At 62.7% G+C, this 41131-nt stretch carries 41 protein-coding genes; 17 read left to right on the forward strand and 24 right to left on the reverse strand.

What is annotated here, in order from left to right; all coding sequences use genetic code 11:
- The 5 genes from acnA to DI606_RS09730 form a co-directional block, all read right to left on the reverse strand.
- On the reverse strand, positions 1-1653 hold a 1653-nt coding region (gene acnA, locus DI606_RS09710), incomplete at its 3' end, for an aconitate hydratase AcnA (RefSeq protein WP_293982156.1).
- Positions 1654-2161: 508 nt separating this feature from the next.
- Positions 2162-3916, reverse strand: a complete 1755-nt coding sequence (locus DI606_RS09715) for a DUF885 family protein (protein WP_293982245.1) — start codon at positions 3914-3916, stop codon at positions 2162-2164.
- A gap of 42 nt (positions 3917-3958) precedes the next feature.
- Positions 3959-4159, reverse strand: a complete 201-nt coding sequence (locus DI606_RS09720) for a DUF5818 domain-containing protein (protein WP_293982159.1) — start codon at positions 4157-4159, stop codon at positions 3959-3961.
- A 3-nt stretch (positions 4160-4162) separates the two neighbouring features.
- Entirely contained in the window at positions 4163-4348 is a 186-nt protein-coding gene (locus tag DI606_RS09725; RefSeq protein ID WP_293982161.1) for a DUF1328 domain-containing protein, read from the reverse strand.
- A gap of 71 nt (positions 4349-4419) precedes the next feature.
- Entirely contained in the window at positions 4420-5433 is a 1014-nt protein-coding gene (locus tag DI606_RS09730; RefSeq protein ID WP_293982164.1) for a D-glycerate dehydrogenase, read from the reverse strand.
- Positions 5434-5582: 149 nt separating this feature from the next.
- Between DI606_RS09730 and DI606_RS09735 the strand changes: the two genes are divergently transcribed.
- Positions 5583-6044 (forward strand): SH3 domain-containing protein, encoded by a 462-nt coding sequence (locus DI606_RS09735; protein WP_293982247.1) that lies wholly within the window; start codon positions 5583-5585, stop codon positions 6042-6044.
- Positions 6045-6281: 237 nt separating this feature from the next.
- Here the strand turns inward: DI606_RS09735 and DI606_RS09740 are convergent, their stop codons facing one another.
- Entirely contained in the window at positions 6282-7805 is a 1524-nt protein-coding gene (locus tag DI606_RS09740) for a peptide MFS transporter (protein WP_293982168.1), read from the reverse strand.
- Between the two features lie 145 nt (positions 7806-7950).
- Here DI606_RS09740 and DI606_RS09745 point away from each other — a divergent pair, with 145 nt between their 5' ends.
- Entirely contained in the window at positions 7951-8529 is a 579-nt protein-coding gene (locus DI606_RS09745; protein WP_293982171.1) for a nitroreductase, read from the forward strand.
- 71 nt (positions 8530-8600) lie between these two features.
- Positions 8601-8939, forward strand: coding sequence for a GntR family transcriptional regulator (locus tag DI606_RS09750; protein ID WP_293982174.1), 339 nt, complete (start codon positions 8601-8603; stop codon positions 8937-8939).
- A gap of 86 nt (positions 8940-9025) precedes the next feature.
- Here DI606_RS09750 and lpdA read toward each other — a convergent pair whose 3' ends face one another.
- The 8 genes from lpdA to DI606_RS09790 all read right to left on the reverse strand — a co-directional run bounded on the left by lpdA (position 9026) and on the right by DI606_RS09790 (position 19375).
- Entirely contained in the window at positions 9026-10426 is a 1401-nt protein-coding gene (lpdA, locus tag DI606_RS09755; RefSeq protein ID WP_293982177.1) for a dihydrolipoyl dehydrogenase, read from the reverse strand.
- Between the two features lie 26 nt (positions 10427-10452).
- A complete protein-coding gene (gene odhB, locus DI606_RS09760) occupies positions 10453-11709 on the reverse strand; it encodes a 2-oxoglutarate dehydrogenase complex dihydrolipoyllysine-residue succinyltransferase (RefSeq protein ID WP_293982179.1) in 1257 nt (418 codons plus the stop codon).
- 8 nt (positions 11710-11717) lie between these two features.
- The gene (locus DI606_RS09765) at positions 11718-14513 is read right to left on the reverse strand and encodes a 2-oxoglutarate dehydrogenase E1 component (RefSeq protein WP_293982182.1); all 2796 of its coding nucleotides are present in this window, start codon (positions 14511-14513) and stop codon (positions 11718-11720) included.
- Positions 14514-14602: 89 nt separating this feature from the next.
- On the reverse strand, positions 14603-15487 hold the full coding sequence (sucD, locus tag DI606_RS09770) for a succinate--CoA ligase subunit alpha (protein ID WP_293982185.1): 885 nt from the start codon (positions 15485-15487) through the stop codon (positions 14603-14605).
- A gap of 96 nt (positions 15488-15583) precedes the next feature.
- Positions 15584-16546 (reverse strand): malate dehydrogenase, encoded by a 963-nt coding sequence (mdh, locus tag DI606_RS09775; RefSeq protein WP_293982188.1) that lies wholly within the window; start codon positions 16544-16546, stop codon positions 15584-15586.
- A gap of 471 nt (positions 16547-17017) precedes the next feature.
- Positions 17018-18130 carry a cell division protein ZapE gene (gene zapE, locus DI606_RS09780; protein WP_293982191.1) on the reverse strand — a complete coding sequence of 371 codons (1113 nt, stop codon included), beginning with the start codon at positions 18128-18130 and terminating at the stop codon, positions 17018-17020.
- A complete protein-coding gene (locus DI606_RS09785; RefSeq protein WP_293982194.1) occupies positions 18127-18471 on the reverse strand; it encodes a PaaI family thioesterase in 345 nt (114 codons plus the stop codon). Before DI606_RS09785 ends, zapE begins: the two co-directional genes overlap by 4 nt.
- Before the next feature lie 115 nt (positions 18472-18586).
- On the reverse strand, positions 18587-19375 hold the full coding sequence (locus DI606_RS09790) for a succinate dehydrogenase iron-sulfur subunit (protein WP_293982196.1): 789 nt from the start codon (positions 19373-19375) through the stop codon (positions 18587-18589).
- Positions 19376-19534: 159 nt separating this feature from the next.
- On the opposite strand from DI606_RS09790, the gene DI606_RS09795 reads away from it, so the two are divergent.
- The 3 genes from DI606_RS09795 to DI606_RS09805 are packed head-to-tail and all read left to right on the forward strand — an operon-like array spanning position 19535 to position 22130.
- Positions 19535-20605, forward strand: a complete 1071-nt coding sequence (locus DI606_RS09795; RefSeq protein ID WP_293982198.1) for a glycosyl transferase — start codon at positions 19535-19537, stop codon at positions 20603-20605.
- Positions 20602-21708 carry a CDP-alcohol phosphatidyltransferase family protein gene (locus DI606_RS09800; protein WP_293982201.1) on the forward strand — a complete coding sequence of 369 codons (1107 nt, stop codon included), beginning with the start codon at positions 20602-20604 and terminating at the stop codon, positions 21706-21708. The genes DI606_RS09795 and DI606_RS09800 overlap by 4 nt, the downstream gene beginning before the upstream one ends.
- Positions 21705-22130 carry an HIT family protein gene (locus tag DI606_RS09805; RefSeq protein WP_293982204.1) on the forward strand — a complete coding sequence of 142 codons (426 nt, stop codon included), beginning with the start codon at positions 21705-21707 and terminating at the stop codon, positions 22128-22130. The genes DI606_RS09800 and DI606_RS09805 overlap by 4 nt, the downstream gene beginning before the upstream one ends.
- On the opposite strand, the gene DI606_RS09810 is transcribed toward DI606_RS09805, so the two are convergent.
- Entirely contained in the window at positions 22118-22888 is a 771-nt protein-coding gene (locus tag DI606_RS09810) for a phosphocholine cytidylyltransferase family protein (protein WP_293982206.1), read from the reverse strand. The genes DI606_RS09805 and DI606_RS09810 overlap by 13 nt on opposite strands.
- Positions 22889-23000: 112 nt before the next feature.
- Between DI606_RS09810 and DI606_RS09815 the strand changes: the two genes are divergently transcribed.
- Positions 23001-24308: an oligosaccharide flippase family protein gene (locus DI606_RS09815; protein WP_293982249.1), complete on the forward strand. Its 1308-nt coding sequence runs from the start codon at positions 23001-23003 to the stop codon at positions 24306-24308.
- Here the strand turns inward: DI606_RS09815 and DI606_RS09820 are convergent.
- Positions 24305-25414, reverse strand: a complete 1110-nt coding sequence (locus tag DI606_RS09820; RefSeq protein WP_293982209.1) for an FAD-binding oxidoreductase — start codon at positions 25412-25414, stop codon at positions 24305-24307. The genes DI606_RS09815 and DI606_RS09820 overlap by 4 nt on opposite strands.
- Complete coding sequence (locus DI606_RS09825; RefSeq protein WP_293982251.1) at positions 25411-26364, reverse strand: alpha/beta fold hydrolase; 954 nt, start codon at positions 26362-26364, stop codon at positions 25411-25413. Before DI606_RS09825 ends, DI606_RS09820 begins: the two co-directional genes overlap by 4 nt.
- 51 nt (positions 26365-26415) lie before the next feature.
- On the opposite strand from DI606_RS09825, the gene DI606_RS09830 reads away from it, so the two are divergent.
- From DI606_RS09830 to DI606_RS09865, 8 genes are all read left to right on the forward strand, one after another.
- Positions 26416-26889, forward strand: coding sequence for a prepilin peptidase (locus DI606_RS09830; protein ID WP_293982210.1), 474 nt, complete (start codon positions 26416-26418; stop codon positions 26887-26889).
- A 51-nt stretch (positions 26890-26940) separates the two neighbouring features.
- Entirely contained in the window at positions 26941-27954 is a 1014-nt protein-coding gene (cpaB, locus tag DI606_RS09835) for a Flp pilus assembly protein CpaB (protein WP_293982212.1), read from the forward strand.
- Position 27955: 1 nt separating this feature from the next.
- Positions 27956-29446: a type II and III secretion system protein family protein gene (locus DI606_RS09840; RefSeq protein ID WP_293982214.1), complete on the forward strand. Its 1491-nt coding sequence runs from the start codon at positions 27956-27958 to the stop codon at positions 29444-29446.
- 16 nt (positions 29447-29462) lie between these two features.
- Positions 29463-30116, forward strand: coding sequence for a CpaD family pilus assembly lipoprotein (locus tag DI606_RS09845; protein ID WP_293982216.1), 654 nt, complete (start codon positions 29463-29465; stop codon positions 30114-30116).
- A gap of 1 nt (position 30117) precedes the next feature.
- Positions 30118-31398: a pilus assembly protein CpaE gene (locus DI606_RS09850; protein WP_293982218.1), complete on the forward strand. Its 1281-nt coding sequence runs from the start codon at positions 30118-30120 to the stop codon at positions 31396-31398.
- Positions 31399-31457: 59 nt separating this feature from the next.
- Positions 31458-32456, forward strand: coding sequence for a type II secretion system F family protein (locus tag DI606_RS09855; RefSeq protein ID WP_293982220.1), 999 nt, complete (start codon positions 31458-31460; stop codon positions 32454-32456).
- 21 nt (positions 32457-32477) lie between these two features.
- The gene (locus DI606_RS09860) at positions 32478-33464 is read left to right on the forward strand and encodes a type II secretion system F family protein (protein WP_293982223.1); all 987 of its coding nucleotides are present in this window, start codon (positions 32478-32480) and stop codon (positions 33462-33464) included.
- A 132-nt stretch (positions 33465-33596) separates the two neighbouring features.
- On the forward strand, positions 33597-34013 hold the full coding sequence (locus DI606_RS09865) for a DUF2147 domain-containing protein (protein ID WP_293982226.1): 417 nt from the start codon (positions 33597-33599) through the stop codon (positions 34011-34013).
- Positions 34014-34026: 13 nt separating this feature from the next.
- Here the strand turns inward: DI606_RS09865 and DI606_RS09870 are convergent, their stop codons facing one another.
- The 4 genes from DI606_RS09870 to DI606_RS09885 are packed head-to-tail and all read right to left on the reverse strand — an operon-like array spanning position 34027 to position 37324.
- Entirely contained in the window at positions 34027-34677 is a 651-nt protein-coding gene (locus tag DI606_RS09870; protein ID WP_293982229.1) for a trimeric intracellular cation channel family protein, read from the reverse strand.
- 27 nt (positions 34678-34704) lie between these two features.
- Positions 34705-36030 carry a M20/M25/M40 family metallo-hydrolase gene (locus DI606_RS09875; RefSeq protein ID WP_293982231.1) on the reverse strand — a complete coding sequence of 442 codons (1326 nt, stop codon included), beginning with the start codon at positions 36028-36030 and terminating at the stop codon, positions 34705-34707.
- Positions 36027-36572, reverse strand: coding sequence for a glutathione peroxidase (locus DI606_RS09880; RefSeq protein ID WP_293982234.1), 546 nt, complete (start codon positions 36570-36572; stop codon positions 36027-36029). Before DI606_RS09880 ends, DI606_RS09875 begins: the two co-directional genes overlap by 4 nt.
- 38 nt (positions 36573-36610) lie before the next feature.
- Complete coding sequence (locus tag DI606_RS09885) at positions 36611-37324, reverse strand: VIT family protein (RefSeq protein ID WP_293982237.1); 714 nt, start codon at positions 37322-37324, stop codon at positions 36611-36613.
- 263 nt (positions 37325-37587) lie between these two features.
- Here DI606_RS09885 and DI606_RS09890 point away from each other — a divergent pair, with 263 nt between their 5' ends.
- Positions 37588-38217, forward strand: a complete 630-nt coding sequence (locus DI606_RS09890; RefSeq protein ID WP_293982238.1) for a glutathione S-transferase family protein — start codon at positions 37588-37590, stop codon at positions 38215-38217.
- Between the two features lie 78 nt (positions 38218-38295).
- Here DI606_RS09890 and DI606_RS09895 read toward each other — a convergent pair whose 3' ends face one another.
- The gene (locus DI606_RS09895; RefSeq protein WP_293982239.1) at positions 38296-39042 is read right to left on the reverse strand and encodes a Bax inhibitor-1/YccA family protein; all 747 of its coding nucleotides are present in this window, start codon (positions 39040-39042) and stop codon (positions 38296-38298) included.
- 147 nt (positions 39043-39189) lie between these two features.
- Between DI606_RS09895 and thpR the strand changes: the two genes are divergently transcribed.
- Positions 39190-39750 (forward strand): RNA 2',3'-cyclic phosphodiesterase, encoded by a 561-nt coding sequence (gene thpR, locus DI606_RS09900; RefSeq protein ID WP_293982241.1) that lies wholly within the window; start codon positions 39190-39192, stop codon positions 39748-39750.
- Positions 39751-39963: 213 nt separating this feature from the next.
- On the opposite strand, the gene DI606_RS09905 is transcribed toward thpR, so the two are convergent.
- Both DI606_RS09905 and DI606_RS09910 read right to left on the reverse strand, forming a co-directional pair.
- The gene (locus tag DI606_RS09905) at positions 39964-40497 is read right to left on the reverse strand and encodes a superoxide dismutase family protein (RefSeq protein WP_293982242.1); all 534 of its coding nucleotides are present in this window, start codon (positions 40495-40497) and stop codon (positions 39964-39966) included.
- A 214-nt stretch (positions 40498-40711) separates the two neighbouring features.
- On the reverse strand, positions 40712-41131 hold a 420-nt coding region (locus tag DI606_RS09910), incomplete at its 5' end, for an OmpA family protein (RefSeq protein WP_293982244.1).

A 41131-nucleotide genomic window follows, 5' to 3' on the forward strand; every position in this document is an offset into this window, starting at 1 on the left:
CGAGGCGAGGAAATTGGCGCGCACGTCGGGCGACACGCGCCCTTCGAAGTTGCGGTTACCCGACAGGACCGAGGCCGCGACGATATCGTTGCCGTTGATCGCCTTGCTGATCGGTTCGGCCAGCGGACCGGAGTTGCCGATGCAGGTGGTGCAACCGTAGCCTACAAGGTTGAAGCCGACCTGGTCGAGATAGGACTGAAGCCCCGCCTTTTCGAGATAGTCGGTCACGACCTGACTGCCGGGGGCGAGCGAAGTCTTGACCCAAGGCTTGGGCTTCAGCCCCTTTTCCACAGCCTTCTTGGCGACGAGGCCGGCGGCAACGAGGACACCGGGGTTCGAAGTGTTGGTGCAACTGGTGATCGCCGCGATCACAACGTCGCCATCGCCGATGTCGTGATCCTTGCCCTCGACCGCGACGCGGGCGGGCGCCGCCTTCTTGTAGACCTTCTCCAGGTCGGCATTGAACACATCGTCGACCTGCGTCAGCAGCACCTTGTCCTGCGGACGCTTGGGACCGGCGAGAGAAGGCTCAACCGTGCTCATATCGAGCTCAAGCACATCGGTGAAGATGGGCTCGATCGACGGATCGAGCCAGAAGCCCTGCTCCTTGGCATAGGCTTCGACCAGCGCGATATTGTCTTCGCTACGGCCCGTCAGGCGCATATAGTCGAGCGTCTTGTCATCGATGCCGAAGAAGCCGCAGGTTGCGCCATATTCGGGCGCCATGTTGGCCAGCGTCGCGCGGTCGGCGAGGCTGAGGCTGGCGAGGCCGGGGCCGAAATATTCGACGAAGCGCCCCACCACGCCCTTGGCACGCAGCATCTGGGTGCAGGTAAGGACGAGGTCGGTGGCGGTGATGCCTTCCTTGAGCGCGCCGGTCAGCTTGAAGCCCACGACTTCGGGGATCAGCATTGAAACGGGCTGACCCAGCATGGCGGCTTCCGCCTCGATCCCGCCAACGCCCCAGCCGAGCACGCCCAGGCCGTTGATCATTGTCGTATGGCTGTCCGTGCCGACGCACGTGTCGGGATAGGCGACCGTCGTCCCATTTTCGTCGACCGACGACCAGACGGCCTGCGCAATATTCTCCAGGTTCACCTGATGGCAAATGCCGGTGCCCGGAGGGACGACCTTGAAATTGTCGAGGCTCTTGCTTCCCCATTTCAGGAAGTCGTAGCGTTCCATGTTGCGCTGATATTCCAGCTCCACATTGTCTTCGAACGCTTTGGGCGTGCCGAATTCGTCGACCATGACAGAGTGGTCGATGACGAGGTGGACAGGAACCTGCGGATTGATCTTGGCCGCGTCTGCGCCCAGCGCGTTCATGGCGTCGCGCATGGCGGCGAGATCGACGACACAGGGAACGCCGGTGAAATCCTGCATCAGAACGCGCGCGGGACGATACTGGATTTCGCGCTCCGACTTGCCCTTGTCATTCTGCCAGGCGACAATCGCCTTGATGTCATCGGTGGTGACGGTGACGCCGTCCTCGAACCGAAGCAGATTTTCGAGAAGCACCTTCATCGAGAAAGGCAGGCGGGATACGTCGCCCAGCTTGGCGGCCGCCTTCTTGAGCGAATAATAGGCGATGTCCTTGCCCGCGACGTTCAACGTGTCGCGCGTGCCCAGAGTGTCCTGTCCGATGGCGGTCATAAGATGTGCGTCTCCTCGCATGGCTCGGCCAGAGGATGACGCATTTCCACCAGAGGCTCGCCTGTAGGGCAAGGTGGCGGGCGAGCGCCCCAACCGCTGGTCGAAGCAGGTATGTCCCGATGCTGCGGTGCCATACAGATTGGGGGAGCCGAGTCAAATGCGCAAAGCGACCGGCAGCCTTCCAAATCCGCACGATCTTCCGAGGTAGCGCTATCATCAGGGAAACAACGTGACGATCGAGCGTTGTTGCTGCGTAACAAAGGAATGACAGCGGATGACGCCCACGGCCACAACTGTTTCGCCAAGCGATCCGCACCGGATCCAAACCTATAGCGTAGGAAGTGCGTGCGCCTGTCCAGCCTGCGGCGAACGGCAATGGTTCGTCGGGCGGATCATGGCGGAATGCGCCATTTGCGAAACAGCCTTGCCGATCAACAGTGGATATCGGGGATGGAGTATGATCACGGGACGCAAGCCTGCTTCCCGCGGGCCCCTCATTTCCGCCTGATCAGGTCGCTTTTTCAGCGGCTATCCATCCGTCTATCTGATCTTCCAGCACTGTCAGTGGAACTGCTCCCTGTGACAGGACTGCATCATGAAAGCGTCGCAGATCGAACTTTGCACCAAGTTCCTTTTCGGCGCGCGACCGCAGCTCCCGCATCTTGATTTCACCGATCTTGTAGCCCAACGCCTGCCCCGGCCAGCTGATATAGCGGTTTACCTCAGCATCGATGTTGGCGCCAGACAGGGCACTGTTTGCGCGCATGAAAGCTACCGCCCGCTGCTTGTCCCAACCTTTCGCATGGATACCGGTATCCACGACTAGGCGACAGGCTCGCCACATTTCATAGGAAAGGCGGCCCATCGTCTTTTCAGGTGTATCGTATAGCCCCATCTCCTCGCCCAGATATTCTGTGTACAGCGCCCAACCTTCGACATAGGCCGTAAATCCGGCCAGATATTTACGGAACGGCGGCAGGGGCAGTTCCTGTTGGAGCGCGATTTGATTGTGATGCCCCGGCACCGCTTCATGCGCCGTCAGCGCAGGGAGTTCCCAGAAAGGTCGCTGATCCAGCTTGGACGTATTGACCCAATAAGTGCCGGCGATCCCGCTCTCCGGCGACCCCGGTCCGTAATAGGCTGTCGTCGTCCCTTCCGCTTCAGCTGCGGGGATTGCTTTTAAGCCATAGGGCAAGCGCGGCAGCGTGCCGAAATAGCGAGGCAACAGGCCGTCGATCATCTTCGCCTGTCGCGCCGCGACACGTAGTAATTCCTCAGCTGTCTTCGCATAATAGGATGGGTCGGTGCGCAGGTGATGGATGTACGCAGCGCGACTGGGATATCCTGCCTTGATCGCGATGTCGTCCATGCGTTTGCCGATGCGCGCCACCTCCGCAATGCCGATGGCGTGGATCTGGTCGGGCGTGAGGTCAGCGGTCGTGTGCGCTTTGACCTGAGCCGCATACCAGGCCGCGCCTCCGGGTAAGGTGGATGCGCTGTCGCTCTTGCGACAATGGGGCAAATAGTCCTTCACGAACAGATCGTGCCACTTGCCATATTCCGGTGTTACGACGTTGTGGATCATCGCAACGGCGCGCGCCTGCATTGCAGCCCAATCGGCTTCGTCGATATCACGGGGCCGGCGGCGCTTGAACGGCTCATAAAATCGCGTGTCTTCGGGCTTTCCGTCGACAATACCCTTAATCCCGGCAGCATAATTTTGGAGCACCGAGCAGGGCTGAACATAGCCGCCCCTAATCGCTTGCCGCGTAATCGCCAAGGCATCTCCATTCATCTTGGGATAGAGAGCGAGACGCTTTAAATAACTTTCATAGTCGGCCCGGTTATAAAAGGGCAGGCTGTCGGCCATCGCCGAAAATCCCTGATGCCAGCCGTAATAAGTGGTGAAAAGCATGAGGCGCGCCGCCTGATGTTTGTCACCTTCAATGTCGTCGCGCAGCATCCATAATAAAACGTCGCGGTTCACGCGATCTTCGGAGGACAACTCCGCTTCCGGGACAGCTTCCAGCCGAGCAACGAACCCCTGTTCCGCCTTGACCTGCGCGTCACGCGCAACAAGGGATATGTCGGCGATACGATCATCATAATCGCGCACGCCTCTCATGGTTGCTTCTACCGGATGCTCCTTGAGATACCACGCCCAGTGGTCGCTTATCACCGCTGTCAATCGATCGTGTGAAGAAACGACCGGAGTGGGTGCGTGTGCGGCAGCGGCGAGAAGCAGCGGTAGGGTCTTAAGCATGGGGACATGGTTCGCCCGTCTCACGACTTTTTACAAGAGCTGTCAGGCGGGTGCCACACCCTCCGCTTCGACGATGTCGTCGCCCGCGTAAAAGCCTGTCACCCGCACCCGCTTTTCTACATGATCGACCGGCACCCGCAGTAGTATGAGACGCCAAATGCCTCCGACGTCTCGGTGCAGCAGGAAGCCCGTGTCGTCGCGAAGCAACCTGCCCGTTTCATTGACGCCCGCGCCGATCTCCATTCGTCAGTCTATGGCGTCCTTGACGCCCTTGCCCGCCAGAATGCCCAAAACAAGGAAGAGCACGAACACGGCCAGGGCGATAAAGAACAGGATCTTGGCGATACCGACAAAGGTGCCCGCAGCACCGCCGAAGCCCAGCACGGCCAGCACGGCTGCGATGACAAGCGAGATGATCGCTAGCTTGATCATGATAAGTCCTTTTGTTGGAGGGTCTCGTTCCCTAACCGCTCGCCGTGCACGATGTTCCGGCGTCGTCGATTTTAGACCCATCCCTCCAGGACCTGGTTGGGCGGGCGGTGCCCATCCACCCATGTGCGGATGTTGGCGATGACGCGCGCGCCGGTCGCATCCCGCCCCTCGAAAGTCGCCGATCCCATATGCGGCAGGAGCGTCACGTTCGACAGCGCGAGAAGGCGTTGATCGACCGCAGGCTCATGCGTGTAAACATCCAGCCCGGCACCTGCAATGCGCCCTTCCGCCAATGCGGCAATCAATGCATCCTCGTCCGTCACTTCGGCCCGGGACGTGTTGATGAGATAGGCATCGGGTCGCATCAAGGCGATCCGTCGGACGTCGATCAAGGCCCGGCTGTCGCTGTTGAGCGGACAGTGGATCGACACGATGTCGCTTCCGATCAGCAGCGCGTCCAGATCCCCGTGCCATTCCGCCTCCAACTCCTGCTCGACCTCGAAAGGCAGGCGATGGCGGTTGTGATAAGCGATGGATAGGCCGAAGGCGCGGGCGCGACGGGCCACGGCGCGGCCGATACGTCCCATGCCGATGATGCCAAGCCGCTTGCCGCCTATCCGGTGCCCCAGCATCCCCGATGGGCTCCAGCCGCGCCATTCCCCTGCCCGCACGAGCTTTTCCCCCTCCGCCAGTCGACGGGGCACCGACAGAATCAGCGCCATCGTCATGTCCGCCGTATCTTCGGTCAACACGCCCGGCGTATTGGTGACGATGATCCCGCCACGGCGCGCGGCGGTGAGGTCGATATGATCGACGCCACTGCCAAAGCTGGCGATCAGTTGCAGCCGCTCGCCCGCGCCCTCGATCAGCCCGGCGTCGATCTGGTCGGTGATGGTGGGCACCAGCACATCGCAATCCGCCATTGCCTGCGCCAGCCCATCGCGGTCCATCGCCACATCTTCGGCATTGAAGCAGGCGTCGAACAGTTCCGCCATGCGCGCTTCCACCTGCGGCGGCAGGCGGCGGGTCACCACGACACGGGGCTTTGCGGGGCGCGGACGTTTCTTGCGCGGGGTCTGGGCCATGGATTGCGGCTATGCGGGGGCGGGTCGCGGGTCAAGCGGATATGACGGTCAGGTCCCGCCTGGGACATGATTGAAACATTGTCGGCCCCTGCCCCGCCGCGCTATGGGGAAACATGACCGAACGACCTTTCCGGCTTCCGCTCAAGCACATGTGCCTGATAGCAAGCCTTCTGGCGGCGCTGCCCGGCGCGCCGGCGGCCTTTGCTTCGCCCGCCAAACCGACCCCATATTGGGCATCGCTTTCCCATGACGAAGCGCGGATGCGGGTGGGACCGAGTCTCGATTACCCGTCCAACTGGGTATATCGCCGCCGCGACCTGCCCGTGAAGGTGGTGCAGGTTCTGGGCCTTTGGCGCAAGGTCGAGGATCCGGACGGAGCCCAAGGCTGGATGCACGTCCGCCTGCTCAGCGATACGCCGACCGCCATCGTGCGCGTTCAGAATGCAGCGATGCACGAAGCCGCACGTGATCAGTCGCGGACGCTTTTCCGCGCTGAACGCGGCGTCGTCGGGCGCCTTGGCGATTGTTCGGGCGGCTGGTGCGCTTTCGATGTGAAGGGGCAGCGCGGCTTCGTAAAGGCAAGCGACATCTGGGGCCCCACCGGGCAGTGACGCCATAAGAGCAGGAAACGATATCGCTCCCTTTTTTTTGGTTAGCGCCGTAAGCCTTGTGCAGCGGCCCTTCGGCCGGATCGGCGGCGCCTGCCCCCAACCAAGGCCAGCGGTACCATGGCGCCCACTTGGTGAACCGACACACGCTACCGCAATGAGTCGCCGTGCCCAGCGGCTCGCTACGCTTGCCAGCCCAATCATCGTTGGCAGCCATGCTGGCCTGCTCCTGCCCCCCTTCTATGCGTTGTCCTCCGTTCCGATGCGGTCGAGATGCATCATGCGCGTGATCCGTGGCGAGATCAGCAGTACCAAAGCCCCGACAATGGCCGAGAACCAGCCGATTTTCGTATAGACGTCGAGAACCTGAACCACATTTCCCGCTTCGCCGCTGCCTGTGGCGCGTGCGATAAGTCCGGCGATGAAATTCCCCGCCGCCATCGCAAGGAACCAGGTTCCCATGACCAGCCCTACCATCGAAGACACCGAAAGCCGTGTCATCGCGGACAGCCCTACCGGTGAGAAGCACAGTTCCGCCATGGTGTGGAACAGATAGATCAGGAAGACGAAGATTACCGGCGTCAGCCCTTGGCCCGCCATTGCCGCGCCCGCGACGAGCACCAGAAAGCCAGCGCCGCACAGGATGAGGCCGATCCCGAACTTAGCGGTCGACGAAGGCTCCACCCGCCGTTTGTCGAGCACCGTCCAAAGTACCGCGAAAATCGGTGCCAGCAGGATGATGAAGATCGAATTGACGGACTGGAACAGCGATGCGGGCACGTTCCAGCCCAATATCACCCGGTCGACGTTGCGATCGGTGAAAATGTTGAGAGAGGATCCCGTCTGCTCGAACAAACCCCAGAACAGCGGATTGAGCGCAATCAGGAACAGCGCGGCGAACATGCGGTCGCGCTCCACTTTGCCCAGCGTCGCAAAACTGCGCCACAGGATGTAGCCCACCGTCAGCGCCGAAAAGATCAGCAGCGCATAACCGAGCAGTTCGGCATAGCGGATGACGCCCCAGATTGCGAACACGCCCAGCGTCGCGCCCAGATAAATTGTCCATTCGCGGCTGACGCCCGCAGACGTCCGTTCACGCAGCATCTGCGGCGCGGGGGACTCACCCTTGCCCAGCAGCCAAGGCTTCAGGCCGACAAAACCCGCCAGCCCCAGCAACATGCCAACCCCCGCTGCACCGAAACCCCAGTTCCACCCCCACAATTCGCCCAGCAGGCCGCAGACGATCGGACCCAGCATCCCCCCCATGTTGATCCCCATGTAGAAGATCGAGAAAGCGGGGTCGCGGCGCGCATCGTCACGCGGGTAGAGTTCACCGACGAGCACGGAGACGTTCGCCTTGAGGAATCCGGTTCCCACGATGATGCTTGCGAGCGCCAGATAGAAACCGTTGAGGTAAAAGGGCTGCTGCCCGCCCGGCCCTTCGGTCACAGCGATCAGAAAATGACCGATCGCGATGAACACGCCCCCAGCCGTCACCGCCTTGCGCGGCCCCAAAAATCGATCCGACAGATATCCGCCGATTACCGGGGTGATATAGACCAGCGATGTGTAGGCCCCATAAAGAAGATAGGCCTTGTCCTCACCGAAAAGAAAATGCTTGGTGAGGTAGAAAATCAGGATGGCGCGCATCCCGTAATAAGAGAATCGTTCCCACATTTCCGCGAAAAACAGCAGGTAAAGCCCGCGCGGATGGCCGAGCCAGGTCTTGCCTGCCTCGACCGCATTCATATCCGAAGATGCCATATGGCGTCCCTTGCCAATATCCCTGTCCGGCACGCCATGCTGGAGGCCGTTTATATGCGGCAGCCTAGAGGCTGCGGACGCACCCTGTCAAAAGTGCCGTGGCCCGTCTTGCACGAACGCCTGTGGCCCGCCATGTCTGGCCACGATGTTCAACGATCTTTCCTCCCCCCTCGCCCTGCTGCGCACGCGACGCTCGGGCAAGCCCCGCGATCTGATCGCTCCCGGCCCGGACGAAGCGCAATTGCGGCAGATACTGGAAATAGCATTGCGAACGCCCGACCATGGCAAACTTGCGCCCTGGCGATTCGTCATCGTACCGTCTGAAAAGCGCGAGGCTTTTGCGCAATTGCTTCAGGACGCTTATCTCGCTGAAAAGCCGGATGCCGGGCGGCTGGAGTTGGAGTCCATGCAGCAATTCGCACATCAGGCCCCCACGCTCGTCATCGCTCTTTCCTCACCCGTCATGGGCAGTAAGATCCCTCTGTGGGAACAGGAACTTTCCGCGGGTGCGGCCATCATGAATCTGCTGCACGGGGCCCACGCGCTCGGCTTTGCCGCAGGATGGTTGACCGGATGGCCGACTTATAACGCGTCGGTTCGCTACACTTTTGGACGAGAGGGTGAACGGATCGCCGGTTTCGTCTTTATCGGAACAGCCGGAAGGCCTCAGGAAGAACGGCCAAGACCAGATTATTTTTCAAATGTTTCTGTTTGGGACATATAGTTACAATGACCTGACATTGATCGTCATTAATGATCTTGACCTATATGGCTGTATTATGGCACTGATGCACTATGGCTGACGAATCCAAACCCGTCTATCTCCGCCTTCGAGAGATCATCGCCGCGTCCATACTGGATGGCGAATTTTCCGATGGAGACCTTCTCCCCTCCGTCCGCGCTTTTGCGGCAGCCCAAGGAGCCAATCCTCTTACCGTCGCCAAAGCCTATCAGAGTTTCCAGGACGACGGCATCGTCGTCGTGAAGCGCGGGGTCGGCATGTTCGTCGCCGATGGCGCGACGCGGCGGTTGAGACAGGCGGAACGCGAACGGTTCCTTGAAACCACATGGCCGCCCGTCGCCGCGCAGATGCGTCGGCTTGGCATACGGGTGGACGATCTCGCCAGCGCCTAAACACGGGCAGCACATTCTTACCACGTCAACGAAAAAGGCCCCCGTGGAAACGGAGGCCTTTTTGCTTTGCGTCGAACGGAAGCCGATCACATGTGGATCGGCTTGCCGGTTACGGCCATGGCCGCTTCCTTGATCGCTTCGCTATGCGTCGGGTGCGCGTGGCAGGTGTAAGCGATATCCTCGCTCGACGCGCCGAACTCCATGGCCTGCGCAGCTTGCGCGATCATCGTCCCCGCCGGCGTCGCGATAATCCACACCCCCAGCACCTTGTCCGTCTCGGCATCCGCGATCACCTTGACGAAGCCATCGGGCTCATGGTTGGTTTTGGCGCGGCTGTTCGCCATCATCGGGAATTTGCCGACCTTGATCGCGCCCTTTTCCTTCGCGGCTTCTTCGGTCAGCCCCACGCCTGCGATTTCAGGCTTGGTGTAGACCACCGACGGGATCACATCATGGTTCACGATCCCGGTGAGACCCGCAATATTCTCGGCCACCGCGATGCCTTCGTCCTCGGCCTTGTGGGCAAGCATCTGGCCGGGCACCACATCGCCGATCGCCCAGACACCCGACGCCTTGGTCGCGAAGTCATGATCGATCTCTATCTGCCCGCGCTGGTTGACTTCCAGTCCGACCTTGTCGAGGCCCAAGCCCTCAGTGTTCGGGCGGCGACCGATAGATACCAGCACGACATCCGCCTCGATCGTTTCTGCCTCTCCACCGGCTGCCGGCTCAACCGTCAGCCTGACGCCATCGCCCGCGACTTCGGCGCTCGTGACCTTCGTGCTGAGCTTATATTCAAAGCCCTGCTTCTTGAAAATCTTGTTCGCTTCCTTGCGGACTTCGCCGTCCATCCCGGGCAGGATCTGATCGAGATATTCGACCACCGTCACCTTCGCGCCCAGGCGCCGCCAGACGCTGCCCAGTTCCAGCCCAATGACGCCGCCGCCGACGACGACGAGATGGCCGGGCACCTCGCTCAGTTCGAGAGCGCCCGTCGAATCGACGATCTTGCCGCCCGCATTATCGACAACAACGCCGGGAAGCGGCGTGACGGAGGAGCCGGTCGCGATGACGATATTCTTCGCCGTCACCTTCTCCCCGTTCACTTCGACCGTGTTTGCGCCGGTGAAGGTCGCAAGCCCCTTCAACCACGTCACCTTGTTCTTCTTGAACAGGAACTCGATGCCGCCGGTCAGCCCCTTGACGGCGTCGATCCGCTGCCCCTGCATCGTCGACAGATCGAGGCTCATGGAATCGATCTTCACGCCAAGCTTTGCAAGCGTGCCGTTGGCCGCTTCGTCATACAATTCAGACGCGTGCAGCATCGCCTTCGAAGGGATGCACCCGACGTTAAGGCATGTGCCGCCCAATGTCTCCCGGCTTTCGGCGCAAGCGGTCTTAAGGCCGAGTTGCGCCGCACGGATCGCAGCGACATAACCGCCCGGTCCGGCACCGATCACAAGGACGTCATAATTGAAATCAGCCATGGTATTTGGTCCTCTGGCTCTTGAACTTACAGGTCGATCAGCAGGCGGGTCGGATCCTCGATCGCGTTCTTAACCGCAACGAGGAAGGTAACCGCCTCGCGGCCGTCGATCAGACGGTGATCGTAGCTGAGCGCAAGATACATCATCGGACGCACAACGACCTGCCCGTCGCGGACGACCGGACGGTCCTCAATGCGGTGGAGGCCCAGCACCGCCGACTGGGGCGGATTGATGATCGGCGTTGACATGAGCGAACCGAACACGCCGCCGTTGGAGATGGTGAAGGTGCCGCCCTTCATATCTTCCATCGTCAGCTTGCCGTCCTTGGCCTTCTTGCCGAAGTCGCCGATCGTCTTTTCGATCTGCGCGACGCTCATGCTTTCAGCGTTGCGAATGACCGGAACGACCAAGCCCGTCGGCGCGGACACCGCAACAGAGATGTCGGCAAAATCGTTATAGACGATTTCGTCGCCTTCGATCTGCGCGTTGACGCCAGGAATGTCCTTCAGCGCCATGCACACGGCCTTGGTAAAGAATCCCATGAAGCCGAGGCGCACGCCATGCTTCTTTTCGAATAGGTCCTTATATTTGGCACGTGCCTCGATGACGTTGGTCATGTCGACATCGTTGAAGGTCGTGAGCAACGCAGCGTTGTTCTGTGCTTCCTTCAGGCGCTTGGCGACGGTCTGACGCAGGCGAGTCATCTTGACCCGTTCCTGCGTGCGCCCCGGACCGGTGGCGTGCGCAGCGGCGGCCGGGGCAGCGGCGGACGCCGAAGCGGCAGCCTTCGCCGTTCCCGCAGCGGCGGCAGCCGTCACATCGTCCTTGGTCAGGCGACCGTCCTTGCCGGTGCCCTTGATCTTGCTCGGATCGAGACCGTGCTCCAGTACCAGACGGCGCACCGCAGGGGATAGCGTCAGGCTGCCGCCTTCGCCCTCTTCCTCGACCGCTGGTGCACTGGCGGAAGGTGCGGGAGCCGCTGCTTCGGCTTGCGCGGCCGGAGCGGCGGGAGCAGCAGATGGAGCGGGCGAAGCACCGGCGGACGCGCCTTCGTTCACATAGCCCAGGAGCGCGCCGACCTGCACAGTGTCGCCTTCATTGGCGACGATATCGCCCATCGTGCCTGCAGCGGGCGCAGGCACGTCAACCGCGACCTTGTCGGTTTCGAGGCTGACAATCGGTTCGTCGGCCTTCACAGCCTCACCCGGCTTCTTGAGCCACTGGCCTACGGTTGCTTCGGTAACGGATTCGCCCAGCGTGGGGACTTTGACTTCGGTGGCCATGAGCTGGTTCAGCCTTTCTTCTGGCGACGGATTTCTTCACGAACGCTGTGACCCAGCGCATCGGCGACGAGTGCCCCCTGTTCGGACACATGGCGCGAGGCGAGGCCCGTGGCGGGCGAGGCAGAGGCCTTGCGTCCGGCGTAGCGGGCGCGCATCGGGGCCTTGCCGGCCTTCGCCAGCGCTTCCTCGATATAGGGTTCCACAAAGAACCACGCGCCGTTGTTGCGCGGCTCTTCCTGACACCAGACGACGTCTTCCAACGCGGTCATCCGTTCGATCCGGGCGGCAAGCGCATCGGTCGCGAACGGATAAATCTGCTCCATGCGGACGATCTGCACATCGCTGTCGCCTGCCGCATCGCGCGCGTCGGACAGGTCGTAAAAGACCTTGCCCGAACACAGCACCAATCGCTTGGTCTGCACGTCCGCCGCCCCATTGGGATCGGACAGGATGCGCTTGAACTGCGTGTCGCCCAGAAAATCCTCGGCCTTGCTGACCGCACCCTTATGTCGCAGCAACGATTTGGGCGCCATGATGATCAACGGCTTGCGGAACGGACGCAGCATCTGGCGGCGAAGCGCGTGGAAATAATTCGCCGGCGTTGTAATGTTGGCGACCTGGATATTTCCTTCGGCGCAAAGCTGGAGATATCGTTCCAGACGCGCCGAGCTATGTTCCGGCCCCTGCCCTTCGTAGCCGTGCGGCAACAGGCAGACGAGACCGTTGGAACGCAGCCACTTCGTTTCCGACGAGGCGATATACTGGTCGAAGATGATCTGCGCGCCATTGGCGAAATCGCCGAACTGCGCTTCCCAGATGACCAGACTTTTGGGGTCCGCCAGCGCAAAGCCATATTCGAAACCCAGCACGCCATATTCGGACAAGGGCGAATCGAGCACTTCCAACCGGCCATGCGGCACGGTCGAGAGCGGGATATACTTTTTTTCGCTGTCCTGATCGGTCCAAACGGCATGACGCTGACTAAAGGTGCCACGCCCGGAGTCCTGCCCCGAAAGACGAACGCCATAACCTTCCGACAACAGCGATCCGAAGGCCAGCGCCTCACCGGTAGCCCAGTCGAAATTCTCGCCGGTCCTGAACATCTCCGCCTTCGCGTCGAGCACGCGCTTCAACGTCTTGTGAACGTTGAGGCCTTCGGGGACCGTGGTCAATGTCTTGCCGAGGCTGTCGAACAGCTTGCCGCTGATCGCGGATTCCACGCTCTGGCGCGCGGTTTCGGCGTCGGCAGGTTTGTGTAGCCCCGACCAGCGACCGGCGAACCAGTCGGCCTTGTTGGCCTTGTAGCTCTTGGCTGCCTCGAACTCCTCTTCCAGATGCGCGACGAAGCTGTCGGTTGTCTGGCCGATAAAGCCATCGTCGATCACGCCTTCGGCCTTAAGACGAGCGGCGTAGACATCGCTGACCGGCGGATGCTGACGGATTTCCTTGTACATCAGCGGCTGCGTGAAGCCAGGCTCGTCACCCTCGTTATGACCGAAGCGGCGATAGCACCACATGTCGATGACAACATCGCGATGGAAGGTCTGGCGATATTCCATCGCCAGCTTGCATGCGAAGGTCACGGCCTCGGGGTCGTCGCCGTTGACGTGCAGGATCGGCGCCTGGACGCCCTTTGCAACGTCACTCGGATAGGGCGAACCGCGCGAGAATTGCGGGCTGGTGGTAAAACCGATCTGGTTGTTGACAACGAAGTGGACACATCCACCGGTGTTGTAGCCCGGGACGCCCGAAAAGCCGAAGCATTCCCAGACGATACCCTGCCCTGCGAAGGCAGCGTCGCCATGGATCAGAACGGGAAGCACCTGCTCATGCTTGCCAAGGTCGTCGCGGAACGTTTGCTGCGCGCGGACCTTGCCCAGAACCACCGGATCGACGGTTTCGAGGTGGGATGGATTGGGAACCAGCGACATGTGGACCTTGACACCGTCGAACTCGCGATCAGTAGAGGTGCCGAGGTGATATTTCACGTCGCCCGATCCACCGACGTCTTCGGGATTAGCGGTGCCGCCCGAAAATTCGTGGAAGATGACGCGAAAGCCCTTGGCCATCACATTGGCCAGCACATTGAGGCGGCCGCGATGGGCCATGCCGAAGACGATCTCGCGCACGCCCGACTGACCGCCATATTTGATGACGGCTTCGAGCGCGGGGATCATCGATTCACCACCGTCGAGCCCAAAGCGCTTGGTGCCGACATATTTGCGGCCCAGGAACTTCTCATACTGCTCGGCCTGGATGACCTTGGCCATGATCGCCTTCTTGCCCTCGGGCGTGAAGATGATCTCCTTGTCCTTGCCTTCCATCCGCTCCTGAAGGAAGCGGCGTTCCTCCACGTCGGCGATATGCATATATTCCAAGCCGACATTGCCGCAATAATTGGCGCGCAGGATCGACACGATTTCCGCGACGGTGCCGTATTGCAGACCCAGGGTACCGCCGAGGTAGATCTTCTTGGCGGGGTCGGTCAGGCCGTGATATTCTGGCGTCAGATCGGCGGGGATGTCCCGCTTCGCCAAGCCCAGCGGATCGAGATTGGCAGCGAGATGTCCACGCACCCGATAGGTCCGGATCAGCATCTGCGCACGGATCGCGTCGTCGGCGGCGGCCACCGCGTCGGCATCGGAGACGGCCTTGCCCGCGCCCTTTGCCGCCGCTTTCACGGCGACCTGCATCTGAGTGGGGTCAAGCGCCCCGGTCAGATCGTCCGTGTCCGTCAGCGGCCAATTGTCACGCGCCCAACTCGGACCGCGCTCAACCTCGAATTCCTGGTTCTCGTAACCCATCATCTGTCCCATCTGAGCCGCGTGCAGTCGCGGAAGCGGGAGAAAGCGGCCGGGGTGCAGCCCGGCCGCGTTTATATGTAGGAGTTATCTTACCCCTTCAAGACCTCGACCAGCGTCGAGCCGAGCTCGGACGGGCTGGCTGCGACCTTGATCCCGGCCGCTTCCATCGCCGCGATCTTGCTTTCGGCGTCGCCTTTGCCGCCCGACACGATCGCGCCGGCATGACCCATGCGACGGCCCGGAGGCGCCGTGCGACCGGCGATGAAGCCGGCCATCGGCTTCTTGCGGCCCTTCTTGGCCTCATCGATCAGGAATTGCGCCGCCTGTTCTTCCGCGTCGCCGCCGATCTCGCCGATCATGATGATCGATTCGGTCGCGTCGTCGGCCAGGAACAATTCCAGCACGTCGATGAAGTTGGTACCGTTGACAGGATCGCCACCGATGCCGACAGCCGTGGTCTGGCCCAGACCCGCATTGGTCGTTTGGAAAACCGCTTCATAGGTCAGCGTGCCGGAACGCGACACGACGCCGACCGAACCCTTGGAAAAGATCGAACCGGGCATGATGCCGATCTTGCATTCGTCGGGGGTCAGCACGCCGGGGCAGTTCGGGCCGATCAGGCGCGACTTGCTGCCCGACAGCGCCCGCTTCACGCGAACCATGTCGAGTACCGGGATGCCCTCGGTAATGCAGACAATCAGAGGGATTTCCGCATCGATCGCTTCCAGGATCGAGTCGGCTGCGAACGGCGGCGGTACGTAGATAACCGATGCGTCGGCACCGGTCTTGCTCTTGGCTTCGGCAACCGTATCGAACATCGGCAGGCCGATATGCGTAGTACCGCCCTTGCCCGGCGTCACGCCGCCGACCATCTGCGTGCCATAGGCCAGCGCCTGTTCGGTATGGAAGGTGCCCGTGGCACCGGTCATGCCCTGGGTGATGACCTTGGTGTTCTTGTTCACCAGAATGGACATATATTGTCCCTTTATTTCCGTGGACGTGGCACTTGGTCGAAAAGCGTTACGCCCCAGGCTGCGCACTTACCTGAGGCGTAACGGTGCAGGATTAGATCAGGAGAGCGAGGAATCGATGCCCTTGCATGCGACGAGCAGTTCCTTGACCGCATCGACCGACACCTGAAGATTGGCCTTCGCTTCGTCGTCCAGCTTGATCTCGACGATCTGCTCGACGCCGTCCTTGCCGATGATGACTGGGACACCGACATACAGGCCGTCCAGGCCGTATTTGCCGTCGACGAAGGCCGCGCAGGGCAGCAAACGCTTCTGATCGTAGAGATAGGCTTCTGCCATGGCGATGCCGCTGGTGGCGGGGGCGTAATAGGCCGAACCGGTCTTGAGCAGGCCGACGATCTCGCCGCCGCCCGAACGAGTGCGGGCGACGATGGCATCGATGCGCTCCTTCGTCGAGCGGCCCTGCTCGATCAGGTCGGGAACAGGGATACCCGACACCGTCGAATACTGGACGACCGGCACCATGGTGTCGCCATGACCGCCCAGGACGAAGGTGTTCACGTCCTTCACCGACACGTCGAATTCTTCGGCGATGAAATGGCTGAACCGCGCCGAGTCCAGCACGCCCGCCATGCCGACGACCTTGTTGTGCGGCAGGCCCGAAAATTCGCGCAGCGCCCACACCATCGCGTCGAGCGGGTTGGTGATGCAAATGACGAAGGCGTCGGGAGCGTTGGCCTTGATGCCCTCACCCACGGCCTTCATAACCTTGAGGTTGATGCCGAGAAGGTCGTCGCGGCTCATGCCCGGCTTACGAGCGACGCCCGCGGTGACGATGATCACGTCAGCGCCTGCAATGTCGGCATAGTCGTTGGAACCGGTGATCTTCGCATCGAACCCTTCGACCGGGCCGCACTGGCTAAGGTCGAGTGCCTTGCCCTGAGGAACACCCTCCGCCACGTCGAACAGGACGATGTCGCCCAAGCCCTTGAGCGCCGCCAGGTGCGCCAGCGTGCCGCCGATATTACCAGCGCCGATCAGCGCGATCTTTTTCCGGGCCATATACGTGTCATCCTCCAAGTCATGACTATTGGAATGACGGCCCGCCTACGCCCATCGTGCGGGGGTTTCAACCTCGGAAATCCTAGGGATCATAATTATCTTTGCAATTAGTTCGCAATTGCATTAGAGAGTGTGAACAGCCTGTTGCTCGCCGGCTCCTACCCTGGCCGCGGGCCATCCCTGCAGCGCTACCCTGCCGGGCGCCTTTCTCCTCGGGAGGCGCCCGGCCTCTTAAAGCTGCCCCAAACGCCCTATTCGATGCGGTAGACTTTACACCATGGACCGCGGCGAACCGCCATACAATTCGGGCGGAAACGCCTACGCAGGCCATCGTACCGGGTTAAAGCGGAAGATGATAATGCAGCGCCGGATCGGCGATGCGATGTGGATAGGGCGCTTGATCGTTCGCCTTTGTAGTAGGCAAGCTACCGGATTTCGTCACAAACTGCGCCACGCACGTCCTAGGACGCGTTATCGGGAGCCGTGGCCCAGCGCCAAATAATCGTCCGACTGCATTTCCATCAGGCGCGACACAGTGCGTTCGAATTCGAATGCCCCATCCCCTGCGGGATAAAGCCGTGCCGGGGCAGCGTCGGCGGCAGCCAACAACTTGACCTTATATTCGTAGAGCGAATCGATCAGCGTGACGAAACGCGCCGCCTCATTGCGTTTTTCGGGGCTCAGGACCGGAATGCCGACGATGATGACGGTGTGATATTTCCGCGCGATCGCCAGATAATCGGGCGCGCCCCGCGCCTCTTCGCACAATCGCTTGAAGGAAAAGACCGCCACGCCCTTCAGGCTCTTGGGCACATGAAGCGTCCGACCACCCTGCACGGGAACATCCTCGGACGGCACGCGGGCGCGATCTTCCACCGAAAAATCGGTCAGCCGGAAGAAGGCGTCGGAAAGGGCCTTCGTCGCGTCGGGTCCATTGGGGCAATGCCAAAGCAAGGCGTCGCCCAGCCTGTCGCGCCGGTAATCCGTTGGCCCGTTGAGGCTCAGCACGTCGAGTTTCGCCTTGATGAGGTCGATAAACGGCAGGAAGAGCTGCCGGTTGAGCCCGTCCTTATAAAGATCGTCCGGCACGCGATTGGATGTCGTGACGATCGTCACGCGTTTGTCGAGTAAGCCGGTGAACAGCCGCGACATGATCGCGGCATCCGCCATGTTGTTCACCACCATCTCGTCGAAGCAGAGCAGCCGCGCGTCCTCCGCCAGCGATTCGACGACCGGCGGAATGGGATCGCCGCTCTCGCTCTTGCGGGCCTCCGCGAGCCGGGCGTGGACATCCAGCATGAACTCGTGGAAATGCGCCCGCTTCTTGCGCTGAACCTGAACGCAATCGAAGAACAGGTCCATCAGCATCGATTTGCCGCGACCCACGCCACCCCACATATAGAGGCCGCGCGGCGGTTCGGGCGCTTTGCGTAAAAGCTTCCACAATGTCGATCCGCGCATAGGCGTGGATTCAAGGTCCCGTTGCAACCGGTCGAGCCTCTCTGCAACGGCACGCTGGTCCGGGTCGGGCCGCAACTCTCCGCCTTCGACCAAGGCGTCATAGCGGGAAAGGACGGCGCTCATCGAGAAACCGGTGCCTTGCGCACCGTCGCAGTCGAAGCCGCAACCGGCTTGCCCTCTTGCAAGATCAGCATTCGCAGGAAAAACAGTCGCCCGGTTTCCCGCAATAACTCGACCTCGGCCCAAAGGTCGGGTCCAGCCGCTCCGGCATTCAGATACTGCATAGAAAGGTCGATGGTGACGCCGTTGATATGCTCTTCATGTCCCATGACGAGCAGACCGGCAAAAAAGGCATGATCGGCGAACGCGGCCAGGAACCCGCCATGCAGGACACCGTTGCGATTGCGATGCGTATCGCGCGTTTCCAGCGCCACCACGGCCTTGTTAGGCCCGGCGATACGCATGCGACTTTGACCGATCGCATCGTGGAAAGTGTTTGGATGCCGATTGGGCCATTCGGCCCAACCCGCCCACTTGCCTTCCTTCAGCAGGTTTCCGCCACCAACGCCGTCCGTCAACTTACAGCTGCCGCTCGACCATCATCTTCTTGGTTTCGGCAATGGCCTTGGCAGGGCTGAGGCCCTTGGGGCACACATTCGCGCAGTTCATGATGGTATGGCAGCGATAGAGGCGGAAGGGATCCTCCAGTTCATCGAGACGCTCGCCGGTATATTCGTCACGGCTGTCCGCCAGCCAGCGATAGGCCTGAAGCAGAATAGCGGGCCCCAGGAACTTGTCGCTGTTCCACCAGTAGCTCGGGCAGCTGGTCGAGCAGCAGGCGCACAGGATGCATTCGTAGAGCCCGTCGAGCTTCTCGCGGTCGGCTGGCGACTGGAGCCGCTCCTTGCCGCTCGGCGCAGGGCTGACGGTTTGTAGCCAGGGCTTGATAGAATTATACTGTGCGTAGAAATGAGTGAAATCAGGCACCAGGTCCTTGATCACGTCCATGTGCGGCAACGGAGTGATGCGCACTTCCTTGGTGCCGCACTCCTCGATGGCAGTCGTGCAGGCCAAGCCGTTCTTGCCGTTCATGTTCATCGAACATGAGCCGCAGATGCCCTCACGGCACGAGCGGCGGAACGTCAGCGTCGGATCATATTCGTTCTTGATCTTCAGCAGCGCGTCGAGAACCATCGGCCCGCACTTGTCGAGATCGATCTCGAACGTGTCGTAACGTGGATTTTCGCCCGAATCCGGATCGTAGCGATAAACCTTGAAGGATTTGACATTGGTCGCGCCTTCCGGTGCTTTGTGCGTCGTGCCCTTGCCGCTGATCTTGCTGTTCTTGGGCAGAGAAAATTCGGCCATCGCTGTTCCAGCCTCGTTCCGTCAAAAATCGTTGGGGTGCGCATAACAAAAAATAGGCAAAGGTCCAGCACTGACAATAGATCATATTCGACCGCCCCCTTGCATGGATCGGGTTACGACCGCTAATTCGCCCGCCGCGCGCCCCTTTTTGGAGCCTCCATGGACATCGCCTTTCTTGCCATCGCCGAAGCGCAGCAGCTCTATCACTGGCTGCCCGCGGCGCTGGAACTGGCGCAACGACCGGGCCATAGAGTCAGCATCCTTTCCCCCTCCGACGCCATCCTCGATCTGGTCGCAAGCTACGATCCCGGCAGCACGCTGGTACCGGTCCGCTTGCGGCGACCGCCCTTTTCCCCGCACGATTCGCTGTTTCGCCAGCCATCCAGGTTTGCGACATTGCTGCTCAATTATCGAAAGATCGCGCGCTTCCGCTATATCGTAACGACAGAGATCAGCACGGCCTGGCTCCGCCGCATTCCCGGTTTCGCCGCCTATCTTATCCTCATCAAACATGGCGCCGGCGACCGGGAGGGCGGCTATCGCAAGCGTCACGCGGACTTCGACCTGACCCTGGTCGCGGGGGAAAAGGATCGGCGACGACTGATGGATCGCGGTCTGTGCGTTCCCGGCGCGGTCGCCGTGGGCGGCTATGCCAAATTCGAGTTGAAGGCCCCGCCGCAGCGATTCTTCGCCGACGACCGGCCCACGCTGCTCTACAATCCCCATTTTGATGCAGAGCTATCCTCCTGGGTCAGGCATGGACCCGGGGTGCTGGCGGCGCTGGAAGCGCTGACGGAGTGGAACGTCATCATCGCGCCGCACACAAAGCTTGGCGCGCGGATTCCATCGATTCGGCCTAGCGCTCCGCATATCCGGGTCGACATGGGCAGCCGCCATTCGATCGACATGAGCTATACGATGAGCGCGGATTTGTATCTGGGCGACGTATCGAGCCAGGTCTACGAGTTTCTCCTGAACCCGCGCCCCTGCGTCTTCCTCAATCTGGACCGGCACGACGCCACATCGGACGCCTTCGCCCACTGGCGACTGGGCCGGGTCGTGGAGGATTTGAAGGACCTTCCCGCCGCGCTGGCCTGTGCATCCCAGGCGCAACCTGTCTATGAGGCCGCGCAACAGGTCGCTATGCGGGATTCGATCGCCGTTACGGCCATTCCCGCTTCGAGACGGCAGGCCGACATCATCGAGACTTTTGCGAAAGCCCATTCATGACCGAAACCCTCGCCACCAGCCTCGGCCCCGTTCGTTTGATCGGACGGAACGCGACGCCGATCTGGGGCATGCCCAATGCCGAACGCAATCTGCGGATGGCGGAAAGCGCTGCCGCCAACGGCAGCGTCATGGCTGCCGGACACGAATTGCTGTTCAACCTTGCCTACGCCTTCGACCCGTTGCTGTTGCGGCTGGCGCTGGAAACGCCCGGAACGCTTTTCACATGGGGGAAGGAACCTGTTGTCGGTCAGGTCGAACAGGGCCGCGCCCCTCTCGCCGCGCCGCACATCATCGACCTGTCGGACGGGCGTAAACTCTACAACCGCCAGTTGCGCAAGCTGGAGCAGCCGATGGTGCGGGAACTGACGCCCGACACCCGCCGCGCCATCGAACGGCGCAGCTATTTCGGCGCGTACAAAGGCGTCACCGACCTTCTCACCAAATATCTGTGGCCCGAATTCGCGCTGGTGCTGACCCGCATCGCCGCTCAACTTCGCATGACACCGAACATGGTATCGGCCATCGGCGTGACTCTCTGCATCCTCGCGACCTATCTGTTTGCGCAGGGAATGTATTGGGCCGGGTTCCTGTCGGGCTTCATTTTCATGGTGCTCGATACGGTGGACGGCAAACTCGCCCGCTGCACCATCACCTCGTCCAAATGGGGCAATGTGATCGACCATGGCGTCGATCTCGTCCACCCGCCCTTCTGGTGGTATTTCTGGGGCACAGGCCTGGCTGCCTGGGGGCTGGCGCTGCCGGAAAGCACCTTCATTTTCGTCATGGGCGCGGTGATCGTGGGCTATGTGCTGCAAAGGCTGATCGAAGGGGCGTTCCTCAAGGATTTCGGCATGGACATCCATGTGTGGCGGCCCTTCGACAGCCATTTCCGCCTCGTCACCGCGCGGCGCAATCCGAACATGGTGATTCTGTTCGTCGCGCTGCTGTTCGGTCGCCCGGACATTGGCCTCATCGCGCTTGCCTGGTGGACCATCCTGTCGCTGGTCGTTCATGCGATCCGACTGGCGCAGGCCTATGCCGTCAAACGGTCGGGCCGCCCGATCGTCAGTTGGATGGATGAAGCGGAGGGCGCGGGCGCATGAACGCGACTATCGAAAAGTTCGGATATCCGCAGACCCTGGTTGCCGAATTCGACCATTGGCTGGTCCTGCTGCGCCCGGCCCAGCCGACCCTGGGATCGCTGGTGCTGGTGGCCAGGGGCAGCGCGACAGCGTTCGGCGATCTCCCGGCGGCGGCTCATGCCGAACTCAAGATCGTAACGAGCACGATCGAAAACGCTCTGGGCAAGGCCATAAGCTATGACAAGATCAACTATCTGATGCTGATGATGGTGGACCCGCATGTCCATTTCCACGTCATCCCCCGTTACGAAGGGGATCGTACCGCAGCGGATCTTACCATTGCGGACGCGGGATGGCCGGGCCAGCCCGACCTCTCTTCGGCGGTCAAACTGGACAGCGACATGGACAGCTTGCGCGACTGGCTGAAGGGCTACTTCGCGTAGCGCCCTTCGGCGACCCATCGCGCCGTCAACGCCGCAGCGGCATCGACATCCTGCGGGAAATCGACCTCCTGCCAGGCAAGACCTTCGATAGACACCGTGCCGACGCGGTTCCCCTTCGCGATGATGTCGATCGCGCGCAAATACCATCGCTCCACGCCCTCGGGCGTGCGCATCATCTGGTCGATCTGATTGCGGAAAATCGCCGGACCTTCGCCGGTGAACGCCAGCATTCCGATAGATTCGGCGTTGGTGTCGGGGGGCAGAAGCCGCTTGCCGATGGCGCGCAACCGCCCATCGGGATCGCGGCTGACCTTCATGTCGTCGTCGTCATAGGCCCCGTCGGGCTTCACATCGACCGTGACGGTGATCGCGTCCTGCGCACCGGCGATCAGTCTGCCGACGATCTCGTCCGACACGATCGTGTCGCCATTGAGGATGAGAAAATCGCGGTCCATCTCCTCCCGCACGATCCAGCAAGTGCCCAGATTGTCGGCGACCTGGAAAAAGGGATTGAAGACGGTGCGAATCCGCGCGCCCGTATCGCGGTACAGTTGCAAAGCATGATCCTCGACCCGCTCGGTGCGGAAGCCCGTCACGACCACGATGTCGGTGACGCCGTTCGCGACCAGCGCCGCCACCTGCCAGCTGATGAGGCTGCGGCCGTTGAAGTCGATCATGCATTTGGGCACGTCGCGCGTCAGCGGCAACAGGCGCGACCCTTGCCCTGCGGACAGAATGATGGCTTTGGTGATGCTCATGGGGCGCGGCTTTACCGCGCGATTGAGCCGAAAAAAAGGCGATGTTTGCACTCACCCGCTCGCACGCCTAAAGCGCGCTCGACAGCCCAGATCAAGGACCGTTCGTCAGGTGATGTTCAAACGCAAGCCGGGCGCGGCGGGGGACGGGTTCGCACGCATCCTGGCAAATACCGGCTGGCTGCTGGGCGGCAAGGGCGTGGGCGCGGTGCTGAGCCTGGCCTATCTTGCCATCGTTACGCGCACGCTGGGGGTCGTTGACTTCGGCCGCTTCGCGCTGGTGCTGAGCGCCGCCAACGTCATAAAGACGCTGGTGAGTTTCGACAGCTGGCAGATCGTCGTGCGCTACGGCCAGCCGCACCTGGCCGAAGACCGGGGCGACGCGCTGAACCGTCTGCTGCGGTTTTGCATCCTCATCGACCTTGCCTCTGCGCTTGCGGGCGGCGTGATCGCTGCGGCGATCATTCTGCTATTTGGCGATGCACTGGGGTTGGGCGCGCACATGGGCTGGCCGGTCTGGCTATTCTGCATGGTGATGATGATTACCATCCGATCCAGCCCCACCGGCGTCCTGCGCCTTTTCGACCGGTTCGATTCCGCCGCGTTCGCCGAAACCATGATCCCGGTCGGGCGGATGGTTGGCGCGCTGGTCGCATGGATCTTCATGCCTGACGTGACCGGCTTCCTGATCGGCTGGGGGGCGGCGGAGCTGCTTTGCGCGGCCAGCTACTGGTATCTGGCGCTTCGGGTCGGGGGAAAACGGGTCGGGCGATGGCGCGCGGGCCGGACGCTCGACGCCCTCCGGGAAAATCCCGGCATCGTCGGGTTCCTCACCGCCACCAATCTTCAAACCAGCCTCACTTCCATCGGTCAGCAGGTCGCGGTGCTGATCGTCGGCGGCTTTGTGGGACCGGCGGGCGCAGGCCTCTACCGCCTCGCCAACCAGCTCGCCAATTCGCTGACCAAGATTTCAAGCCTCCTATCGCGCAGCATCTTCGTCGAGCTGTCGCGCACGACGACCCACGGCAGGGAAGCGCTGAACGACCTTTTCCGACGCACCAATCGCCTGGCGCTGGCGGCGGGCGCGGTGATCGTCGGGCTGATCCTCATCATCGGCCATCCGCTGCTCGGCCTGATTGCCGGGCGAGAGTTCATGCCTGCCTACCCGCTGCTCCTGATGCTGGGAGTCGCCGCCTGCATAGAGCTTGTGGGGGTGAGCTATCGCCCGCTGCTGATGGCGACGGATCGCGCCGGGTTATCGCTGCGCATTTCGATCGTTGCGACGCTGCTGCTGCTGGGACTGCAAGCCGCGCTGCTGCCGCTATATGGAACGCAGGGTGCGGCAATGGCGAATATCGCGGCGTCGCTCGCCGGGTTTGCGATGATGGGAATTGCGAGCCGCCGGGCCTTGCGCGAAGGCTAGATGGTGCGGAAGCGGGCCGGGGCGTAGCGCGCCGGATCGATCCCCGCGACGGCGGGCGGCATCGCCTTGCCGCCGATCAGCGCAGCGCCGATCAGCGCAGCGGCGGGCGCCGTCTGGATACCGAAGCCCCCCTGCCCCGCGAACCAGAAGAATCCGGGTACGTCCGGGTCGTGGCCATAAACCGGCGCACGGTCGGGCGCAAAGCTGCGCAGCCCCGCCCATTTATGTTCGACGGTGGCAGTTCCCCAATCCACTGCCTCCTCGAACCGCGCGACTGCCTGCGCCACCGCCAGATCCTCCGGCGCGGCGTCGCATGGGGGGGACGGCTCCTCGTCATGCGGCGTCAGCCACACGCGCTGCCGCCCCTCCGGCTTGAAATAAAAGCGCGAATGGAGGTCCATGACCAACGGCAGGTCGCGTTCGGGCATATCGGCGACATGCAGTTGCACGACCGTCCGCCGCAGCGGGGAAATACCGATGGGCGCCACGCCGCAGAGCGTTGCGACCCGATCTGCCCAGGCCCCGGCAGCATTGACCAGCAGGCCGCAACGGATCACGCCTTCAGCAGTCTCGATCAACCAGCCGTCGCCATCCTGCCGCGCCCCCGTCACCTGCGTGCGCAGGCGAACGTCCCCGCCCTGCTGGCGAAAGCGTCGCAGATAGGCGTGATGCAGTGCCGCCACGTCGATGTCGCGGCAACTTGGCTCCAGTACGCCCAGCGTCCATTCGGCCCGCAACCCCGGCACCAGCGGATGAGGATCGAGCGGCGTCAATTCGACCCGTCCCGCAAATCGCGCCAGCAAGGCGTCGCGCGCCGACGCGTCCCCCGCACGGCCTATATGCAGGGTCCGGCGGGGCGAGAGGAAACTGCTTTCATGAAAATCGGGATCGGGCGCAGCCAGCAGAGGTCCCGACGCGGTTGTGAGCGGCTGGACGGCAGGGCCGCCATAGGTTTCCTCCCAGAACGCCACCGATCGCCCGGTGGCGTGATAGCCCGCAATCTCCTCCATTTCGAGGAGGATGACGCGGGCGTCACCTGCCAATGCCGCGCCCAGGCTGGCCCCCGCCATGCCGGCGCCTACGATCACGATATCGGCTCGCGTCAAGGCGCGGCCTCATTCAGGAAGGCGTCGATCCGCGCCAGGGCGTCCAGGCGAACCGGATCGCTTTCGCGCAGGATTTCGTGCGCCGCCTCACGCCCATAAACGTGCAGCCGGGCGCCCGGAATGCGACCGGCGGCACGGCGAACGGCGGGGGTCGATACCAGCCGGTCCACCTCCGCCGCCAGTATCAGCAGCGGCGTCGCGATCCGGGTGATCGCCTGCCCCTCCGCCAGATCGCGCGTAGAGCGCAAAGCCTGCTCCACCCACGCCCAACTGGGCGGGCCCAGCGCGATCTCGCGGCTATGATCGCGCCACCAAAGTTCGTCGGAATATCGATCAGGGTCGTGCGTCAACCGCTGCTGACGGATGCGGCGCAGCCGGACGCTATCCTCCTTCTGCGTCCACGCCCGCCGCTTTGCCTTCCCGAGCAACAGCATTGTACGCGCTATGCCGATCGCCAGCCGTCGCGGCAGCGGCGCGGTATGCACACCCAGCATCGGTGCGACCGCAACTGCAGCGTCGGGCGGTGGCAAGCCCTCTGCCATGGCGCGCAGCAGCATATGTCCGCCCATGCTGTGCCCCAGCATGACCGCAGCCCCGCCCCCCTCGCTCCGCCATTCCGCAGCCAGAGCTTTGAGGTCTGCAATCCAGACACCGAAATCGTCGATATGCCCGCACAGCGGATCGCCGGTCAGCCGTCCCGATCCCCCCTGCCCACGCCAGTCGAAGCTGGTGACCGCCCACCCTTGCTGCGCCCAGTGGTGGATGACTTCGAGATATTTCTCAATCATGTCGCCCCGGCCGTTGAGCACCAGCATCCTCCCCCGGACGCCGCTGCCCAGTCGGTAACGCCGGATCGGCCAGCCGTCCGGCGCATGCCAGTAATCCAGCACGCCGCCTGCGGGCCAGGCGCGACGGTCGAAGGCGGCGGTGGGGAAATAGGGCGAATCCATCTGCGCCGTGGTTACCGTTTGGTAAGCCATCTGGTCTAGGGCATAGCCCCCATGTCCGGGGAATTTTTCAGGGTCGCGCTGATGAGCGCTCTTGGCGCGCTGCTGATCTGGGCAGCCGTCACCGATCTGCGATCGCGTATCATATCGAACCGGCTGAATCTGGCCATCGCCACGCTTGCGCCGCTTTGGTGGATCGCAAGTGGGCTGCCGCTCTGGCCGGGGGCGGCGCTGCAACTGCTGCTGGGCGTCATCGTTTTTGCGGCGTTCGCGGCGCTCTTTGCCTTCGGCTTGATGGGCGGCGGCGATGTGAAGCTACTGGGCGCGCTTGCGCTCTGGTTTCCGTGGCCTGTCCTCCTGTCGCTGATCGTGCTGATGGCGATCGCGGGCGGCGGGGTCACTATCGCGACCGTCATCGACCACAAGCTGCGCCATCGGGAAGGACAACCCGAAATCCCCTATGGCGTCGCCATCTCGCTGGCCGGTCTCTGGGTGATTGGCGAACGATATCTTAACCATTTTGCGTAATGAGTAGGGTCATGGGGCACATGTACCCACTTGAGGGAGGCGAATTTCGTCATGGATGCTAAGAAGATCGTGCTGCTTGCTGGCGCGCTGATCATAGCGGTCACTACAGCTCTGCTTGCACGCAACATGCTGAATTCAGCGAGCACGCCGCAAGTCAACGCGGCCGCCATGCCGGTCGAGGCCAATCAGCCTCACGTCCTCGTCGCTACCAAGGCTCTGCCCGTGGGCACGATCCTCGACGCGGAAAGCTTCCGCTTTCAGCCCTGGCCGCAGGATCTGGTCGAACAGGCCTATTATATCCAGGGTCAGGCCGATCCCGCCAAACTCGCCGGCAGCGTGGTCCGCACCGCGATCACCGCCGGACAGCCGCTGACGCAGGGCGCTCTGGTAAAACCGGGCGAGCGCGGCTTCCTCGCCGCCGCCCTCGGCGCGGGAATGCGCGCCGTGACTGTGCCGGTCACCGCCCAGTCTTCGGTCGCGGGCTTCGTGTTTCCCGGCGACCGCATCGACCTCGTCCTGACGCAGAGCGTTTCGGGCGGCGGCGACGGCGATCCGCTCAAGGTATCGGAGACCATCCTTCGCAACCTGCGCGTCCTGGCCACCGACCAGCGCATGGATGCGATGGGCGAGGACGGCAAGCCCGAGGTCAAAACTTTCTCCAACGTCACTATCGAAGTGACGCCCAAGATCGCCGAAAAGATCGCCGTGGCGCAGACCATCGGTTCGCTGTCCATGTCGCTCCGCTCGATCGCCGACACCTCATCCGATCTCGACGCGGCAATCGCCGGCACCGATGTCGACCTTGCCACTGTCGGCAATCCCAAGGCGGAAAAGGCGGTGTTGGCCAAGATCGCCGCTCGCCCCGTCGATCGCGGCACCACCTATTCGACGGGCGCGGACGTATCGCGCTACCAGCGCAGCACCGTCCCCGCCAAGGCGGACACCGTGCCGCAATCGCTCAACGGCCAGCCGGGTGCCGTCGCACCGGCCAGCGCCATCAGCGGACCCGTGGTCAAGGTGGCGCGTGCCACCGACGTGACCCTGGTTCCGGTCGGGGGTAAGTAAGATGAAGAGCTTGCATCATCGCTCCACGCGCCTTGCCGCTCCGGCAATCGCGCTGGGCCTTGCGGTCGCGGCGGTCGCCGTTCCGACATCGGCCCTCAACGCCGCGCCCTCGGCGCAGCAGGACAATGCGATCCTGATGTCCGCGGGCGGCAGCCGGGTCGTCAACCTCTCCGCGCCGATGTCGGACGTAGTGATCGGCAACCCCGATGTCGCCGACGCCTATGTCCGTTCGCAAAACCAACTCTACATCATCGCCAAGAAGCCTGGCGAAAGCACCATCTTCGTGACTGCCAAGAACGGCAAGGTTCTGTTTTCGGGCACCGTCCGCGTCGGGAACAACCTGACCAGCATCGACGACATGCTGCGCTTGGCCATGCCGGACGCAAGCATCGCAGTGAACAAGATGAACGGCATGGTGCTGCTCACCGGCACGATCAAGGCGCCCGAAGACGCGGCCGAAGCCGAACGGCTGACGCAGGCCTTCGTCGGCAAGGACGTGACCGTGGTCAGCCGCCTGCGGATGGCAACCCCGCTTCAGGTGATGTTGCAGGTCAAGATCGCCGAAGTCAGCAAGGATGTGGGCCACAAGATCGGCATGAACATCACTGGCCTGGGCACCGGAACGGGCAGTTTCAGCGGCTATGTCAACCGCGCCGACCGGGCGTTCCAGACAAATACGGGCGGCGGGGCACCGACCGATAATATCTCAAGGTCGTGGGTGTTCAACAGCCCGACCGATGGCACTACCTCGTTGGGCTTCGTTGCCAAACTACTGGGCATGGATGTTGCCGCAGCGCTCGACTTGGCCGAAAGCAGCGGCCTTGCTACGACGCTGGCGCAGCCGAACCTGACTTCGCTCTCGGGCGAGACCGCCAGCTTCCTCGCAGGTGGTGAATACCCCTATACTGTCAGCAACGGTACGCAGGGCAACAGCATAGAATTCAAGCAATATGGGGTACAGCTGGCGTTCACCCCCACCGTGTTGTCGGATGGTCGCATCTCGCTTCGCGTCCGTCCCACGGTGTCCAGCCTTGACTTTACGCTGAACGCCAGTGTTCCGGCACTTAAGAGCCGCACCGCAGAAACGACCGTGGAACTCGGCTCCGGCCAAGCTTTCATGATCGCGGGATTGTTGAACAACGAAACATCCAACACGGTCAACAAGACGCCCTTTTTAGGCGACGTGCCGGTGTTGGGCAGCCTTTTCAAGTCGCGCAAGTTCCAGCGCAACGAGTCCGAGCTAGTCATTGTAGTAACGCCTTATCTGGTGCGCCCGATTAATGCGTCGGACGTGCGCCTACCCACCGATGGCTTCCGAAACGCTACCATCGCGCAGGGCCTTGTGGGCCAGGTCGGCAATGACGGCGTTAGCGGCGCTCGCCCACAACAGCCGCGTCGCACGCCCGGATCGCCTCCGCCCGCGACCGCTCCCGCTCCCGCCCCGCGCGGCGACGGCAAGTCGGCGGCCCCCGCCCCCGGCTTCAGCTTCTGACGGAAGGATCACTCCCATGACCACACGCTTTCCCATCCGTCTCGCTGCCCCGGCGCTCACCGCGCTGGCGATCATCCTCGTACCCGCGCACGCCGAAGCGCGCGGTCGCACCAACCGCAGCGTCGATTCAGTTCACCAGCCGGTCGTGAGCCACAGCCTTTATACCTTCGACGTGCAGGCGGGCATGGGTGGGCTGTCGCCTGCCGAAGCCATTCGGCTGGAAGACTGGTTCCGCTCCATCGACCTTGGATATGGCGACCAGATCGCGATCGCGGGCGACACTTCCTACGTCGATCCCGCCGCGCGCGAGGGCATCGCAGACGTGACGGCCCGCCACGGCCTGCTGATCGGCGAAGACAGCTCTGCGGCTGCCGGGCAGGCTCCTGCCGGGAGCGTCCGCCTCATCGTGCGCCGCGCCACCGCGCGCGTGCCGGGCTGCCCGGACTGGAGCGAACAAGCCGAAACCAACGATACGTTGAGCGGAACGTCCAACTTCGGCTGCGGCGTCAACAGCAACTGGGCCGCCATGGTGGCCGATCCCGAAGACCTCGTACGCGGCCAGGGCAGCGAAAGCGACCTGCGCACTGCCACGTCGAACCGGGCCATTTCCACCTATCGCGACAAGAAGCCTACGGGCGCGGGCGATCTTAAGCAGTTGGGAGGCCAGTAAGATGAACGCACCCTGGAAACCGGGTATTGGACAGCGCGACCCCTTCCACGCCTATGTCTGCGACGACCACAGCTTCGACCTCCTTCGTGCGGTCGTGGCAGAATTGGGCTGGGCACCGGAAAAGGTGAACAAGGGCGGGATGCGCAATGCGGTCCAGAGCCTGTCGATCACCGCGTCCCCGCAGATTCTCTTCATCGACATGTCCGAAAGCGGGGACCCGCTCAACGACATCAACAGCCTTGCCGAGGTTTGCGAACCCGGCACGGTGGTGATCGCTTCGGGCCAGGTCAATGACGTGCGCCTCTATCGCGATCTCATCGCGAGCGGCATTCAGGACTATCTGCTCAAGCCCTTCGGTGCGGACCAGTTGCGCGAAGCGCTGGTTCAGGCGCAGGCAGTCTTCATGGCGCCTCGCGATACTGCGCCGGAGCATCCCCACTGCACCGTCGCCGTCATCGGCACGCGCGGCGGCGTGGGCGCTTCCAGCGTCGCGACCTCGCTCGCCTGGCTGCTATCGGAAAAGAAGAAGCGCCCGACCGCGCTGCTCGATCTCGATGTGCATTTCGGCACCAACGCACTCGCCATGGACCTGGAGCCGGGGCGCGGGCTCACCGATGCGATCGAGAATCCCAGCCGCATCGACGGCCTTTTTATCGAACGCGCGATGGTACGGGCCAGCGACACGCTGGCGATCCTCTCTGCCGAAGCGCCGATCAGCCAACCGATGATGACCGATGGCGGCGCGTTCTACCAGTTGCTGGAGGAATTCCGCGCCGCCTTCGAATGCAGCATCATCGACCTGCCCCGCAACATGCTGATCCAGCATCCGCATTTGATGACGGATGTGAACGTCACGCTGGTTGTGTCCGACCTGACGCTGGCTGCCGCGCGCGACACGATCCGTATCCTATCATGGCTTAAAACCAACGCGCCGCAGACGCGCGTGCTGGTGGTCGCAAACCGGGTGCACACCGGATCGCCGGAAATCAGCCGCAAGGATTTCGAACAGTCGATCGAACGCAAGGTGGACGTGCTCGTCCCCTTCGATCTGCGCGTCGCGTCCCAAGCGGCCAAGCTCGGCAAGACGATGGCCGAAGCGGCGAAGGGCGCCAAGGTCGGCGCGGCCTTCAACGCGATGATGGAACAGGCGCTGGGCGCGGCGCAGCCGGATGACGAGACGTCGGGCAAGAGCGGCAAGAAAGGGCAGTCCCTGCTCGGCAAGATCGATTTCAAGGCGATGATCCCCTCGCGCCGCAAGGAAAAGGCGGCGCAGGCGGACTGACGGCGCGCGTCGCCCCGTGGCGGCGCTCGTCCTTTCCCCGACGTGCATAAGGCAAAGCGATGGACAGCAATTTCGTTCTGATCATGCTGCTGGTGGCGACCCTGACGGGTCTCGCCGTGGTCGCCTTTGCCGGGCCTTCGCCGGACAAGGCACGCAAGCGGCGTGTCGCCAATATTCGCGGGCGTCACGGTGAATCCACCGACGCCCTGCTCGAAGCGCGGATGCGCAGGGCGATTTCGAACCGGACCACCGCCGTCGAGGCGAAGATGCTGGTATCGCTGATCCCCAACCCCGACAATCTCGCCAAACGGCTACGGATGACGGGCAAGAAGTGGACTTTGAGCCAATATATGACGGCGAGCGCGGGCTTGTTCCTGTTCGTCGTCGCATTGCTCGAACTGCGTGGCTTTCCCTTCCTGTTCGCGCTGATGTTCGGCGCGGCGGCGGGGCTTGGCCTGCCGCACTGGTGGGTCGGCAGGCTCATCAAGAAGCGCGTCCACGCCTTCACCGTCAAATTCCCAGATGCGCTCGACCTCCTGACGCGCGGTTTGCGCTCGGGCCTCCCCATTGCCGAGACGCTGGGCATCGTATCTAGCGAGATACCAGGTCCCGTGGGCGACGAGTTCAAGCTCATCACCGAACGCATCAAGATCGGCAAGACGATGGAGCAGGCGCTTCAGGAAACGGCCGATCGCCTTGGCACGCCGGAATTCCAGTTCTTCGTGATCACGCTGTCGATCCAGCGCGAAACCGGCGGTAATCTCGCCGAAACGCTTTCGAACCTTGCCAACGTGCTGCGCCAGCGCGCGCAGATGAAGCTCAAGATTCGCGCCATGTCGTCGGAATCGAAGGCGTCCGCCTACATCATCGGCGTGCTGCCGTTCCTTGTGTTCGGCATGATCTGCTACATCAACTACAACTATATGTCGCCCTTCTTCACGCCTGATCCGGCGGGAATATTTGGCCTTAGCCTCATGCAGGTCATCGGCATCGGCGGCTTGTGCTGGATGGCTATCGGCGCGTTTATCATGGCCCAGATGGTCAACTTCGAAATCTGACGGCGAGAGGGAAATAAGATCATGGACGCCCCAGCGCACGGCACTCTCTTCGGAATGACAGCCACGGATTTCGGAACGTTGCTGGCGGCTCTCGCGACTCTGGCGGTGCTGTTCGCACTCTACACGGTCATGACGGTACGCGACCCCATGACCAAGCGCGTGAAAGCTCTCAACGAACGGCGCGAACAGCTCAAGGCGGGCATCACCGCATCCACCGCCAAACGCCGCGCGAAACTGGTTCAGAAAAACCAGACGACGGACCATATGCGGTCCTTCCTCTCCAGCCTCAAAGTATTGCAGGACGATCAGCTCAAGGACGCGCAGATTCGCCTGGCGCAAGCGGGCATCCGGTCTAAGGACCTGGCCGTCGCCGTCATCTTCGGGCGCATGATCATGCCCATCGTCATCGGCGGCGCAGCGGCGCTGCTGCTCTATGCCGTCGGCATCCAGCCCGAGTGGGGGCCGATGAAGCGCTTCTTCGCCTTCGCGATCACGCTGCTGCTCGCCTACAAGGCGCCTGACATCTTCATCGACAACAAGGTTCAGAAACGCTCGGCCGCCATTCGCAAGGGGCTGCCCGACGCGCTCGACCTGCTCGTCATCTGCGCCGAAGCGGGCCTCACCGTAGACTCAGCCTTTGCCCGCGTGTCGCGTGAACTGGGCAAGGCCTACCCCGAACTGGGCGACGAGTTCCAGCTGACTGCCATTGAACTGAGCTTTCTCACCGAGCGACGGATGGCGTTCGAAAACCTCGCTTCTCGCGTCAAGCTGGACGCGATCCGCGGCGTGGTCACCACCATGATCCAGACGGAAAAATACGGAACTCCGCTCGCCTCGGCGCTGCGTGTGCTGTCCGCCGAATTCCGCCACGAACGTATGATGCGGGCGGAAGAAAAGGCCGCGCGCCTGCCTGCGATCATGACGGTCCCGCTGATTCTCTTCATTCTGCCGGTGCTGTTCGTCGTCATCCTGGGACCGGCGGCCTGCTCGATCTCAACCGCCTTCTAAAAAGTGGAAAGAGGAGGCGGGCGCTGCCGTAGCGTCCGCCCCTCCACATCCCGCGGCGCCTGCATTTGACGCTGGCAGGCGGGTTTTTTCATGCCTATCTTTTGCGCATAACAGTCAGAAGAGAAGGATCGCATGAAAAGCCTCGCCATCGCCGCTGCCACTTTTGCCGCCGCTGCCGCCCTCCCCGCTCAGGCCGCCCAGCCCATCACCGGGCGTTGGGCCACCGTGGACGGCAAGGCCATCGTGCAGATCGCCCCCTGTGGAAAACAATTATGCGGCCGGATCGAGAAGGTGGTGAAGCCCACCCCCGGTCGTCCGCAGACCGATATCAAGAACCCCGAAGCCGCGCTGCGTTCCAAACCGCTTGTCGGGCTTGCCCTGCTTTCGGGCTTCGAGGAAGCGGGCGACCTGTGGAAGGGCACGATCTATGACCCGGAAAGCGGCAAGAGCTACAGTTCGAAGGTCAGCCGAAACGCCAACGGCACGCTCAAGGTGCAGGGGTGCATCGCCTTCTTCTGCAAGACGCAGACCTGGACGCCCGTTCGCTGAGCCCGCGTCTCCCCTATCGCGGCATTTCCCGGTCGCGATAGGGGGGCAGTGCCAAGCCCCGCCGGATTGCCACGGCGCGCAGCCCGAAGCCGAAGAGCGCCGCCAGAACACCCGCCACCGGCACCTCCAGTCCCAGCCAGCGCAGCGCAACGAACGAGCCCGAGGCAAATACCGCTGCCGTCACGTATAGCTCGGGCCGTAGCAGGATCGATGGCTCGCCCGCCAGCAGATCGCGCATGATGCCGCCGACGCATCCGGTGACGACGCCCATGATACCGGCGACGAAGGGCGGAACACCGAAGCTCATCGCCTTGGCCGCGCCGAACACGGCAAAAGCCGCCAGTCCGATCGCGTCCAGCCAGTCCAGCGCTCGCTCGCTCCACCACCGGCGCGGCGTGTACCAGACGATCAGCGCAGCGGAAACGCAGGCAATGGCGGGCACCGCGTCCACAACCCAGAACACCGGCGCGCCGATCAGGAGGTCGCGAACCGTTCCGCCTCCCACGCCCGTCACCAGCGCGAAAAAGGCAAAGGTCACCAGCGTCTGCCCCAGCCGCGCCGCCGCCAGCGCGCCCGACGCTGCGAACACGAATGTCCCGACGATGCTCAGCGTTTCGAGCACCGGACCGATCGTCGTGGCGAGAGAAGGCGTAGGCGGCAGCACCGCGTCAGGCCTGCACGGGCGCGTCGATCACTTTCGCCCCTTCTCCGCCGCCAGCCGGCTCATCAGGACCGCCGCGCGCTTCGCCTGCCGTTTCATCGTCGTGAGGTCTGCCTTTTCCGCCGGGCTGTGGTCGCCGGTCGACGCCAGGCCCAATCCCACCAAGCCATCGGTATCGCGCGCGACGAAACTGATGTCCCCCGCCCCGCGCTTGAGCGGATCGAGCGCGGGCATGTCGGCCAGGCCCAGATCCCGGTTGACGCCGTTGAGCTTCGTCAGCAGCGCGCGGTTTCCGTCCGTCGGTGCCATCGACGGATAGCCCATGTCGAACGCGATGGTGGCGGACGTGCCGGGCAGGTGCCCGGTTTCGACGATCGCTTGCATTTTAGCCCGCACTCGCTGAGTCTGTTCCTCGCTCAACGTGCGGAAATCGCCCTTCGCGACCGCCACCGGCGGAATGATATTGGTTTTGCCCGTCACGGCGATGCGCACGCCGTCCTTGTCCACGTCCGCGCTCTGCCCGCCGCCGATCAGCCCAACGTTGAAGGTCAGGTTGGGTTCGGGCAATTCCCTGCGAAAGCTGGTCACGATCCGCGCCAGTTCGTAGATCGCGCCGTCCCCCGCACTGGCCGAAAAGATGCCCGAGCTGTGTCCGGACTTGCCGGTGGTCGTCAGCGTCCAGCTGTTGGAGGACCGCCGCGCGATCGACCCCATGTCCTTGCCGCCCTCCTGCGAAAGCCCCTCGAAATCGAGCGCCACATCGGCGCGCTTTCCGGCCTCGATCAGGTCGGCGCGCGCCACCGCGATGGGCTCGCCCGAATCTTCCTCATCGCCCGTCAGGACGATTTCGACATTGGCATTTTTCAGCGTTCCCGCCGCCTGCATCGCCTGAAGCGCCAGCAGCATGGTCACCACCCCACCCTTGTCGTCCGCGACGCCGGGTCCGCGCGCCCAGTCTCCGCCAGTCGCATCGCGTTCGCGCGCAAATGTCTGGAACGGCGAATCCCGCTCGAACACCGTGTCGAGATGGCCGATTAGCAGCACCTTCGTCGTGCCGGGCTTTCCCTTGTGCACCGCGATTAGATGTCCGGACCGCTTCGCCGCGTCCATCGGCTTCCACGTCACCGTAAAGCCCAGCGCCTCGAACTGCGGACGCAACATGTCAGCCACCGCTTTCACGCCCGCGAGGTTCATGGAGCCGCTATTCTGGTTCACCAGCTTTTCGAGCAGCGCGATCGAGGGTTCGTATCCCGCCTCGACCCGCGCCGCCATGGTCCGCTCCGCTGGCGAAAGCGCCGCCTGCGCCACCGGCACCGGGCCGAGGAGCAGCGCACCGATCGCCAGCGCTCGCATCATGCCTTGAGTTCCGCTTCGATGGCCGCCACCAAAGCGGGGTCGTCAGGTGCCGTCGTCGGGGCGAAGCGCGCTTTCACCGCGCCATCCTTGCCGATCAGGAACTTCTCGAAATTCCACAGCACTTCGGGCGCATCGCCGGGCGTGATGCCGTAGCCGATGAGCTTCTCGCGGAACGCCCCGCCCTCGCCCTGCGCATCGGGCACGGCGCTGGTCAGCGCGGCATAAAGCGGATGCTTGTCCGGCCCTGTCACCACGATTTTTTCGAACATCGGGAAATCGACGCCGAAATTGGTGGTGCAGAATGTCGCGATATCGTCGTTGCTCCCGGGTTCCTGCGCACCAAAATCGTTGGCGGGGAAACCGGCGACGACCAGCCCCTTCTCGCGATATGCGGCATAGAGCTTTTCCAGCCCCTCATATTGCGGGGTCAGTCCACATTTCGATGCGACGTTCACAACCAGCACCACCTTACCTGCATAGTCGGCCAGGCTGGCATCCACCCCCTTGATAGTCTTGAGCGGTATATTCTGGATATCGGTCATCTCTGTCTCCAAGAATCGTTTGTGCCCGGACCTTGGCATCAAATGGCCGCCCCGAACAGATGTCCCGTGCCTGCCGTCACGCCCATCGCAAGCGCTCCCCAGAACAGGGTGCGCGCGATAGAGGGAAAGGGCCGCGCCCCGCCCAGCCTGGCGCCGGCAAACCCCAACAGCGCGAGGCACAGCAGGCATACCGCCACGATCGCCGTCACTCCGCCGCCTACCGGGGCAAGCCCGGCCGCCAGGACCGGCGGAGCGGCCCCTGTCGCAAAGCTCGCCGCCGACGCCAGCGCCGCCTGCACCGGCCGCGCGGTCGCAATCTCCGAAATGCCCAGTTCATCGCGGGCATGGGCGCCCAGCGCGTCGGCGGCCATCAACTGCTGCGCCACTTTACCCGCCAGATCGTGCGTCAGGCCGCGCACCACATAGATGTCGCGCAGTTCCGCCCATTCCGCATGCGGCTGCGTCACCAACGCCGCCCGCTCCTTCGCCAGGTCCGCGCGCTCCGTATCCGCCTGTGCGCTGACCGACACATATTCGCCCGCCGCCATCGACATCGCGCCTGCCACCAGCGCCGCGATGCCCGCGACCAGCACCGATTGGCCACCGGCGCCGGAGGCAGCAATGCCGGTCATCAGGCTTGCGGTCGACACGATCCCGTCATTGGCGCCCAGCACCGACGCGCGTAGCCAGCCGATACGATTTACATAATGGACCGCGTGATGCGGCTGGGCGTCGGGGTCGTCTCGATCCATGGCAGGCTCCTGTCAATTGCCCTCCTATCGCGCCGTCCCGTGCGAAGTCGAGGGGCCATGCCGCCACACGCCGTGGCGAAAGGCGCAGTCGCCTACGAACGCCCCTCTTCACGATTGCGGCGTGAGCGTCGGAAACGCTTGCGCCTGCCGGACGCGATCGCACGTTGGATAGTGGCGCCGATTTTCTGTATACGGTGCGATCATCGGCAAACGCGCCCGACCCGGTTCGCCACGCCGCGCATGAAAATGAAAGGGAGAAGCCGATGCCCGCCGATCTCACGCTCTACACCAACCCCATGTCACGAGGGCAGATCGCCCGCTGGATGCTGGAGGAAGTGGGCCAACCCTATGAGGTCGTTGTGCTCGACTATGAAGGCGCGATGAAAGCGGACGCCTATCGCGCGATCAATCCCATGGGCAAAGTTCCTGCGATCATGCATCGCGGCGAGATCGTCACCGAAGCCGCCGCCATCTGCGCCTATCTGGCGGATGCGTTCCCCGACGCCGGACTCGCCCCGCCGGTCGACCGGCGGCATGCTTATTATCGCTGGCTCTTTTTTGCCGCGGGGCCGGTGGAAGCCGCCGTCACCAATCGCGCGCTCGGCTTCATTGTGCCTGATGGGCGTGAGAGGATGGCGGGTTATGGCAGTTTCGACAACTCCATCGCCGCACTCGAACAGGCGGTATCGGGCGACGCATGGATTTGCGGCGACCGATTCACCGCTGCCGACGTCTATGTTGGCGCACAGGTCGATTGGGGGTTGGCCTTCAAGACGATCCCGTCCCGCCCCTCGTTCGAGGCCTACGCCGCCCGCCTGCGGAATCGCCCCGCCTATAAACGGCAGAAGGATCTGGACAACGCACTCATCGTGCAAATGCAGGCCGAAACCTGAACCGCGCCGCCCCGGTCGCATAGCAAAGGGCCCGATGGATCGCTCCCCCGGGCCCTGTTTTGTATATCCGCGTCGGGATCAGCGGCGGTCGCCGAACAGACGCAGCAGGAACAGGAACATGTTGATGAAGTCGAGATAGAGGTTCAGCGCCCCCATCACCACCGACTTGCCCATCATGTCCGTGCCGGCGACGTGCGCGTAGATGCTCTTGATCTTCTGCGTGTCATAGGCGGTCAGACCCGCGAACAGCAGGACGCCCACGCCGCTGATGACCAGATCCATCGCGCTCGACCGCAGGAAGAGGTTGATGAGGCTGGCAACCAGCAAGCCCACCACGCCCATGATCAGGAACGTGCCGAAACCTGACAAATCCTTCTTGGTGGTGTAGCCAAAGAGGCTGAGCCCCGCAAACGCCGCAGCCGTCGCAAAGAAGGTCTGTGCGATCGACGTGCCCGTGTAGACGAGGAAGATCGACGAGAGCGACAGGCCCATCACCGCGGAATAGGCCCAGAACAAAGCCTGCGCCGTTGCGGTCGACAGCCGGTTGATGCCGAAGCTCAACACCATCACGAATACCAGCGGAGCGAACATGATGACATATTTGAGGATGCCGGGACCGGCCAGCACTTGATAGGCAAGGCCGCTCGACGCAAACAGCAGCGCGACGATGCCGGTCAGCAGCACGCCGCTCGCCATATAATTGTAGACCGACAGCATGTAGCGGCGCAGCCCGGCGTCGAACGCCTCGCCGCGCGCGGCGGTTGTTCCGCCAAAACCCGGAATGCGGGTTTGCGTGCCGGAACGGGGATCGGACCAGTTGGCCATGAAATTCATCTCCTTTGCCGGCATATCAAACCGGTAGCTATATTATCGCTCTATCCGGCCCCGACTTCAAGAGTGCGCCGTGTTGCTGAATGATGACAATATGCTAATCTGTGGCGGCCATCGTCCACCGAACCTATAGGGACGATCATGCACCGCCTCTTCGTCGCGATCCGACCGCCCGCCACGTTGCGGAGCCAATTGCTCGACCTGATGGAAGGCGTCGAAGGCGCGCGCTGGCAGGATGACGAACAATTGCACCTGACGCTGCGCTTTGTCGGGGAAGTGGATCGCCGCATCGCCGAGGATATAGCCGCCGCACTCGCCAATGTGCGTTTCGCCCCCTTCGATATCCGGTTGCATGGCGTCGGCCAGTTCGATCGCAGGGGCGTCGTCGACACGCTCTGGGCGGGAGTTCAGCCGCGCGATCCGCTCGCCCATCTCCACCGAAAGATCGACCGCGCCTGCGTGGCGACCGGCCTGCCGCCCGAAGGCCGGGCTTACCTACCCCACATCACGCTCGCCCGCTTCGGTCGAAGCGGCGGGATGGTCGCACCGTTTCTCCTTCGCCACGGCAGTCTATCGAGCACGTCTTTCCCCGTCGACCGGTTCACCCTGTTCGAAAGCCGCATCGGCCATGCAGGCGCCCAGTACGAAGCTGTCGCCGAATATCGCTGCACCCGAGACGATGCCAGGCCGCCCTTGCAGTAAAGCCGTGGCGAACAGGATGCGCGCAGCGCCAAAGTGCCACGCCGCTCATCCCTCGCGCCTTAGTCGCCCAGTCTATGAGGCAGCACTGGGATCCGCAGCGAGGTAAAAACAGGCGCAAGGTTTTCGCGCCTGCCAACGCCATAAAAGCCACCGATTTGACAAAACTCCCCGACGCAGGGCCTTCGCGCGAAAAACGTGAACGGCAACTCACGATCAGGCCGAGGTGAGCACTCCGCAGGCGACGCGGCCGCCAGCATTGCCCGCCGGATCGCTGACATTGTCATCGGGCTTCGCATGGATCACCACCGCCGCGCCGTCCGCGTCGAGCAGCGGCGTCGCGCCGCCCTGGATCGTCTCGCCGGGAATCTCATATTCGATGGAACCCGTGCCATCCGCCGCTACCGTCATATTGGGCATGTCGCCCATATGCATACCGGCGGGATTGTCCTTGCCATGCTTGCGCGCGGTGGGGTTCCAATGCCCGCCCGCGCTGGTGAAGTCGGGTCCTGTGCACTTCCCAGTCGTGTGGATATGCACCGCGTGAATGCCCGGAGTCAGCCCCGTCGCATTCACCACGATATGCAATCCGTCGGCCGCCTGCGTCACGGTCGCCATCCCTCGCGCACTGCCATCGCCCGCCGCCAACTTGGCGGTCGCCATCGGCGCTGCCTTCGTCTGCGCGGTGGTAGCGCATCCTCCCAGCGCGAGACCGAGTGGGAGGGCGGCGGCAATCAGCAGACGGGTCATGGCAAGCTCCTGTATAAGGCGAGTTGGAGAAGATAACGCCAACGGCCCGATTTTGTTGCGACTGCGAATCGTTCCAGAAAGGAGCCACCGAAACCGAATATCGCTTCGTCCACCATCGCTCTACCGCTCGATCTCATGAACGGGGAGCAAAGAAAAAGGGGCCGGTCGAATGACCAGCCCCTCTTCTGTTCCATTCCGAAGAATGGAAACCGGCTTACATGCCCGCGCCGGGGCCGTAGCTGATTTCCACGCGACGGTTCTGGACTTCGCGAACGCCATCGGCGGTTTCGACGCGAGGACGCGATTCACCGAACGCCTGGGTGGTCATCACGCCGTCAGGGATACCCTTCGAAGCGAGATAGGCCTTGACCGAGTCAGCGCGACGCTGAGACAGGCCGACGTTGTACGAGGCCGAACCCGAGCGGTCCGCGTGACCCGCCAGCATGACCTGTGCGCTGCCGCAGCTGCTGTAGGCCGAAACCGCGTTGTCCAGAATGGTGGCGGCGTCAGGCGTAATGTCCGACTTGTCCCATTCGAAGAACACGATGTACGGTCCGGGGTTGCACTCTGCAACCGGCGGCGGGGGCGGCGGGGGCGGCGGGGGCGGCGGCGGGGGCGGCGGGGGCGGCGGGGG

Source organism: Sphingobium sp., assembly GCF_003248505.1.
Classification (GTDB): Bacteria; Pseudomonadota; Alphaproteobacteria; order Sphingomonadales; family Sphingomonadaceae; genus Sphingobium.

What these genes read in the sequence shown, in the direction of transcription:
- DI606_RS09850 (WP_293982218.1), top strand. Translation starts at nt 30,118, where the DNA reads ATGAACGCACCCTGGAAACCGGGTATTGGACAGCGCGACCCCTTCCAC.
- DI606_RS09810 (WP_293982206.1), bottom strand. Translation starts at nt 22,888, where the DNA reads ATGAGCATCACCAAAGCCATCATTCTGTCCGCAGGGCAAGGGTCGCGC.
- DI606_RS09845 (WP_293982216.1), top strand. Translation starts at nt 29,463, where the DNA reads ATGACCACACGCTTTCCCATCCGTCTCGCTGCCCCGGCGCTCACCGCG.
- DI606_RS09790 (WP_293982196.1), bottom strand. Translation starts at nt 19,375, where the DNA reads ATGGCCGAATTTTCTCTGCCCAAGAACAGCAAGATCAGCGGCAAGGGC.
- odhB (WP_293982179.1), bottom strand. Translation starts at nt 11,709, where the DNA reads ATGGCCACCGAAGTCAAAGTCCCCACGCTGGGCGAATCCGTTACCGAA.
- thpR (WP_293982241.1), top strand. Translation starts at nt 39,190, where the DNA reads ATGCACCGCCTCTTCGTCGCGATCCGACCGCCCGCCACGTTGCGGAGC.
- DI606_RS09735 (WP_293982247.1), top strand. Translation starts at nt 5,583, where the DNA reads ATGTGCCTGATAGCAAGCCTTCTGGCGGCGCTGCCCGGCGCGCCGGCG.
- DI606_RS09800 (WP_293982201.1), top strand. Translation starts at nt 20,602, where the DNA reads ATGACCGAAACCCTCGCCACCAGCCTCGGCCCCGTTCGTTTGATCGGA.
- DI606_RS09830 (WP_293982210.1), top strand. Translation starts at nt 26,416, where the DNA reads ATGTCCGGGGAATTTTTCAGGGTCGCGCTGATGAGCGCTCTTGGCGCG.
- DI606_RS09875 (WP_293982231.1), bottom strand. Translation starts at nt 36,030, where the DNA reads ATGATGCGAGCGCTGGCGATCGGTGCGCTGCTCCTCGGCCCGGTGCCG.
- DI606_RS09740 (WP_293982168.1), bottom strand. Translation starts at nt 7,805, where the DNA reads ATGGCATCTTCGGATATGAATGCGGTCGAGGCAGGCAAGACCTGGCTC.
- cpaB (WP_293982212.1), top strand. Translation starts at nt 26,941, where the DNA reads ATGGATGCTAAGAAGATCGTGCTGCTTGCTGGCGCGCTGATCATAGCG.
- DI606_RS09890 (WP_293982238.1), top strand. Translation starts at nt 37,588, where the DNA reads ATGCCCGCCGATCTCACGCTCTACACCAACCCCATGTCACGAGGGCAG.
- mdh (WP_293982188.1), bottom strand. Translation starts at nt 16,546, where the DNA reads ATGGCCCGGAAAAAGATCGCGCTGATCGGCGCTGGTAATATCGGCGGC.
- DI606_RS09795 (WP_293982198.1), top strand. Translation starts at nt 19,535, where the DNA reads ATGGACATCGCCTTTCTTGCCATCGCCGAAGCGCAGCAGCTCTATCAC.
- DI606_RS09855 (WP_293982220.1), top strand. Translation starts at nt 31,458, where the DNA reads ATGGACAGCAATTTCGTTCTGATCATGCTGCTGGTGGCGACCCTGACG.
- DI606_RS09880 (WP_293982234.1), bottom strand. Translation starts at nt 36,572, where the DNA reads ATGACCGATATCCAGAATATACCGCTCAAGACTATCAAGGGGGTGGAT.
- sucD (WP_293982185.1), bottom strand. Translation starts at nt 15,487, where the DNA reads ATGTCCATTCTGGTGAACAAGAACACCAAGGTCATCACCCAGGGCATG.
- DI606_RS09815 (WP_293982249.1), top strand. Translation starts at nt 23,001, where the DNA reads ATGTTCAAACGCAAGCCGGGCGCGGCGGGGGACGGGTTCGCACGCATC.
- DI606_RS09715 (WP_293982245.1), bottom strand. Translation starts at nt 3,916, where the DNA reads ATGCTTAAGACCCTACCGCTGCTTCTCGCCGCTGCCGCACACGCACCC.
- lpdA (WP_293982177.1), bottom strand. Translation starts at nt 10,426, where the DNA reads ATGGCTGATTTCAATTATGACGTCCTTGTGATCGGTGCCGGACCGGGC.
- zapE (WP_293982191.1), bottom strand. Translation starts at nt 18,130, where the DNA reads ATGAGCGCCGTCCTTTCCCGCTATGACGCCTTGGTCGAAGGCGGAGAG.
- DI606_RS09885 (WP_293982237.1), bottom strand. Translation starts at nt 37,324, where the DNA reads ATGGATCGAGACGACCCCGACGCCCAGCCGCATCACGCGGTCCATTAT.
- DI606_RS09750 (WP_293982174.1), top strand. Translation starts at nt 8,601, where the DNA reads ATGGCTGACGAATCCAAACCCGTCTATCTCCGCCTTCGAGAGATCATC.
- DI606_RS09905 (WP_293982242.1), bottom strand. Translation starts at nt 40,497, where the DNA reads ATGACCCGTCTGCTGATTGCCGCCGCCCTCCCACTCGGTCTCGCGCTG.
- DI606_RS09785 (WP_293982194.1), bottom strand. Translation starts at nt 18,471, where the DNA reads ATGCGTATCGCCGGGCCTAACAAGGCCGTGGTGGCGCTGGAAACGCGC.
- DI606_RS09745 (WP_293982171.1), top strand. Translation starts at nt 7,951, where the DNA reads ATGTTCAACGATCTTTCCTCCCCCCTCGCCCTGCTGCGCACGCGACGC.
- DI606_RS09860 (WP_293982223.1), top strand. Translation starts at nt 32,478, where the DNA reads ATGGACGCCCCAGCGCACGGCACTCTCTTCGGAATGACAGCCACGGAT.
- DI606_RS09840 (WP_293982214.1), top strand. Translation starts at nt 27,956, where the DNA reads ATGAAGAGCTTGCATCATCGCTCCACGCGCCTTGCCGCTCCGGCAATC.
- DI606_RS09825 (WP_293982251.1), bottom strand. Translation starts at nt 26,364, where the DNA reads ATGGATTCGCCCTATTTCCCCACCGCCGCCTTCGACCGTCGCGCCTGG.
- DI606_RS09805 (WP_293982204.1), top strand. Translation starts at nt 21,705, where the DNA reads ATGAACGCGACTATCGAAAAGTTCGGATATCCGCAGACCCTGGTTGCC.
- DI606_RS09725 (WP_293982161.1), bottom strand. Translation starts at nt 4,348, where the DNA reads ATGATCAAGCTAGCGATCATCTCGCTTGTCATCGCAGCCGTGCTGGCC.
- DI606_RS09730 (WP_293982164.1), bottom strand. Translation starts at nt 5,433, where the DNA reads ATGGCCCAGACCCCGCGCAAGAAACGTCCGCGCCCCGCAAAGCCCCGT.
- DI606_RS09865 (WP_293982226.1), top strand. Translation starts at nt 33,597, where the DNA reads ATGAAAAGCCTCGCCATCGCCGCTGCCACTTTTGCCGCCGCTGCCGCC.
- DI606_RS09895 (WP_293982239.1), bottom strand. Translation starts at nt 39,042, where the DNA reads ATGGCCAACTGGTCCGATCCCCGTTCCGGCACGCAAACCCGCATTCCG.
- DI606_RS09720 (WP_293982159.1), bottom strand. Translation starts at nt 4,159, where the DNA reads ATGGAGATCGGCGCGGGCGTCAATGAAACGGGCAGGTTGCTTCGCGAC.
- DI606_RS09765 (WP_293982182.1), bottom strand. Translation starts at nt 14,513, where the DNA reads ATGGGTTACGAGAACCAGGAATTCGAGGTTGAGCGCGGTCCGAGTTGG.